Annotated in this window: 52 protein-coding genes and 1 pseudogene (1 of these 53 only partly in view); 29 read left to right on the forward strand and 24 right to left on the reverse strand. The window is 72.6% G+C overall.

Annotated elements, in window-relative coordinates:
• The coding region (locus tag AB0J76_RS41705) for an MFS transporter (protein ID WP_364392961.1) at positions 1-1,806 on the forward strand (1,806 nt) is incomplete at its 5' end.
• Positions 1,803-2,744 (forward strand): pyridoxal-phosphate dependent enzyme, encoded by a 942-nt coding sequence (locus AB0J76_RS41710; RefSeq protein WP_364392964.1) that lies wholly within the window; start codon positions 1,803-1,805, stop codon positions 2,742-2,744. The genes AB0J76_RS41705 and AB0J76_RS41710, both read left to right, overlap by 4 nt.
• Positions 2,745-2,804: 60 nt before the next feature.
• Here the strand turns inward: AB0J76_RS41710 and AB0J76_RS41715 are convergent, their stop codons facing one another.
• Complete coding sequence (locus tag AB0J76_RS41715; RefSeq protein WP_352330703.1) at positions 2,805-3,929, reverse strand: hypothetical protein; 1,125 nt, start codon at positions 3,927-3,929, stop codon at positions 2,805-2,807.
• Positions 3,930-4,048: 119 nt separating this feature from the next.
• Here AB0J76_RS41715 and AB0J76_RS41720 point away from each other — a divergent pair, with 119 nt between their 5' ends.
• The 9 genes from AB0J76_RS41720 to AB0J76_RS41760 all read left to right on the forward strand — a co-directional run bounded on the left by AB0J76_RS41720 (position 4,049) and on the right by AB0J76_RS41760 (position 11,852).
• Entirely contained in the window at positions 4,049-5,038 is a 990-nt protein-coding gene (locus AB0J76_RS41720; RefSeq protein ID WP_352330704.1) for a helix-turn-helix domain-containing protein, read from the forward strand.
• 62 nt (positions 5,039-5,100) lie between these two features.
• Positions 5,101-5,487, forward strand: coding sequence for a GNAT family protein (locus AB0J76_RS41725; RefSeq protein ID WP_352330706.1), 387 nt, complete (start codon positions 5,101-5,103; stop codon positions 5,485-5,487).
• A 110-nt stretch (positions 5,488-5,597) separates the two neighbouring features.
• Positions 5,598-6,428 carry a patatin-like phospholipase family protein gene (locus tag AB0J76_RS41730; RefSeq protein ID WP_364392969.1) on the forward strand — a complete coding sequence of 277 codons (831 nt, stop codon included), beginning with the start codon at positions 5,598-5,600 and terminating at the stop codon, positions 6,426-6,428.
• Positions 6,429-6,481: 53 nt separating this feature from the next.
• Positions 6,482-7,006 (forward strand): sigma-70 family RNA polymerase sigma factor, encoded by a 525-nt coding sequence (locus AB0J76_RS41735; RefSeq protein ID WP_352331395.1) that lies wholly within the window; start codon positions 6,482-6,484, stop codon positions 7,004-7,006.
• Positions 7,003-8,199: a hypothetical protein gene (locus tag AB0J76_RS41740; protein WP_364392972.1), complete on the forward strand. Its 1,197-nt coding sequence runs from the start codon at positions 7,003-7,005 to the stop codon at positions 8,197-8,199. Before AB0J76_RS41735 ends, AB0J76_RS41740 begins: the two co-directional genes overlap by 4 nt.
• Before the next feature lie 94 nt (positions 8,200-8,293).
• Positions 8,294-8,803, forward strand: coding sequence for a SigE family RNA polymerase sigma factor (locus tag AB0J76_RS41745; RefSeq protein ID WP_352330963.1), 510 nt, complete (start codon positions 8,294-8,296; stop codon positions 8,801-8,803).
• On the forward strand, positions 8,800-9,972 hold the full coding sequence (locus tag AB0J76_RS41750; RefSeq protein ID WP_352330965.1) for a hypothetical protein: 1,173 nt from the start codon (positions 8,800-8,802) through the stop codon (positions 9,970-9,972). Before AB0J76_RS41745 ends, AB0J76_RS41750 begins: the two co-directional genes overlap by 4 nt.
• Positions 9,973-10,065: 93 nt before the next feature.
• Positions 10,066-10,701, forward strand: a complete 636-nt coding sequence (locus AB0J76_RS41755) for a TetR family transcriptional regulator (protein WP_364392976.1) — start codon at positions 10,066-10,068, stop codon at positions 10,699-10,701.
• A 320-nt stretch (positions 10,702-11,021) separates the two neighbouring features.
• Complete coding sequence (locus AB0J76_RS41760) at positions 11,022-11,852, forward strand: hypothetical protein (RefSeq protein ID WP_352329822.1); 831 nt, start codon at positions 11,022-11,024, stop codon at positions 11,850-11,852.
• A gap of 60 nt (positions 11,853-11,912) precedes the next feature.
• On the opposite strand, the gene AB0J76_RS41765 is transcribed toward AB0J76_RS41760, so the two are convergent.
• Entirely contained in the window at positions 11,913-12,230 is a 318-nt protein-coding gene (locus AB0J76_RS41765) for a transposase (RefSeq protein WP_352329824.1), read from the reverse strand.
• A gap of 54 nt (positions 12,231-12,284) precedes the next feature.
• A complete protein-coding gene (locus tag AB0J76_RS41770; RefSeq protein WP_352329821.1) occupies positions 12,285-12,533 on the reverse strand; it encodes a heavy metal-associated domain-containing protein in 249 nt (82 codons plus the stop codon).
• 150 nt (positions 12,534-12,683) lie between these two features.
• On the opposite strand from AB0J76_RS41770, the gene AB0J76_RS41775 reads away from it, so the two are divergent.
• The 7 genes from AB0J76_RS41775 (at position 12,684) to AB0J76_RS41805 (ending at position 18,253) form a co-directional block, all read left to right on the forward strand.
• A complete protein-coding gene (locus AB0J76_RS41775) occupies positions 12,684-13,634 on the forward strand; it encodes a LuxR C-terminal-related transcriptional regulator (RefSeq protein ID WP_352329820.1) in 951 nt (316 codons plus the stop codon).
• Between the two features lie 276 nt (positions 13,635-13,910).
• Entirely contained in the window at positions 13,911-15,074 is a 1,164-nt protein-coding gene (locus AB0J76_RS41780; protein WP_352329819.1) for a cytochrome P450, read from the forward strand.
• A 176-nt stretch (positions 15,075-15,250) separates the two neighbouring features.
• Positions 15,251-16,027 carry a methyltransferase domain-containing protein gene (locus tag AB0J76_RS41785; RefSeq protein WP_352329817.1) on the forward strand — a complete coding sequence of 259 codons (777 nt, stop codon included), beginning with the start codon at positions 15,251-15,253 and terminating at the stop codon, positions 16,025-16,027.
• 19 nt (positions 16,028-16,046) lie between these two features.
• Positions 16,047-16,865, forward strand: coding sequence for an alpha/beta hydrolase (locus AB0J76_RS41790; protein ID WP_364392981.1), 819 nt, complete (start codon positions 16,047-16,049; stop codon positions 16,863-16,865).
• Positions 16,829-17,335, forward strand: a complete 507-nt coding sequence (locus tag AB0J76_RS41795) for an HTH domain-containing protein (protein ID WP_352331146.1) — start codon at positions 16,829-16,831, stop codon at positions 17,333-17,335. The genes AB0J76_RS41790 and AB0J76_RS41795 overlap by 37 nt, the downstream gene beginning before the upstream one ends.
• A gap of 153 nt (positions 17,336-17,488) precedes the next feature.
• Positions 17,489-17,689 carry a hypothetical protein gene (locus AB0J76_RS41800; RefSeq protein WP_352331148.1) on the forward strand — a complete coding sequence of 67 codons (201 nt, stop codon included), beginning with the start codon at positions 17,489-17,491 and terminating at the stop codon, positions 17,687-17,689.
• Between the two features lie 39 nt (positions 17,690-17,728).
• The gene (locus AB0J76_RS41805; RefSeq protein WP_352331150.1) at positions 17,729-18,253 is read left to right on the forward strand and encodes an RICIN domain-containing protein; all 525 of its coding nucleotides are present in this window, start codon (positions 17,729-17,731) and stop codon (positions 18,251-18,253) included.
• Positions 18,254-18,480: 227 nt separating this feature from the next.
• Here AB0J76_RS41805 and AB0J76_RS41810 read toward each other — a convergent pair whose 3' ends face one another.
• Together AB0J76_RS41810 and AB0J76_RS41815 are read right to left on the reverse strand one after the other, a co-directional pair.
• On the reverse strand, positions 18,481-19,950 hold the full coding sequence (locus AB0J76_RS41810) for an amidohydrolase family protein (RefSeq protein WP_352329567.1): 1,470 nt from the start codon (positions 19,948-19,950) through the stop codon (positions 18,481-18,483).
• Positions 19,947-21,200, reverse strand: a complete 1,254-nt coding sequence (locus AB0J76_RS41815) for an MFS transporter (protein WP_352329566.1) — start codon at positions 21,198-21,200, stop codon at positions 19,947-19,949. The genes AB0J76_RS41810 and AB0J76_RS41815 overlap by 4 nt, the downstream gene beginning before the upstream one ends.
• A gap of 435 nt (positions 21,201-21,635) precedes the next feature.
• Here AB0J76_RS41815 and AB0J76_RS41820 point away from each other — a divergent pair, with 435 nt between their 5' ends.
• Both AB0J76_RS41820 and AB0J76_RS41825 read left to right on the forward strand, forming a co-directional pair.
• Complete coding sequence (locus AB0J76_RS41820) at positions 21,636-22,835, forward strand: MFS transporter (protein ID WP_352329564.1); 1,200 nt, start codon at positions 21,636-21,638, stop codon at positions 22,833-22,835.
• Between the two features lie 43 nt (positions 22,836-22,878).
• The gene (locus AB0J76_RS41825) at positions 22,879-23,301 is read left to right on the forward strand and encodes a heme-binding protein (RefSeq protein ID WP_352329562.1); all 423 of its coding nucleotides are present in this window, start codon (positions 22,879-22,881) and stop codon (positions 23,299-23,301) included.
• Between the two features lies 1 nt (position 23,302).
• Here the strand turns inward: AB0J76_RS41825 and AB0J76_RS41830 are convergent, their stop codons facing one another.
• On the reverse strand, positions 23,303-24,238 hold the full coding sequence (locus AB0J76_RS41830) for an NAD-dependent epimerase/dehydratase family protein (RefSeq protein ID WP_352329560.1): 936 nt from the start codon (positions 24,236-24,238) through the stop codon (positions 23,303-23,305).
• A gap of 105 nt (positions 24,239-24,343) precedes the next feature.
• Between AB0J76_RS41830 and AB0J76_RS41835 the strand changes: the two genes are divergently transcribed.
• A complete protein-coding gene (locus AB0J76_RS41835; protein WP_364392989.1) occupies positions 24,344-25,324 on the forward strand; it encodes a helix-turn-helix domain-containing protein in 981 nt (326 codons plus the stop codon).
• Between the two features lie 147 nt (positions 25,325-25,471).
• Here AB0J76_RS41835 and AB0J76_RS41840 read toward each other — a convergent pair whose 3' ends face one another.
• Positions 25,472-25,813, reverse strand: coding sequence for a hypothetical protein (locus AB0J76_RS41840; protein WP_364392992.1), 342 nt, complete (start codon positions 25,811-25,813; stop codon positions 25,472-25,474).
• A gap of 302 nt (positions 25,814-26,115) precedes the next feature.
• Here AB0J76_RS41840 and AB0J76_RS41845 point away from each other — a divergent pair, with 302 nt between their 5' ends.
• Positions 26,116-29,328 carry a BTAD domain-containing putative transcriptional regulator gene (locus AB0J76_RS41845; protein WP_352327713.1) on the forward strand — a complete coding sequence of 1,071 codons (3,213 nt, stop codon included), beginning with the start codon at positions 26,116-26,118 and terminating at the stop codon, positions 29,326-29,328.
• A gap of 56 nt (positions 29,329-29,384) precedes the next feature.
• On the opposite strand, the gene AB0J76_RS41850 is transcribed toward AB0J76_RS41845, so the two are convergent.
• The 5 genes from AB0J76_RS41850 to AB0J76_RS41870 all read right to left on the reverse strand — a co-directional run bounded on the left by AB0J76_RS41850 (position 29,385) and on the right by AB0J76_RS41870 (position 34,097).
• On the reverse strand, positions 29,385-30,356 hold the full coding sequence (locus AB0J76_RS41850) for a hypothetical protein (RefSeq protein WP_352327712.1): 972 nt from the start codon (positions 30,354-30,356) through the stop codon (positions 29,385-29,387).
• A complete protein-coding gene (locus AB0J76_RS41855) occupies positions 30,356-31,750 on the reverse strand; it encodes an AMP-binding protein (RefSeq protein ID WP_352327711.1) in 1,395 nt (464 codons plus the stop codon). Before AB0J76_RS41855 ends, AB0J76_RS41850 begins: the two co-directional genes overlap by 1 nt.
• A 241-nt stretch (positions 31,751-31,991) precedes the next feature.
• Positions 31,992-32,318: a hypothetical protein gene (locus tag AB0J76_RS41860; RefSeq protein ID WP_352327710.1), complete on the reverse strand. Its 327-nt coding sequence runs from the start codon at positions 32,316-32,318 to the stop codon at positions 31,992-31,994.
• Positions 32,315-32,806 (reverse strand): hypothetical protein, encoded by a 492-nt coding sequence (locus tag AB0J76_RS41865; protein WP_352327709.1) that lies wholly within the window; start codon positions 32,804-32,806, stop codon positions 32,315-32,317. The genes AB0J76_RS41860 and AB0J76_RS41865 overlap by 4 nt, the downstream gene beginning before the upstream one ends.
• Positions 32,807-32,933: 127 nt before the next feature.
• Entirely contained in the window at positions 32,934-34,097 is a 1,164-nt protein-coding gene (locus AB0J76_RS41870; protein ID WP_352327708.1) for an MFS transporter, read from the reverse strand.
• Between the two features lie 73 nt (positions 34,098-34,170).
• Between AB0J76_RS41870 and AB0J76_RS41875 the strand changes: the two genes are divergently transcribed.
• Complete coding sequence (locus AB0J76_RS41875) at positions 34,171-34,761, forward strand: XRE family transcriptional regulator (protein ID WP_352327707.1); 591 nt, start codon at positions 34,171-34,173, stop codon at positions 34,759-34,761.
• Positions 34,762-35,330: 569 nt separating this feature from the next.
• Here AB0J76_RS41875 and AB0J76_RS41880 read toward each other — a convergent pair.
• Complete coding sequence (locus AB0J76_RS41880) at positions 35,331-35,483, reverse strand: hypothetical protein (protein ID WP_364392999.1); 153 nt, start codon at positions 35,481-35,483, stop codon at positions 35,331-35,333.
• Between AB0J76_RS41880 and AB0J76_RS41885 the strand changes: the two are divergent.
• Positions 35,482-35,604 (forward strand): annotated as a pseudogene (locus AB0J76_RS41885) (hypothetical protein); the annotation flags it as partial. The gene AB0J76_RS41880 and the pseudogene AB0J76_RS41885 overlap by 2 nt on opposite strands.
• 160 nt (positions 35,605-35,764) lie before the next feature.
• Here AB0J76_RS41885 and speB read toward each other — a convergent pair.
• The 4 genes from speB to AB0J76_RS41905 form a co-directional block, all read right to left on the reverse strand.
• Positions 35,765-36,844 carry an agmatinase gene (gene speB, locus AB0J76_RS41890; RefSeq protein ID WP_364393001.1) on the reverse strand — a complete coding sequence of 360 codons (1,080 nt, stop codon included), beginning with the start codon at positions 36,842-36,844 and terminating at the stop codon, positions 35,765-35,767.
• Positions 36,828-37,721: a LysR family transcriptional regulator gene (locus AB0J76_RS41895; RefSeq protein WP_352326466.1), complete on the reverse strand. Its 894-nt coding sequence runs from the start codon at positions 37,719-37,721 to the stop codon at positions 36,828-36,830. The genes speB and AB0J76_RS41895 overlap by 17 nt, the downstream gene beginning before the upstream one ends.
• Positions 37,722-37,886: 165 nt before the next feature.
• Positions 37,887-39,167, reverse strand: a complete 1,281-nt coding sequence (locus AB0J76_RS41900; RefSeq protein ID WP_352326468.1) for a M14 family zinc carboxypeptidase — start codon at positions 39,165-39,167, stop codon at positions 37,887-37,889.
• 2 nt (positions 39,168-39,169) lie between these two features.
• The gene (locus AB0J76_RS41905; RefSeq protein ID WP_352326469.1) at positions 39,170-40,825 is read right to left on the reverse strand and encodes an ABC transporter substrate-binding protein; all 1,656 of its coding nucleotides are present in this window, start codon (positions 40,823-40,825) and stop codon (positions 39,170-39,172) included.
• A gap of 95 nt (positions 40,826-40,920) precedes the next feature.
• On the opposite strand from AB0J76_RS41905, the gene AB0J76_RS41910 reads away from it, so the two are divergent.
• From AB0J76_RS41910 to AB0J76_RS41930, 5 genes are all read left to right on the forward strand, one after another.
• Positions 40,921-41,553: a TetR family transcriptional regulator gene (locus AB0J76_RS41910; RefSeq protein WP_352326470.1), complete on the forward strand. Its 633-nt coding sequence runs from the start codon at positions 40,921-40,923 to the stop codon at positions 41,551-41,553.
• A complete protein-coding gene (locus AB0J76_RS41915; protein ID WP_352326471.1) occupies positions 41,550-42,497 on the forward strand; it encodes an ABC transporter permease in 948 nt (315 codons plus the stop codon). Before AB0J76_RS41910 ends, AB0J76_RS41915 begins: the two co-directional genes overlap by 4 nt.
• Entirely contained in the window at positions 42,494-43,369 is an 876-nt protein-coding gene (locus AB0J76_RS41920) for an ABC transporter permease (RefSeq protein WP_352326472.1), read from the forward strand. The genes AB0J76_RS41915 and AB0J76_RS41920 overlap by 4 nt, the downstream gene beginning before the upstream one ends.
• Positions 43,366-45,174, forward strand: a complete 1,809-nt coding sequence (locus AB0J76_RS41925) for an ABC transporter ATP-binding protein (RefSeq protein WP_352326474.1) — start codon at positions 43,366-43,368, stop codon at positions 45,172-45,174. Before AB0J76_RS41920 ends, AB0J76_RS41925 begins: the two co-directional genes overlap by 4 nt.
• A gap of 179 nt (positions 45,175-45,353) precedes the next feature.
• Positions 45,354-46,499 (forward strand): serine hydrolase domain-containing protein, encoded by a 1,146-nt coding sequence (locus AB0J76_RS41930; RefSeq protein WP_352326475.1) that lies wholly within the window; start codon positions 45,354-45,356, stop codon positions 46,497-46,499.
• A 107-nt stretch (positions 46,500-46,606) separates the two neighbouring features.
• Here the strand turns inward: AB0J76_RS41930 and AB0J76_RS41935 are convergent, their stop codons facing one another.
• From AB0J76_RS41935 to AB0J76_RS41965, 7 genes are all read right to left on the reverse strand, one after another.
• Complete coding sequence (locus AB0J76_RS41935; protein WP_352326477.1) at positions 46,607-47,701, reverse strand: right-handed parallel beta-helix repeat-containing protein; 1,095 nt, start codon at positions 47,699-47,701, stop codon at positions 46,607-46,609.
• Positions 47,698-49,581, reverse strand: coding sequence for a DUF2264 domain-containing protein (locus tag AB0J76_RS41940; RefSeq protein WP_352326478.1), 1,884 nt, complete (start codon positions 49,579-49,581; stop codon positions 47,698-47,700). Before AB0J76_RS41940 ends, AB0J76_RS41935 begins: the two co-directional genes overlap by 4 nt.
• A 3-nt stretch (positions 49,582-49,584) precedes the next feature.
• Positions 49,585-51,942 (reverse strand): polysaccharide lyase 8 family protein, encoded by a 2,358-nt coding sequence (locus AB0J76_RS41945; protein ID WP_352326480.1) that lies wholly within the window; start codon positions 51,940-51,942, stop codon positions 49,585-49,587.
• The gene (locus AB0J76_RS41950) at positions 51,939-53,294 is read right to left on the reverse strand and encodes a M60 family metallopeptidase (protein WP_364393009.1); all 1,356 of its coding nucleotides are present in this window, start codon (positions 53,292-53,294) and stop codon (positions 51,939-51,941) included. The genes AB0J76_RS41945 and AB0J76_RS41950 overlap by 4 nt, the downstream gene beginning before the upstream one ends.
• Before the next feature lie 240 nt (positions 53,295-53,534).
• On the reverse strand, positions 53,535-54,854 hold the full coding sequence (locus AB0J76_RS41955) for a M60 family metallopeptidase (RefSeq protein WP_364393012.1): 1,320 nt from the start codon (positions 54,852-54,854) through the stop codon (positions 53,535-53,537).
• Between the two features lie 112 nt (positions 54,855-54,966).
• On the reverse strand, positions 54,967-56,046 hold the full coding sequence (locus AB0J76_RS41960; RefSeq protein WP_352323976.1) for a LacI family DNA-binding transcriptional regulator: 1,080 nt from the start codon (positions 56,044-56,046) through the stop codon (positions 54,967-54,969).
• Positions 56,043-56,445, reverse strand: partial view of a hydroxyacid dehydrogenase gene (locus AB0J76_RS41965; RefSeq protein WP_352323977.1) — the 3' end only. 617 nt of this gene lie beyond the right edge of the window; 403 of the gene's 1,020 nt are visible here — the last part of the coding sequence; its start codon lies off the right edge, out of view; its stop codon occupies positions 56,043-56,045. The genes AB0J76_RS41960 and AB0J76_RS41965 overlap by 4 nt, the downstream gene beginning before the upstream one ends.

A 56,445-nucleotide genomic window follows, 5' to 3' on the forward strand; every position in this document is an offset into this window, starting at 1 on the left:
CCCGCCGTCGCGCTCGCGCGGAAGCTGGAGTCCGACGGCGTGCCCGTGCTGGGCGTGATCGCCGCCGCCAGCTTCCCGGCCGCACGGCTGCCCGGCCTGGCCAGGAAGCTGTTCCGCGGCGACCGTCTGGTCTCCGACCGGCTGTTCCGCGACGCGCTGCGCGCCTCGGGCGGCCTGCTCGACGACATGGACGAGGCCGCCAAGGCGACCGCGGTGCGCGCCATGCGCCACGACTCCACGCAGGCGCAGGAGTGGTTCACCCGGGAGCTGGCCGCCGACGGCCCGCGACTGGCCGCGCCGATCCTGTGCCTGGTGGGCGAGCGGGACCGGGCCACCCAGCTGCACGAGGAGCGCTACGCCGAATGGGGGGCCTTCGCGTCGAGAGTGGCGCACGTCGTGCTGCCCAGGGCCGGTCACTACTTCCTGCGTCATCAGGCCGAGCCGCTGGCCGCCCTGCTGTTCGACCAGCTACGGCGCTGGTCGGGCGGTGAGCTCCCGGATCCGGTGCGCGCGCCGGACCGGACCGGCCTGCGCTCCTTCTACACCGTCGCCGGCGGGCAGTTCGCGTCGGCGGTGGGCAACGCGCTCAGCGCCTTCGCGCTGGGCATCTGGGCCTACCAGCGCAGCGGCGAGATCCTGGACCTCGCGCTGGTCACGATGCTGGCGCAGATCCCGGCCGTGCTGCTCACCCCGCTGGGCGGCGCGCTGGCCGACCGGGTGGACCGGCGGCGGATCATGCTCGCCTGCGACGCCCTGTCCGGACTGGCGATGGGGGCGCTGGTGCTGCTGATGGCGACCGGCCGGCTGGAGTTGTGGAACGTCTGTCTCGTCGTCGCCGTCACCTCGATGGTGACGGCGTTCCACCAGCCCGCCTACCTGGCCGCGATCGCGCAGCTGGTGCCCAAGCCGTACCTGCCGCAGGCCAACGCCATGGCCAACCTGGGGTTCGGCGCGGGCAACGTGGTCGCGCCGCTCGCGGGCGGCGCGCTGATCGGCCTGTTCGGGTTGTCGGCCGTGATCTCCATCGACGTGGCCACCTTCGCGATCGGCGTGGGCACGCTGCTCGCCGTCAGGTTCCCCGACCGGCTGTTCCACCGGCGTGAGGAGAGCTTCCGGGCCGCGCTGAGCGGCGGATGGCGCTTCATCCGCCGGCGGCGGCCGCTGCTGGTGATGGCGGTCTTCTTCGCGGTGGTCAACTTCTGCACCGCGCTGATGTGGGTGCTCATCACCCCGATCGTGTTGTCCATCGGCAGTTCGGCCGACCTGGGCGTGGTGACGGCCGCCGGAGGTCTCGGCGTGGCGGTGGGCACGGGCGTGATCCTGGTGTGGGGCGGCAGCCGCCGCCGGGCGACCGGCATGATCGCCTTCGTGATCGGCTCCGGGGTCGGTGTCGTCCTGATGGGCGCGTGGCCGGTCGTGGGGCTGGTCGCGGTCGGCCTGTTCGTCCGGCTGGCCTGCATGAGCATCGGCAACGCGCACTGGCTGTCGGTCATCCAGACCAAGGTGGGCCCGGATCTGCAGGGCCGGGTGCTGGCGGTGAACGTCATGCTGGCCACGGCCATGCAGCCGCTGGGCTTCCTGTCGGCCGGGCCGCTGGCCGAATGGGCCGAGCCGCTGACATCACGGCCCGGCGGCGGCGGCGCGGCGGTGCTGCTGGCCAGCGGCGTCCTGCTGGTGATCTGGGGCCTGCTCGGGCTGCGTCACCGGCAGCTGCACCACATCGAGGACCTCATCCCCGACGCGGCGCCGCCCTCGGAGGCCGCCGCCGACCTGAACGCGATCCAGGAGAAGGTGCTGAACGGATGACCTTGGTATCCGCGTCCGACGTGCGGGCCGCCGCGGCCCGCATCGCCCCGTTCGTCCGGCGCACGCCGCTGCTGCGGCTGCCCGGCGAACGCCTGTGGCTCAAGCCCGAGAACCGGCAGCCCACCGCCTCGTTCAAGGTGCGCGGGGCCGCGAACGCGGTGGCCCGGCTGGCCGGGCGGGGCATCACGCACGTCGTGGCCCAGTCCTCGGGCAACCACGCCCAGGCCATCGCCTACGCCGCCGCCCGGCACGGCCTGCGGGCCACCGTCGTCCTGCCCGACACCGCGCCGGAGCTCAAGGTGGAGGCCGCCCGCGGGCTCGGCGCCGAGGTGGTCATCGTGCCGCCGGCGCTGCGCGAGATCACCTGCCTGGCGCTGGCCGACCATCTCGGTGCGACCGTCGTGCGTTCCGACGACTTCGACGTGATCGCCGGGCACGGCAGCGCCGGGGCGGAGATCGCGCTCGACCTGCCGGAGGCGGGCACGATCCTGGTGCCCGTCTGCAACGGCGGCCTGCTGGCCGGCGTCGCGGTGGCGGCCAAGGCCGCCGACCCCGCGATCACCGTGATCGGCGTCGAGCCCGAGCTCGCCGCCGACGGCGCGGCCAGCTTCCGCAGCGGCAGCCGGACGGCCTGGCCGGTGGAGCTGACCTACCGCACCCGGGCCGACGGGTTGCGCGGCCCCGTCCTCGGCGAACTGGCCTGGGAGCACATCCGGCGGCACGTCGACGACATGCTGACCGTTCGCGAGGACGACATCGACACCGCCGCCGACCTGCTGTGGCACCGGCTGGGCGAGCGGGCCGAGCCCAGCGGGGCCGTGACCACCGCCGCCTACCTGGCCCATCAGGCGCTTCTGCCCGAGGGGCCGGTCGTGGCGATCATCTCCGGCGGCAACGTGGCGCCCGCCCTCCAGCCGGCGGCCCGGCAGGCGGAGTGACGCCCGCCCTCGCGTCCCATGACGGCTGCGGTCCCATGGGACGCGAGGGCGGGACGGCCGCTACGCCTCTTCGGAGACCCCCAGGTACATCACGCTCGGGTGCGCGGGGTTGAAGGCGATCGAGGTGACCCGGTCGTAGGCGTTGTGGTTGACGGTGACGCGGTCCTTGCGGGACTCGTACTTGTAGATGTCCGTGCCGATCGCCGACCATCCGGTCCCGAAGTCGAAGTAGAGGACGTCCGCGTCCTTCGGGTGCGGGGCGAGCAGCGGCCCGTTGGGGATCGTCACCACCGCGTCCTGGTCCACGGCGGGGGTGAAGTTCCGGCCGCCGTCGTCCGAGCGGTAGATGTGCCGGCCGCCGGACGGCACGCCGGCGTCCAGCTCCGCCAGGTTGAGCCCCATCGCCCACACGACGTTCCCGGCGGCCGGGGAGATCGCGGCGCTGAACACGTTGACCCGCTCGCCGCTCCCGGCCAGCCCCGCGGCCGAGGTCCAGGTGCGGCCGCCGTCGAAGGTGACGCGGGCGCCGGTGTCGGAGGCGCCGAGCACCACGTGGTCCAGGTCCTGGGGGTCGAACACCGCCGTGTAGGACATGCGGGTGTCGCTGGGTGACCAGGCCGGCACCCCGACGGGCTGCCAGGTGCGCCCGCCGTCCCGCGACTCGTGCAGCTGGCCCTGCAGGTCGGACGCCCGCAGGCGGTCGCCGTCGCCCCGGTCCACGCCGATTCCGATCAGGTCGCCGCCCGGCCCGCTGAGCGGCGTGACGCCCTCGGGCGTGGCGAGCGCCAGGTTGCCGTCGCGGTCCCAGGCGTAGGCCCGGCCGCCCCGGGCGGCGACCAGCTCGATGTAGGAGCCCTTGACCTCGCCGGCCACGTTCCAGGTGCAACCCGCGTCCTTGGAGGCCAGCAACTGCCTGTTGGACATGGCCAGCAACTGGTTCGGCCGGTCGAGCGCGACCAGCCCGGTGGTGTAGACGACCGGGCCGAGCACCTTGCTGGTGGACGCGATCTTCTTGCCGTCGTTCCACGCGTACGTCACGGAGCCGTCACCGGCGACCGTCTGGCAGACCGGCCGGCTCCAGCCCGAGCCGTCGAAACCCTCACTGGAGGTCCTCGCCATGGCGGGCGTGGCGGCGGACAAGACCGTCAGCGCGGTCGCGAGCCCGATGGTGAACGCCTTCTTCAACACTGCCTCCCCGACAGGAATCTGGTACGCGTTCGTTCCTATCGGTGAATTCGATGCTCAGGCTAGGTCTGCCCGCGGCTGGTTCACGCCATGGCAGGTATCTGACACACTGTTCGATCATGAACGCGGATGACAACGCCCTCGCCGCCGTCGGCGTGGACGCCGAGGACGAGCAGATCTACCGCACCCTGCTGCGCCGGCCGCGCACCACGCTGCCCGAGCTGGCCACGCACACCGGCCGCAGCACCGTGGCCCTGCGCCGGGCGTGCTCCCGGCTGGAGGCGCTCGGCCTGGTCAGCCGCATGGCCGGCCGCCCCGTCCGGTACGTGCCGACCAGGCCCGACGTGGCGGTGGCCGCCCTCATCTCCCGCCGCGAGGAGGGGCTGGCCCAGGCCAGGCTGGCCGCGCTCGCGCTGCTGGCCGAGACGCCGCGGACGGAGAACCTGGCCCCCGAGGAGCTGGTCGAGGTCGTCCAGGGGCAGGCGGCCGTGGTGCAGCGGTTCACCCAGTTGCAGCAGACCGCGACCGAGGAGCTCCTGGTGCTCGACCGGCCCCCGTACGCCCAGGACCCCTCCCAGCAGAACGCCCCCGAGATGGAACGCCTCGCGCACGGCCTCGTGGTGCGCGGCATCTACGACGCCTCGGCCCTGGAGATCCCCGGCAAGCTCCGTCTCGCCCAGGAGTCGGCGGCGGCCGGGGAGCAGGCCAGGGTGAGCCCCGAGGTGCCCATGAAGCTGGCCATCGCCGACCGCAGGACCGCCATCCTGCCGCTGAACGCCGACGCCTCGGCCCACTCCGGCAGCGCGGTCATCGTGCACTCCTCGTCGCTGCTCGACGCGCTGGTCACCCTGTTCGAGGTCCTGTGGCGGACGGCGCTGCCGCTCCCGCTCTACGACGCGCGCTCCCGCCCGGCGGACCTGCCGGACCCCGAGCTGTTCACGCTGCTCGCGGCCGGGCTCAAGGACGAGGCGGTCGCCCGCCAGCTCGGGGTGAGCCTGCGCACGGTGCACCGCCGGGTCAGCGAGCTGATGGACCGGCTCGGCGCCCGTACCCGCTTCCAGGCCGGCCTGCTCGCGGCGCGCCGCGGCTGGTGCGACGTGGACGCCTGACCGCCGTCCCGCCGACGCGAAATCGTTTGCGCCGACGCGGTCCGGACGGATAGGAAGCTCGGGTGCTGAAGGGGAGCAAGGTCGGGCTCCGGGCCCGCCACGAGGACGACATCCCGATCCTGCGGGCCGAGCTCTACGACGACCCGGTCTACTCCTCGCGGGCCGGGAACCGTCCGTGGCGGCCGGTCGCGCCCGGCACGAAGGACCCGCGGCTCGTGGTGGACGACACCGACGTGGTCGCGGTGCTGTGCCACTACGGCTTCGTCCTGCGCGGCCTGCATCGGCTGCAGATCGAGACGCTGGCGGACAACGTCGCGATGTTGCGCGCGGCCGGGCGCAACGGGTTCGTCCGCGAGGGCGTGCTGCGCTCCTCCGCCTGGGTGATGGGCGAGTTCCTGGACCAGGTGCTGCTCGGGCTCCTGGCCGAGGAGTGGAAGCCGGCCTCGTGAAGCCAGGCGGGGTCCCGGTCTCGGTGACCGGCCGATTGTCCGGCAGCCCCCGCGCCGGTCCGGACGAATCGGCACGACCCGGGCCGCACGCGGCCTTGTAGCATCGGGGCATGATCTTCACAGCGAGCGCCGCCGACGTCGCCGTCGTCCTGGGGCCGGGCGGTCCGGTGGGCACGGCCTGGCTGCTCGGTCTGGCGGCGGGCCTGCGCGCGGCGGGCGTGGAGCTCGCGGACGCCGACCTGCTCGTCGGCACCTCGGCGGGCGCGATCACCGCCGCCGCCCTGGCCACCGGACGAGACCTGGACGAGCTCGCCGACCTGCCGCCCGCGCCTCCGGGCCGGCGGGCCGGGGACCCGACCGTGATGCCCCGCGTCCTGCAGATCCTCAACGCGCCCGGCGCCGACCCGCGGGAGGCGCTGCGCCAGGCCGGCGCGCTCGCCCTGGAGGCCGACGCGCTGCCGGAGGAAGACCACCTGACCGCCATGCGACGGCTCGTCGGCACCGGCCCCTGGCCCGCCCGCCCGCTGCTGATCACCGCCGTGGACGCCGTCAGCGGCGAGCCGGTGGTCTGGGGCGGTGACAGCGGCGTCCCGCTGCACGCCGCCGTCGCCGCCAGCAGCGCCGCGCCCGGCCACGCCGTCCCGATCACCGTCGGCGCCCGCCGGTACATGGACGGTGCGCTCGGCGGCGGGTCCAACGCGCACTTCGCCGCGGGCGCGGGCGCGATCGTCCTGGTCGAGCCGCTCGGGCACCTGTTCCCGGGCCCGGAGGTCGAGCGGGGCGTGCGGATCGTGCCCGACCGGGCGGCGCTGGAGGCGTTCGGCCCGGACCTCGGCGACCGGAGCCGGTGGGGGCGGGTCTACCTGGAGGGACGCCGCCAGTCCGCCGGGGTCGCCGACCTGGTCGGGCCGTACCTGCCGGGCCGCTCCGCCCCGGCCTGAACCGGGGCGTGCCCGGCGCGCAGCGGATCGGGGCGGGCGCGCGTTCCCTATGCATGAATGTTGAGATCGTCGCCCGCGCGTCCCCGCCGCCGGCCGGCGCCGCCGACGCGGTGGTGGCCGGTTTGTACCGGGAGCACCGGCTCGCCCTCGTCCGCCTGGCCCTGCTGCTCGTGGGCGATCGGGAGAGCGCGGAGGACGTCGTCCAGGACGTCTTCTCCAGGTTGCACGGCAAGAGCCCGGCAACCCTCACCCTGCCGTACGTGCGGGTCTGCGTGCTGAACGCCGCACGCTCGCTGCTGCGCAGGCGGAGTGTCGCCGCCCGGGCGTTCCTGCGGCGGCGGGAGGACCCGGTGGACTCGGCCGAGACGACCGCGCTCCTGGGCGAGGCGCGGCAGGAGATGCTGGCGGCGCTCAGCCGCCTGCCCGCACGGCAGCGCGAGGTTCTCGTCCTGCGTTACTACCTCGACCTGTCCGACGCCGACATCGCCGAGGCGACGCGCCTGCGGCAGAGCACGGTACGGTCCACCGCCTCCAGAGCCCTGGAGCGGCTTGAGCGCGAGCTGGGAGGCCGAGCATGACCACGATCGAGGACCGGCTCAGGGACGCGATGGCGGCCAGGGCCGAGACCGTGCAGGACGACGGGCTGCCGAGGGCCGCGCCGTCGCCGTGCCGAGGGCGGGTGGCGGCCCGCTGGTGGTGGGCGCCGGTGGCGGTGGCGACCGCGACCGCCGCCGTGGTGAGCGTCACCGTCCTGGGGACCCGGACGATCGGCTCCGCGCCGCCGTCCGCCGCGGCCCCGCCGGCGGCGGCCGCCGGCCGCCTGTCGCCGCCGGTCCGGCAGGTGTGGCCGGGCGCGGTGCACGAGATCCCGGTGACGGGCCCCGGCGGCCGGGTCTTCTTGCCGGACGTGTTCGTCGCCGACCGGGTGGTGGCCGGCCGGGGGCTCACCGGCAACCGGCTCGACGGCATCTGGTCGTACGACCTCGACAAGCGCGCGTTCACCCAGGTCGCGCAGTTGCAGGACGTCAAGGTCGCGAACGAGCCGCTGGTCTTCGGCGACGGCTACCTGGTGTGGTCGGCCGTCCGGGACGACCGGTCGGAGATCTGGGCGGTGCCCGTCGCCGGGGGCGTGCCGCAGCGGATCGCGGCACTGAGGGCCGTGCTGTCCAGCGACAACTCCTACAGCGGGATCAGGAAGCTGGCCGTCGCGGGCGGCATGGCCGTGTGGTCGCCCCCCGACGGCGGCGTCTACCGGGCCCCGCTCAAGGGCGGGAACGTGTCCCTGATCACTGGGACGAAGGGCTACTACCTGGTCGAGTGGCCGTGGGCCGGATGGCCGGTGCGCGACCCGGGGGTCGACCATCCCGTCGCCCGGCCGCTGGAGCACCTGAAGAACGTGCTCACCGGCCGGTCCAGGAACGCGGTCGCGGCCAGGAAGCGCTCGTCGTGGACCGACTGCGGCCCGGTGTGGTGCATCAATGTGACGACGGCCTGGCGGCGCGACGGGACGGACCGCCGCGACCTGCCGGGGAACGCCTCGACAACGCTCATCTCCGGCCGCTTCGTCCTGCTCCACCAGGGGGGCGCGGGCGGCGGCCGCTCCCTGGCCCTGCACGACGTCGCCGCCGGGCGCACCGGCCTGCTCTTCCCCGTGCCGACGCGCCGGGGCGAGAAGGCCCCGCCCACGCTGCACACCCAGGAGGACGTGGTCTGGTTCCGGACGGCGCAGGACACCCAGGTGGTGATCGACCTGAAGGCGGCCGGCCGCTGAACGTGGGCGGCCCGGGAATCGTCCGGCCGGACAGGCATAGCGGGAGTGCCCCGCGCGCGTCTCAGGGGTGTCATTCACACGTTTGGAGGTGGTCGTGGACCCTGCGGACGAGCAAGGCTTCCGCGAGTTCGTCTCTGCGCGCTCGCCTGCCCTGATGCGGCTCGGCTTCATGCTCAGCGGCGGCGACCAGCACGCGGCGGAGGATCTCGTGCAGGCGGCGCTGGCCAAGCTGGCGGCCAGGTGGCGGCAGGTGGACGCCCCCGAGGCGTACGTCCGGCAGATCATGTACCGGCAGCAGGTGAACTGGTGGCGCGCGATCGGGCGGCGCGGCGAGGTGGTCCAGGCGGAGCTGCCCGACCGGCCGGGGGCCGACGGCACGCACCAGAGCGACCTGCGCATGGTGCTGCGCGCCGCCCTGGCCCGGCTCACCCCGAGGCAGCGCGCCGTGCTGGTGCTGCGCTACTTCGAGGACCTGCCGGAGGACCGGATCGCCGCCCTGTTGTCCTGCTCGGTCGGCACGGTGCGGAGCACCACGTTCCGGTCGCTCGCCCGGCTGCGGCAGATCGCCCCGGAACTGGCTGCGGAACTGGAGGTCACCATATGAACCGGCTGCTTCGCGACACCATGGAGGAGTGGGCCGACGAGGTGCGGCTGCCGCACGACCTGGCCGACCGGGCGCTACGGCGGCATGCCCGGCCGCCGGTCATGGCGGTGGCGCTGGCCGCCGGGCTGGCCGTCGTCGTGGCGGTGCTGGCCGTCGGGCTGCACGGCCGAAGCACGACCGTACGCCCGGCGAACGGGGTCACCGTGCCCGTCCGCCCCTCGGTGACGTCCACGGACGTGCGTGCCGACGTCGAGAACGCGCCGCCGAAGAAGTTCGTGGCGGCGGGGGACGTGGCCGTCTCCGCCTACTTCACCACCTGGCTGGAGAAGACGCCCGGCGGCGGCGAGCGCGTGCGGCGCACCTGGCACCTGTACGACCCCCGCTCCGACGGCTACGAGAAGACGCCGTGGGCCTGGCTGGACGTGGCGCCGGGGCTCCAGCTCGCCGCGGTGCTCCAGGGGGAGCGGATCGGCAGGCGGGTGGGGATCGTCGACATGAACACCCGGCAGGCCCTGGCCTGGATCGACCTGGAGCACGACGTCGGCTCGCTGGTCTGGTCGCCGGACGGCACCAGGGTGCTGGCCACGGCGTACTCGCAGTACCCGGAGCGGAGCCGCAAGCAGATGGACAAGAACTCCTACACCGTCGAGGAGTTCGTCCAGCCCCGGATCGGCTACTACGTCATCGACGTGGCCACCGGCCAGGCCGCCTACCACCCGCTGCCGTCGCTGGACCGCGACGGCAACCCCGGGAACATGAACGCGCGCCAGGACCTCGGCTGGAGCCTGGACGGGTCCATGCTCTGGGAGCCCACCGACACCATGCCCGACAGGTTGTGGCTCGGCCTCGACGGCGCCCGCCGCGACGGCCCGGCCGGCGACCGGTACATCGACTACTCGGGCTGGTCGAAGGTCTCGCCCGACGGCAGGCTGGTGCTGGACCGCGACCTGCCGCCGTCGGTGCCGGGCCGGCAGCTGGTGCTGCAGCACCTGGCCTGGGCCGACAACGAGAACGTGGTGGTGCTGGGCTGCGCGGGCGCGTGCAAGAACGAGTTCGACAACGGCCTGGCGCTGGCGAGCGCCGACGGTGAGCGGATGATCCAGCTCACCGGCAGCCGCGACCGCGGCGGCGACGAGACCTGGCAGTGGGTGCTCACCCGCCGGAACTAGCTCCGTCGTCGGCCCCGAGCCCCGTGCCCACTCGGGCACGGGGCTTTCCCGTGCCGCTTGCCAGCCACTGAACATGTGTTTAGTCTACTGAACATGTGTTCAGACCTGACCGCTCAGGCCAAGATCCGCAACGCGGCCATCGCGCACTTCGCCCGTGACGGCTTCGCCAGGACCAACCTGCGCGCCGTGGCCGCGACCGCCGGGGTGAGCCCCGCCCTGGTCATCCACCACTTCGGCAGCAAGGAGAAGCTCCGGAGCGCCTGCGACGACCACGTGCTCGGCATCCTGGTCCGGCGCGCCGGCCGCGCCCGCCCGAGCGGCATGCAGGACCTCTTCCGCGAGTACCTGTCCAACCCGGAGGAGTACCGCCTCCAGGTGCGGTACATGCTGCGCGCGATCGAGGAGGACACACCCGCCGCGGCCACGTTCGTCGAGACGCTGGTGGAGGAGTCGGAGCAGGTCCTGCGGGCCGGGATCGCCGACGGCTCGATGCGGCCGTCCTCCGACGTGCGGGCGCTGGCGGTGCTGACCGTGCTCAACAGCGTGGCCACGCTGACCATGCCGCCGTCCCTGGCGCGCGCGCTGGGCCACGAGCAGTTCGGGCCCGACGTGCTGCGCCGCCTCGCGCTGCCCACGCTGGAGCTCTACACCCACGGGCTGTTCACCGACGACGCCGCCCTCAAGGCCGCCCGGGCCGCCCTCGACGACTCACCACAGGAAGAGGACTGACACGATGACCATCCCCCTCCCCGGCCTCACGCCGCTGGAGAACACGCTCTGGCTCACCCTGGCCGGCAAGGCGCTCGACTACCGGGCCGAGCACCCGATCCTGCGCGACCGGACGGCCTACGACCTGGCCGCGAGACTCGACCTGGACGCCGCCCGGTTCCAGCTCTCGGCCAGCCCCGTCGTGGGCATCGCCCACCGCTCCCTGGTCATGGACGACACCGTGCGGCGGTTCGTCGCCCGCCGTCCCGACGCGGTCGGGCTCGACCTCGGCGCCGGGCAGCGCGCACTCGAGCGCGTGCTCGCGAGGCCGCGACGGCCGTGTGGCGCGCCTGACCGCGCCCGCCGGGGTCACAGTCCCGACGGCCGCCATCGGCCGGCTCACCGCTCTGGAGGAACTCGACATCTCCTATCTGTCCGTCTCCGTAGAGTCGGAGTCGGGGTCGGAGTGGAACCTGCCGGAGGTGACGCGGTTCGTCCTGCCGGACGCCTTCGGCGACCTGGTCGCGCTGCGCAAGCTGGTCGCCGACGGGACCGACGTCGTGTTCCCCGACTCCGCGCACGGGCTGGCCGCCGTCGAGGAGGTGTCCATGACCGGCGGGAGTCATTACTTCCTGCGGACCTTCCCCGAGGCCGTCACCACCTTCCCGAACCTGCGCCGGCTCGACCTGAGCGGCAACTACTTCGACACCGTCCCCGACAGCCTGCTGCGGTTGACCCGCCTCGAAGAGCTCGACCTCGGCGACAGCCTCGGTCTGCTGCGCGACCCGCTGCCCGACCTCGGCCGCCTGCCCGCGCTGCGGGTCCTCGGCTTCGGCGGAGAAAGCCGCCGCACTGGCACGCCCCTGCCGTCGCATGATTTCCTGCGGGAGCTGTTCGCCATGGAGCTGCCCGGACTGGAGGAGCTCCGGATCAGCCGGTGGCAGCGGAACACCAAGCGCCTGAAGCTCAAGCCCGAGCACTTCGCCGGGATCGGGACGTTTCGTCGGCTGCGGATCGTCGACCTGAGGTTCAATCAGCTCAACGACCTGCCGGCGGATTTCGACACGCTCCCCGATCTGGCGGTGGCCAACTTGTACGGCAACCTGTTCCCAGGGGCGGTCCGCGACCGGATCACCGCCGCACACCCGACCGCCCAGATCGACTTCGAGTAGGCGTTCGAGGCCGGCGTGGCCGGCATGACAGCGGAACCGGTCGCCGGGGATCACAGCCACTCACCCGTCGCCGCGATCTGTTCGGTGGCCAAGTAGACGTCTCCGCCCGGCCGTCTGGTCGCGGCCACGGGCACAAGCTGTGGACCGTCGCCGCGCCGCCCGCACGCCCCCACGCTGCCGGCGCCGGAACAGTGAGTACACCGTCTGCCATGGACCGTACTCCTCGGGCAGGTCACGCCAGGGCACACCGGTCCGCACGCGATGCCGGACCCCGTCGATCAGCCTGCGCTGGAACGACGCCGGTCGGCCCGTTGCCGCCACCGGCAACAACGGCTCCAGCACCGCCCACTGCGCATCACTCAAGTCCCCACGCGCCACACCGAGATCATCCCGGTGCAGTGCGATCAACGCGACAGGGTTCTCAAACCCGCCCTAGGAACGCCAGCCGGGCAAGCGGTCGGTCTCGCAGCCGGCGTCCTCGATGGCCGCCACGATGAAGCTCTCCTCGACCGGGCCCTCGGTGAGCACGCTCACCCGGCCGGCCGCCAGGTTCACGTCCACGCCCACCACCCCCGGGATCAGGGCCAGCTCCCGCTTCACCGCCTCCACACAGGTGGCGCAGCTCCCGGTGTTCAGGTCGGGGATGCCGTAGGTGACGAGGCCGTGGACAAGGGTGATCATTTAGTCCTCCGGAAGTGCCGTACAGGGGTTGGGTATGGGGTCCGTTTCACCACGCCGTACCCTTTTCTGAGCTTGCCGCACGGCGAGCGGCGACGACAGCGAAAACGACTTCCCCTTCCCGCCATGGCGGGAAGCGGACAGGAGAGGCACGTGAGCGACGAGGCCACCGCCAGGCGGGTGTACACGCGCATGCGCCGGCACCGGGAGTCGTTCGGCGCGGCCGCCGCCGGCCTCGGGCTGCGCGGCGCCGAGGTCGACCGGGCACGCGACCGGCTGACCCGGCTCGGCCTGCTCAACCCCGGCGCCGAGATCGCCGTCGACGCGATGGCGGCGCTCAGCCGCATGCTGCTCGGCGGCGAGGAGCTGCTCGGGATGCTCGCCGAGCAGCGGGCGGCCTCCAGGGAGCTCACCGAGCACTACCTGCGCCTGGACGGCGACCCCCAGGACGCCCGCGTCGAGTTCTTCCCCCGCTCCAACGTGGAGGCCCTGCGCGTGAAGCTGCGGGCGGCGACGGAACGGGCCCGCGAGGAGATCATGGGCATGCACATGCCGCACGCCTGGGAGCCCGAACGGCTGCGGGACTCCCGCGCCGAGGACGTCGGCGCCGTGGCCCGCGGCGTGCGGGTGCGCATCATGCACGCCCAGAGCCAGCTGGCCCAGCCGGCGGTGCGCGAGCACGTCCAGGGCATGCTGGAGGGCGGGGTCGAGGTGCGCACCATGCCGTTCGTCCCGGTACGGCTGATCATGCTGGACCGCGAGCTGGCCGTGGTCGAGGTGATGCCCGGCGACCTCATGGCGGGCGCGATGCTCATCGAGGGCCGCGGGCTGGTCGCCTCCTACGCCGCCCTGTTCGACTACTGCTGGATGACCGCCTCGGAACCGGGCGACGTCCCCAGGGCGGCCGACGGCGAAGAGCTCAACGAGCAGCAGCGCGCGGTGCTGCGCCTGCTGGCCACCGGCGCCAAGGACGACGCCATCGCCCGCGCCCTGGGCGTCTCGAACCGCACGGTGACCAGGGTCGTGGCCGAGCTGACCGCCCAGCTCGGCGCCGACAGCCGCTTCCAGGCAGGCGTCCGCGCCGCCAAGCTCGGCTGGATCTGAGCCGGGGAGACACCCGCCCGACCCGGAGGTGACGGGCTCGGCACGCCGGTGACATTGGTCAATGTGATCACGCTGATCCCATTGATCACTTGGCCACCGGCGTGCCGGGACCCGGCCTGTACACTGCCGCTGTTCCTGGTTTTCGTGGCGTCCGGCCGGGGCGGCCGTGCGGCACCGTTCTCCTGGGGGGCGCGCCTGCGCCGCCTGCGTGTACACCCGATTCACGGATGGCATGGGGCAGGTGGGATGACGACGGTCGGAGAACCGGATCGGATCGTGCCCGAACAGGAGCGCCCGTGGCCGCGCGGCGCGGCGCGGCACTACCGTCGCGACCCGCTGGGGTTCGTGGAGCGGGCGGCGGACGCGCGCGGGCCGGTGTTCCGCCTGCCCGACGACGGGTCGCTGTGCGTGGCCGACCCCGCGCAGGCCCTGCGGATCCTGCACGACGAGGCGGGCGACTACGACGAGGTGTCCGGGTTCTTCCACGTCGGCGGCGGGCTGCTCGGGCCGCGGGCGACGCAGGTGGCGATCGGCCGGGCGGCCCGCACGACGTTGCGCGCCCACGTGGCCGCCCGTCGCGAACGGCTGCCCGCGGTCGTGGCGGAGCTCGGCGAGGTCAGCGAGTGGCCGTCGGCCGGGCGGGCCGCCGTGCACCGGTTCCTGGCCGACGCCCTGCTGCGGCCGGACAGCCCGCCCGCTCTGCGGGAGCTGATGGCGCACGTCGTGCGGCGCGAGGTGCTGATCCGTCCCGCCGGCCGGCTCGCGCGGTTGTCGCGGCGCGCCCTGTGGGCCCGCGTCGTGCGGACGGTCGCCGCCGAGGCGCGCGCCCGGCGGAGCGAGCAGGCGGGCGCGGCGCGGCCCGGCGACCTGCTGGACGCCGTCCTGGGCGCCACCCCGCCCGAGACGCCCGCCGAGCACGTGGCGCAGGTGTACCTGCTGCTCTTCCGCACCTCGATCGCGCCGGTGGGCCACGCGGTGGCCTGGGCGCTGCTGTCGGCGGCGGCCCACGGCGTCGACCTGGCCGCCGTGCCGCCCGAGTCGGCCGTACGCGAGTCGCTGCGGCTGTGGCCGGTGGCCTGGCTGCTCGGCCGCCCGGTGCGCAGGGCCCACCAGGTCGGCGGCGTGCCGCTGGAGCCGGGCGACAGCGTGTCCGTCTGCCCCTACCTGCTCCACCGCGACGAGCGGCACTGGCCGCGGGCCTCCACGTTCCGGCCCGGCCGCTGGGACGGCCCCGAGCCCCGCGGCCCCTACCTGCCCTTCGGCGGCGGCCCGTTCACCTGCGCGGGAGCGGGCGTCGCCCAGGCGCTGGCCACCGACCTGCTGGCCGCCCTGACCGACCACGCCCGCCTGGAGGTGCGCGGCGGCACCGGGCGGCCGCACGTCGAGGGCATCATCACGCCCCCGCCCTTCCGGTTGCGCCGCACGGCACGCCAGACCTGACCACCAGCGGTTCGTCGAGGAAGGAGGTGATCCCCCATGAGGAAGCTGCTGCGCCGCGTCACCGGCCGCCGGGTCAACCGGCAGGCCTGGTACATCTGGTAACCGAGTCCGAGCGGCCGCGCCGGGCCGAGGGCCCGGCGCGGTCACCCGGCCCGCCGGCCGTTCAGGAGGCACGCATGTCGCATGTCGAGGAGACCCTGGCGGCCTACGAAGGCGTCGCCGCCCGCTACGACGAGCTGAACGCGCAGATGGACACCGAGGCGCTGGTGGACCGCTTCACCGAGGCGGTGGAGCGGCACGGCGGCGGGGGGCGGCGGCTGCTGGACGCCGGTTGCGGCACCGGCCGCAGCAGCACGGCGTTCAAGAAGCGGGGGTTCGAGGTGACCGGCTACGACCTGTCCCCGGCGATGGCGGCGACCGCGCGGCGGCGACCGGGCGCCGACGGCATCCCGTTCCTGGTCGGATCACTCCTGAGCCCTCCGCCCGAACTGTCCAGCTTCGACGTGGTCGCCTGCGTGGACGTGCCCCTGACGTACCTGACGAGCGCCGGCCAGTTGCGACAGGCGCTGGCCGCGGCGCGTGACCGGCTCACCCCGGGCGGGCTGGTGGTCTTCGACCTCAACACCATCGGCTACTACCGGCGCACGTTCGGCGTCCCGGTGGTCGCCGACCGCGGTGACCGGTACGTGGCCTGGTTCGCGCACTCGCCGCGGATCGAGGCCGACGAGATGGTGATCACCCAGTTCGACCTGTTCGAACGGGCCGGCGCGGGCTGGGAGCGGCTGTCGATGCGGCACGTGCAGCGCCACCACTCCGACCGTACGGTGCGCCGGGCCGCCGAGCTGGCCGGGCTGCGCGTGGTGGCCGCCCACGGGCTGGTGGGCACCACGGTGCGCGACCCGGCCGACGAGGAGGCCCACGACCGGATCCTGTACGTCGCCCGTCCCGCCTGAGGTTCGCTATATTCAGAATATGGTGAATCTGCCGTCCGTCCTCTCCCTGCGGGGTTGCGACCTGCGTTACGCCGACAGCGGGGGCGGCGGCGTGCCGGTGGTGTTCTCGCACGGCGCCGGGGCCGACCACGTGATGTTCGACGCCCAGGCCCGCCACCTGCGGGCCCGGGGGTACCGCGTCGTCACCTGGGACCTGCGCGGCCACGGTCGCTCACGCCCGGCCGGCGTGCGCTTCACCGCCGAGCAGGCGATCGCCGACCTGCGCGCGCTGGTCGAGCACCTGGCGCTGGACCGGCCGGTGCTCGTGGGGCAGTCCCTCGGCGGCAACCTCAGCCAGGCCGTCGTGCGGCGGCACCCCGGCCTCGCCCGCGCGCTGGTCGTCATCGGCGCCACGCCGAACACGGCGCCGTTGTCCCGGCGGGACCGCCTGCTGCTCAGGGCGGCCGCGCCGATGCTGACGATGATCCCCGCCGGCAGGCTGCCGCGGCTGATGGCCGACGCCTCCGCGACCACCCGGGCCGCCCGGGACGACGCCCGGCGGGCCTTCGGCCAGGTGCCGAAGAAGGAGTTCGTGCAGGTGTGGCGGGCCACCGTCGACTTCCTCTCCCCCGACCCCGGCTACCGCACGCCGGTGCCGCTGTGCCTGATCCGCGGCGAGCGGGACACCACCGGCAACATCGCCTCGGCCATGCCCGCCTGGGCCCGCGCCGAAGGCGTCGAGGAGATCGTCGTCCCCGGGGCCGGCCACATCGCCAACCAGGACGACCCGCGGGCGGTCAACGAGGCGATCGAGGCGTTCCTGTGCACGCTCCCGGCGCCGGGGCGGGCGCGGCGATGAGCGCGCGGCACACGTTCGTCACCTCGGTGGGCGACCTGCTGGCCTCGTGGAACCTGCCGCACGCGACCGGGCGCGTCTACGGGCTGCTGCTCCTCACCGAGCAGCCGATCTCGCTCGACACCATCGCCGCCGAGCTGGAGCTGAGCAAGGGGGCGGTGAGCACCGCCGTACGGCAGCTCGACTCCTGGGGGCTGGCCAAGGTGATCCCGCAGCCCGGCAGCCGGCGGCTCCTGGTGGAGGCCACCGGGGGGATCGAGTCGCTGCTGGAGGCGAGCCAGGCGCGGGCCAGGACCCTGATCGCCGCGCTGCGCGAGGGCGAGGCGCTGGTGCACCCCGGACCCGCGCAGGAGCGGCTGCGGGACGTGATCGGGTTGTTCGTCGGTTATGTCGACGTCGGCGGCCAGATGCTGGCCAGGCACCGGGAGCGACGCCCCGGATCCGACACCGCGCGGCCCTCCTCCGCCGGGTAGGGTCCGCCCCACGACGTCGATCAAGGAGGCTCGGCAGCAGGACGACGCCCTGTCCGAGCGAGAAGATCGAACGTGCCCTGAGCGCGATGCGCTGACGGGCCGGGGCCGAGGTCGCTGGTGACGACCCGGCCGCCGGTGTCATACCGTCACATCATGGACGAGCACCGCCAGAGCATCCCCGACGTTCTCCGCCCCGTACGGGACGCCGCCGCGGCCCTGGACGATGACCTCACCGACCTGGGCGACGCGCTGCGGGCGTTGCGGCGGGTCGAGGTGGAGGTGGAACTGGCGACCGATCTGCTGATGCGGCAGTCCAACGCGAAGGCGAACCAGGCCCGGCAAGAAACCCCCTGAGCGCGCCCGGCAGCGGCCACTAAACTGTCCCCTTCATTCTTGATCAAGAAGATGGAGGATGACATGTCTCGTCTTCGCGCGTTAGCGCTGACCGTGGTCGCGGGAGCCGTTCTGCTTCCCTCTCCCGCTCAGGCCGCGTCGGTGAAGGGGGTGAAGCTCGTCAACGGCGCGTCCGGCCAGTGTCTCACCGTGGCCGCGACCGAAGTGAAGAAGAACGGCGCCCCGGTCATCCAGTGGCCCTGCGACGGTTCCAGGCGCCAGCGCTGGTACGTCGTCAAGGACTCCGAGGGCGGCGTGAATTTCCGGAACGCGGTATCCGGACAGTGCTTGGCCATCGCCCACGGGACCAGCAGGGAGGGCAAGCGGGCCATTCAGTGGCCGTGTTACCGGGGCAAGGCGCCGGAGCAGGTCTGGCGAACGAAGGCGGCGCGGATCAAGAATCTGGCCTCCGGCCGATGCCTGGCGATCGGAGAGGGCAGCAAGGTCAAGGGGACCATCGCCATCCAGTGGCGCTGCTACGGGGGCAACGCCCCTGAGCAGGTCTGGCACGTCCGCAAGCACTGACCCGGCCGCGAGAACGGGGGCCGCGGCGACGCCCGCGCCGACCGGCACGACGTGAGCTCCCGAGGTCGCGGACTCCGAGACCAGGCTCGCGCTCCCCGTCGAGGGAGGCGAGCCTGGCACACGCAGAAATGAGACGGGCCCCTGCCGTCCTCGCGCAGGTCGCCCGCACCCGGCTGGGCCTGCTCGACCCCGAGGCCAAGGCTCCGGTGGACGCCCCGGACCGGGCGTCAGGCTCTGACAGCGCGCCCGGGCAGGGCGGTCGGCACCAGATGCTCGTCACGGACGACGAACTGACCGCCGACAAGAACGTGGACGAACCCGGATGAATGCCTGACCGTCTCGGTGTAGGTGGCACGGTCGCTGACGGTCTCGGGGGCGAAAACGGTCAGGTCGGCGTCGCAGCCCGCCTGAACACGACCCTTGCGCCGCATCGCCGGAACACCTGAGCCCACCACGTCGGCGGGGACGAGCGTGCACCGGCGCACGGCCTCGGGCAGTGACAGGACCCCGTTCTCCCGGACGAGCCTGCGCAGCGTCCGGCCGTAGGTGCCGGCCGTACGAGGGTGGGTGACGGCGTCCGGCCCAAGCGGCCAGGACAGCGGGTCGGGCGTCCCCGAGCGCCACAGGAGGGGGACGGCATCGGTGGCGACAGCGGCGTCGGTGAAGGTGAGGGCCCGCTGGATGTAGTCGAACTGAGCGGGGTCATCCTCGTCGAGCAGGTGGACGAAGGCCGCCGAGCCGGGTTCGCTCTCGCGGATTCGACGCAGGGTGTCGGCGTCGGGGACACGGCCCTCGGCACCGAGCAGGCCGATGGAGTGCGGGGTCAGCCCGCGCCGGTGAAGGAGCTCCGGGGCGAGGAAGGCCGCGCCGACGCCGGTCATGCCCGCGCCGTAGGGGTAGGCCTCGGTGGTGACGCGCGAGCCTTCGGCGCGGACCTTCTCCACCAGGCCGAGCACGCGGTCGACATGGCGGATGGAGGTGCTGTTGACGTGGCAGTAGTGCATGTGCGCGCCGGTCTCGGCGGCGGCGCGGACGACCTCCTCGGCGCCGTCGACGGGAGTGGTGGGATCCATCTCGACGAGTTCGCGGGCGTGGGTGTAGGTGGGCAGCCCGACGCGGGCGGCCAGGGCGGCCACGGCGAGGTACTCGGAGGGATCGACGCGGGGCGCGTAGCCGATGAGGATGCCGATGCCGAGCGCGCCATCGCCGAGGTCGCGCTCCAGCATGCCGACGATGCGGTCGATGACATTCCGCGGAGCGGCGCGCTGCCATTCCTCGCGGCCGATGTTGGCGAGGAAGTCGTCCAGGTCGCCGCTGGTGTCGAGGCCGAGGAGGACGGACATCCGGGCCACGGCCCAGGAGGTGGCGAAGCCGTAGTTGAGGGGCCTGCCCTCGATCTCGGCCCTGCGGTAGGCCGCGGCGACCGGGTAGGCGCCGGCCTCGAGTTCCAGGACGGTGGTGACGCCGTCGAGCGCCTGCAGGCGGTGGCCGGCGACGTCCATGCTGTGGCTGTGCAGGTCGATGAAGCCCGGACTGACGACCAGGCCGGTCGCGTCGACGGTGGTGACGCCGTCGAGCGGCTGGTCGGAGACGGCCTGGATGACCCCGCCGCTGACGCCGACGTCGCGTACGGCGTCCAGGCCGGTCTCGGGGTCGATGACCCGGCCGCGGGTGAGGACCAGATCGTACGTCGTCACGCGAGCTCCTTCGTTCCGAGGCTGAACTGCTCAGGGCGCTGGGGCACGATCAACGCGATCAGCGCGCCGAGGACGGTGGTGGCGATGAGCAGGCCGAAAGCAGCGGTGTAGGAGAACCGGTCGACCAGGAAGCCCATGAGGACGGGGGCGAGCACGCCGGCGATCTGGCCGCCGACGTTGACGACGCCCATGCCGGATCCGATGAAGGCGGGCGGCAGGGCGCGCACGGGCATGCCGAGGATGCCCATGGTGGAAAGGCCCGCCACGCCCATGGCGAGCGTCTGGTAGACGGTGAACCCGACAGCGGAGTCAGCCATCAGCATGAGCACCAGGAGCACGGCGGTGACCAGGAGCAGGGGAATGACGTAGAGCCGGGCCCTGTCGTGGAAGAAGCGGTCGAACAGCCAGCCGCCGAGGAAGGCGGTCGCGCACGCGACCAGGCCGGGGATGGCGGACATGACACCGGTGTTGATGAGGGAGATGCCGCGCTCCTCCAGCAGGTAGCTGGGCACCCAAGTGATCAGGCCGTAGCCGAGCATGTTGGTGGTGCAGAAGAGGGCGGCGAACTTCCAGACCGACGGCGAGCGCATGACGGTGCCGAGGCTGGTCCCCTCGTCCTGAACGACGTCGGAGCCGTTGAGGTGAGCGGGCAGCGCCTTGGGCAGCAGCTTCCACAGCAGAACGCCGATGGCGACGCCGGCGGCGGCGGTGACCCAGAAGGTGTGGCGCCAGCCGAGGGCGAGGATGAGCGGCGCGACGAGGAGCGGGGCGACTCCGGCGCCGAGCTGGTTGGAGGCGAGCATGGCGCCGGCGGCGGTGGCGCGGATGGCGGGGGTGGTGCGTTCCGCGATGGCCTTGAAGGACGCGCCGGGAAAGAGCCCCTGGCCGACGCCGAAGAGAGCACGGATGACGAGGAGGGAGGCCAGGCCCCAGGCGATCCCGGTGAGCGCGGTGAAGACCGACCAGAGCAGCATGGAGACCATGAGCTGGCGGCGGGCGCCGAACTTGTCGGCGAGGATGCCACCCGGCACCTGGCACAGCAGATAGACCAGGGAGAAGGCGGTGATCAGCCAGCCTTGCTCGGTCTTGGTGAGGGCGAACTCCTCGCCGATGAACGGCAACGCGACGGCCATCATCACCCGATCGACATAGTCGATCACCCAGACGCCCATGAGCAGGCCGACAGTGACGGTAGCCGTTTTACGTACGTGCGCGGGCGCCAAGGTGTGGGTGCCTTCGGCGAGTCCCATTCACAGGCCTCCAGGAGCTAGATCAATGTTCCAGCAACCCTCCACCACCTCACCCGGGAGTGCTTCGTGCAGAATCATGAAGTCGGAGCGGTCGGCGGTGCAATTGCACCAAGATCTGTCCGCCGGTGGTGAACGCCTCGGCGGGGCTCCATCCGGGTCCAGGCGATGAGCCCCCGGAACGTCCCAGGAGCTCAGTGCCGGCTCCCGCGCCAGCCTGCCCCTCATGGTCCGCCTGCCGCGCTGCGGCACCCGTCCCTTGTAGCGCCCAGCTCCAGTCCGGACGCCCGGCCGGCGGCCCCTCGCCCCTCCCCCAGGCGCCGGGACCCCGCGAGATCGACGCGCCCAAGCCGAATGCCAGCGTTTGCCTTTATAGCGCGTGTGCAACTATTGTCGAAGCCTGCAAGAAGCAGTGGCAATAGTAAGAAGGGTCGCGCGATGCCTCTCGCACTCCTCGCCCTGGCCATCGGGGCCTTCGGGATCGGCACCACCGAGTTCGTGATCATGGGCCTGCTGCCCGAGATCGCCGGCGACTACGGTGTCTCCATCCCCACCGCCGGCCTGCTGGTCACCGGCTACGCGATCGGCGTGGTCATCGGCGCGCCGCTGATGACGGTGCTCGGCACCAGGATCAGCCGCAAGACGATGCTGCTCGTGCTGATGGGCCTGTTCGTGATCGGGAACCTGGTGTCCGCGCTGGCCCCCGGGTTCGGCGTCATGCTCGGCGGCCGGATCGTGGCCTCGATGGCCCACGGCGCGTTCTTCGGCATCGGCTCGGTGGCCGCCGCCGACCTGGTCGCCCCGCACAAGAAGGCCGGCGCCATCGCCACCATGTTCACCGGCCTGACCGTCGCGAACATCGTCGGCGTGCCGCTGGGCACCTTCATCGGGCAGGCGGTGGGCTGGCGCACCACCTTCGCGCTCGTCGCCGTGCTGGGCCTGGTCGGCCTGCTCGGCATCGCCGTGCTCGTGCCCGCCGTCCCCCGGCCCGAAGGCACCCGCCTGCGCCCGGAGCTGACGGCGTTCCGCAACCCGCAGGTGCTGCTCGCGATGGCGATGACCGTGCTCGGCTTCGGCGGCGTCTTCGCCGCGATCACCTACGTCGCGCCGATGATGACGCAGGTCGCCGGCTACTCCGCCGACGCGGTCACCTGGCTGCTCGTGCTGTTCGGCGTCGGCATGTTCCTCGGCAACCTGCTCGGCGGCCGGTTCGCCGACCGGGCCCTGATGCCCCTGCTCTACACGACCCTCGGCGGCCTCGCGGTCGTGCTGGCGCTGTTCACCCTGACCGCGCACGACAAGGTCGCCGCCGCCGTGAGCATCTTCCTGGTGGGGGCGCTGGGCTTCGCCACCGTGCCGCCGCTGCAGAAGCGCGTCCTCGACCAGGCGCACGGCGCGCCGACGCTGGCCTCCGCGGTCAACATCGGCGCGTTCAACCTCGGCAACGCGCTCGCGGCCTGGCTGGGCGGCCTCGTCATCGCCGCGGGCCTGGGCTACACCGCTCCGAACTGGGTCGGCGCCCTGCTCGCCGCCGCGGCCCTCGCCCTGGCGTTCTGGTCCGCCGTCCTGGAGCGCCGGGGGCCCGCGCGGGAACCGGCCAGCGCCGCCGTCCCGGTTTCCGCTCTCGTCCACGACTGACGTCCTGGCCGCACGTCCGTCGCCTCACCGTAGGAGAATCATCATGAACGCCACCACCGTCACCCCGCTGACCACCGCCGACGCCGAGGCACTGATCTCGGCCGCCCGCGCCGCCGCCGAGACGGCCGGGGTCGCGGTCAGCGTCAGCGTCCTCGACGCGGGCGGTCATCTGCTGGCCTTCCGCCGCGACGACCGCGCCGTGCTGATCTCCGGCGAGACCAGCACCCGCAAGGCCTACACCGCCCTCCAGCTGAACGCCCCGACCGCCGACCTGGTCGACCTCGTCAAGCCCGACGGGCCGTTCCACTCCCTGCCGACCGCGCTCGACCGGCCGCTGCTGTTCATCGGCGGCGGCCTGCCGATCCACCGCGACGGCCGCCTGATCGGCGCGATCGGCCTCGGCGGCGGCGCCCCCGAGCAGGACCACGGCTTCGCCACCACCGCATTGGAAGAACTCGCGGGTTAGGTCATCGCGCGGTCGGCACGTTCCTCGCCGCGGCGGCCATCTCCATCAGGACGTCGTCCACCGGTGTCGCCGCGACGCCGAGCATCTCGACCGTCGAGGACGCGTCGAGCAGGTGGGGCCGGTCGTACAGGTACAACATCTCGGGCAACTCGGCCATGATCGAGTCGGTGCGCCCGATCTCCTCCAGCTCGCGCCGGGACATGCGCCCCAGCCGCGGCTCGGGCGCCCGGGCTGCTTCGGCCAGCCGCCGGGCGAGCGCGCGCACCGGAAGCTCGCTGGTGGAGGGCACGTGCCAGGCCCGTCCCCAGGACGCCTCGTTCCCCGCGGCGGCGATGAGCGTGCGGGCCGTGTCGCCGGTGTAGGACCAGCTGTGCGGCGCGTCCAGATCACCGGGATAGGAGACGGGCGCGCCGGCCAGCACCTGCGCCCCGACCATGAGCGTGAACGGCGAGTACGCGCCCGCGCCGAGGAAGTCGGCGGCCCTGACCTCGGTCACCCGCACCCGGCCCGCCTCGTGGGCGGCGCGGGCGTCCTGCCACATCCGCGCCCGGACCTGGCCCTTACGGCTGGTCGGCGCCATCGGCGCCCCGTCGGCGACGGGCCCCTCGACCGGCCCGTACCCGTAGGTGTTGCCCAGCATGACGTAATCGGCCCCGCTGCGCCCGGCGGCGTCCAGCAACGCGGCGACCAGCGGCGGCCACTCGGCCGGCCAGCGGTCGTAGGGCGGCATCGCGCAGTTGAACAGGACGGCGGCCCCCTCGGCCAGCTCCCCCAGCCGGGCGGCGTCGCCGGCGTCGGCGGGCACACGCTCGATCCGGGGATGGAGCGGGCCACTGCCGCTCCGGGTGACCAGGCGGACCTGCTGCCCGTCTTCGGCCAGCAGCCGGGCGGTGGCCGATCCGGTGGCTCCGGCGCCGACGACGACATGAAAGGACACGATCTTCTCCAAACACAGGGGGACAGTGACACCGGTTGCCCACCCTGTACCGCCGGCGATCGCTACGATAGTGGCCCGAATGCCAAGTATCTGGAGGTTCGGGCCATGCATCGGGTGGCCGTCATCGCCGTCCCGCCGGCCACGACGTTCGACCTGTCCATTCCGGAGCTGGTGCTCGGCGAGATGACCGTGGACGGCCGGCCCGGCTACGACGTCCGGATCTGCACCGCCGAACCAGGTCCCGTCGTCACCGGCGGCAGCCTCCACGTCACCGTCCCGCACGGGCTGGAGATCGTCGAGGACGCCGACACCGTCATCGTCACCGGAACGGGCGCCCGCGACGACGTCGACCCCCGGGTCCTGCGGGCGCTGCGCCGGGCGGCGGAGGCCGGCAGGCGCGTCGCCTCGATCTGCACCGGGGCCTTCGTCCTGGCGCGGGCTGGGTTGCTGGAGGGCCGCAGCGCCACCACGTACTGGGCCAGGTCGGAGGAGTTCCGCCGCCGCTTCCCGTCCGTCGACCTGCGTCCTGACGTGCTCTACGTCGAGGACGGCAACATCTGGACCTCCGCCGGCCTGTCCGCCGGCATCGACCTGTGCCTGCACATGGTGCGCGGCGACTACGGCGCCGCCGCGGCCAACGCCGTGGCCCGGCTGGTCGTGGCCGCGCCGGTGCGTCCCGGCGGGCAGGCCCAGTTCATCGCCTCCCCGCTGCCGCCCGAGACCGGGCTCTCGCTCGCCGCCACCCGGGCATGGGCGCTGGAACGGCTGCACGAACCCCTCACCCGCGCCGACCTCGCCGCCCACGCCCGCACCAGCGTGCGCACGCTGACCCGCCGCTTCCACGCAGAGACCGGCCACAGCCCGCTGCAATGGCTCCTCCACCAGCGGGTGGAGCAGGCCAGGGAACTGCTGGAGAGCACGGACCTGCCCATGGGCCAGGTGGCCCAGCTCAGCGGCCTGGTCACCACGGACTCGCTGCGCCAGCACATCTCCCACCGCACCGGCCTGTCGCCCACCGCCTACCGCGCGGCCTTCACCCGCGGAACGGCGTCCGGCGTGTCGCACCAAGCGCCGCAAAACCGGTAGTCCACCTTCACCAGAGACCTGTGGGCGGCGCTCGGCCTCGACCGCAGCAGCGTGTCCAACGCCTTCACCGACAAGCGCGAGCTTCTTCGAGCGCCCCCTGACCCGCTACGAGGCCGAGAACCGGCACGACGGCCATCAGCGGCCACCTCAGCCGTAGGACTGCGCCCAGTACTCGACGGTCTGCCGACCCGAGACAGTGAAGGTCGCGCCGTACTTCTTGTGCCCGGCGTTGCTGACGCGCAGGTAGCGGGGAGTGCCGTCGCAGGGCCACTTGGCGCTCTTCATGATCCTCCAGGCCCCCCAGCGGTTCCGGTACTCGAACCCGGTGTTCATGGTCTGGCCCTTGCCCCAGCAGCGCGCCTTGACCTGCATCACCCGGTGTCCGTACTTGCGGTCCCAGGTCACGCTCCAGTTACTGACCCGCTTCGACTGGTGCTTGAGGGTGACCCACTTGGCGGTCGCCTGGTTGAAGACCCCCTCGGCCACCATGGCCCTCTGGACCGTGCCCGGCGCGGCGGCGGCTGGAGCCTGCTGCGTGACGGAGGCCTGGGCGGGGGCCGAGGCCAAGGACAGCGCAGTCGCGCGGGTTGAGCAGGCTCGACTCGCCGGCGCGGCGCGCCGCCCGGGGCGTGCTCGACGTTTCGCCTCTGACTCTCGCGTGATGTTGCGGCTGACGTCTGCGGCATGCGCTCACGGTCGCGTCTGGTTTGCCGCGTTTGTCAAATGGGCGTCAGCAGAGGTGTACTGCCATCCGGAAAGCTGATCATCCGATCACGCACGAGGGAGGACCGGTGGACTTCGCGATCTTGGGCACCATTCGCCTCAATGGTCCCGGCGGCCGGATCCGTCTCAGCCGCAAGCAGCGGGCCGTGATCGGGGTCCTGCTGCTCCACCCGAACGCGACCGTGTCCACCGAACGCCTGATCGGCGCCCTCTGGGACGACCCGCCCCGCTCGGCACTGTCCAACGTCCAGACCTACGTCCATCAGCTCCGCCGCTCCCTGGAGGGCAGCGGCCTGTGGCTGGGGACCGAGGGGTCAGGGTACGCCTGCGAGGTCCCGCCGGAGCGTCTGGACCTGCTGGTGTTCGAGGAGGGCGTACGCCGGGCGCGCAGGGAACGGGCGAACGGCGACCTGGTGGCGGCCGAGCGGGAGTACGCGGCCGCGGTCGCGTTGTGGCGCGGAACCCCGGCCGAGGACGTACCGCTCAGCGGGGCCGTGGCGCCGCGGATCACCGAGCTGGAGGAGCAGCTCGCGGTGGCCAGATCGGAGTGGATCGACGTACGGCTCGCGCTCGGCCACGACGGCCTCGCCGCCGAACTGCGTACCCTCGTCGCCGCCCACCCGCTGCGTGAGCGGTTACGAGAGCAGCTCGTGGTCGCCCTGCACCGCAGCGGTCGGCGGGACGAGGCGCTCGACGCCTTCCGCGAGGCGCGTGAGCTGCTGGTGGCCGAGCTGGGCATCGAGCCGGGCCCGGAACTGCGCCGCCTGCACGCCGCGCTGCTGTCCGGCGACGCCGATCGCCGTTCGCCGCTGCTCCCCGGCGAGACGGATCATCACTCGCCGCCGGCCGCGGAGGCCGGGCGCCACTCGCCGCCACCGACGGGACAGGGCGGCCGTCCTTCGCCACCGCCGGCCGCAGCCGCCGACCGGCACGGCATGCCGCCTTCCCCGGACGTCGCAACGGGCGTCGCAACGGGGGTCGAAGCGGGCGTCGAAGCGGGCGTGCGGCCGATGGCGTTCCGGGGGCTGTGCCAGTTACCCGGCGACACCGCGGACTTCGTCGGGCGGGAGGGAGAGATCGCCGAGCTGCTGGAGCTGCTGCGGGCGGGCGTGGATCGGCTCGGTCCGCCCATCGTGGTCGTGTCCGGTCTGCCCGGCGTGGGCAAGACCACGCTCGCCGTACGACTGGCGCACCTGTTGCGGGCCGACTATCCCGATGGGCAGCTCTTCGTCCGGCTCGGACGGGACGCGCGCGGCCCCCGGGAGCCCGGCGAGCTGCTGGACGTGCTGCTGCGCTCGCTCGGCCTCGACGGCGCGCTCATCCCCGTCCCGGTCGAGGAACGTGCGGGACTGCTGCGTCAGCGGCTGGCCGACCGGGCGGTGCTCCTCGTGCTGGACGACGCCGTCGAGGAGGATCAGCTCCGCCACCTGCTGCCGGGCACCGCACGCGGCGCCGTCCTGGTGACCTCCCGCTCTCCGCTGCCCGCCCTGGAAGGCGCCGTACGGCTCACGCTCGACCTCCCCGACGAGAAGGACGCCCGGCTGCTGCTGGAACGCGTGGCGGGCCCGGACCGCATCGGTTCGGCGCCCGGCGCGGCCGAGCAGATCCTGCGTTCCTGCGGCCGGTTGCCGCTGGCCATCCGGGTCGCGGGAGCCCGCCTGGCCACCCGGCCGGTCTGGCCGGTCAGCGAATTCGCCACCCGGCTGGCCGGACGGGGCCTGGACGAGCTGGTCGTCGGCGGGCTGGACGTGCGCGCGACGTTCGAGCCGAGCTACGCGGCGCTGCCGGAGCCGGCCAGGCGCGCGTTCCGGCTGCTGGGCCTGGCCGGGCTGGACAGCGTGGCGGAGTGGTCGGTCGCGGCCCTCCTCAAAGGACCCGCCACGGAAACGGACGCGGCACCCGCCCGACCGCCCGGCTCGGACGGGGATCCGGACCAGCTCGCGCTGGAGGCGGATGCGGCGCTGGAGACGCTGGTCGCGCGTGGCATGCTCACCTCGACCGAGGTGGACGGGGCCGGACAGCCCCGCTACCGGCTGCACGACCTGCTGCGGGTGTACGCGCGGGAACGGGCACAGGCGGAGGAGACCCCCGAGGGGCGGCGTGCGGCGCTCACCTGGCACGTGCTGGAATGCCTGCGGCGTACCCGGGCCGCCACGCGCCGCCTGCCGATCCTGCTGGCCCCGCCGTACGAGCGCGAGCCGGAGGAGGGACCGGCGCCCGACGTGCGGGCGAGCGAGATGTGGCTGGCGGCCGAGCGGCGCACGCTGATGCTGGCCCTCAGCACCGCCGCCGAGCTGGGCCTGAACGACGTGGCGGCCGAGCTGGGGCACCACCTCACCAGCTATTTGATCATGGATCGGTTCCTGGCCGACGCCGAGCGGGTCCAGCGGATCGTGATCGGGCTGGGCGATGGGCGTGCCGCGCTGCGGGCCCGGCTGCTGCTGGCCACGGTGGAGATCGAATGGGGTCGGTTCCCGTCGGCCGAGAGCATGTGCGGCGTGCTGCTGGCGGAGTTCGGCCGCGTGGGTGACAGGCATGGAGCGGCGTACGCGCTGATCGTCAGGGCCGCCGCGCGGCACGGCATGGGCCGTTTGGACGAGGCGCTGGCCGACGCGTACGCCTGCCTCGACCTGATGGCGGCGCACGGCGACGCCGCCGGGCTGGCGTACGCGTGGACCTGGCCTGTCTGGATCCACGTCGAGCGCGGTGAGAACGGGCGGGCCGTGGAGATCGCCAGAGCGCGGCTGGAGGTGACCGACAAGGACGACTACGCCATCCGCGGCAACCTGCTGCGCGGCCTCGGCACCGCCCTCTACCAGCGGGGCGAGACGGCGGAAGCCGTCGTCCGCTACCGGGAGGGCCTGCTGACGGCGCAGGCGCTCGGCGATCGCGCCGAGACGAGCAAGGCGCTGCGCAGGCTGGGGGAGGCACTGGGTGCGCTGGGCCGCTTCGAGGAGGCGGCCCAGACACTGGCGGCGAGCCTGCGGCTGTTCGTGGAGAGCGGCGACACCCTGGGCGAGGCGCTGGCCGGGCACACGCTCGGCGTCGTGCACCTGCGCCAGGGCGAGCCCCGCCGGGCGGTGGCGGACCTGCGGGCCGCGCTGGAACGGCTCGGCGGCGACGGGCCTCCGGTGTGGCGAGCCCGCGTTCTCAGGGAGCTGGGCCGGGCCTACGAGCTGCTGGGGCGGCACGAGGAGGCGGCGGCGGCGTGGCGCGGCTCCCTCGTCCTGTTCGGCGACGCGGCCGAGGGACAGGAGGTGGCCGCGCTCCTGACGCCCTGACCACCGCCATTCGCCGGAGACGGGAGGTGGCCGCGTTCCCGACGCCCTGACCGAGGCTATTCGCCCAGCCGCCACACGACCGGCACGCCCTGCGTTCCCGCCAGCCTGGCCTCCTTGCGCGCCAGCCCCGGTGTGGCGCCCTCGGCGACCAGCACGCCCTCGGGCGACAGGGCGGCCCACATCCCGGCGGGCGCGTCGGCCACCTCCAGCGCCCGGTTCACCTCCGGCCGGGCTGGGACGGGCGTCCGGCGCGCGTGCCACCGCCGCCAGTACAGCCACTGCACGACGATCAGCGGCCCGAGCACGGTCAGCAGCGGCAGCAGCCGGCCGTGGGACAGGACGAAGGCGATGGACAGCGCCAGCAGGACGGCCTCCAGGCCGGCGGCACACCACGCGGCCGCCTTCCCGTACGCCCGCAGCGCCACCACCGGCCAGATCGACAACATCAGGCAGTCGCCGAGCCCGATGAGGGCGGGATCGTCGCCATAGGAGGAGGCCAGCACGGGCGCGAACGGCAGCCCCTGCATCCGCTGGACGAAGTCGGCGGTGAGCGACGTCAGCCCGGTGGCCAGCGTGTCGTACAGGGTGAGGGCGGCGGCCAGGGCGGCCACCTGCGCGGGCGTGATCGCCGCCTGCACCCACATGTTCACGACGCCGACGACGAGCAGGATCAGCAGCGCGTCGTTGATCACAAGGAGTGCGGCCGGCCATGCCAGCGCGAAGGCGGTGACGTCGGCGGCGCACAGGAGCAGGGCGGCGATCATGCCCCACCGGCCGCCCAGCACGGGGGCGAGGGTGAGCTGGGTCAACGTCAGGACCACGAGCCCGAAGATCGACACGACGACGCCCGTGGGCAGGTGCAGGTACGCGAACGGCATCACGACCAGCGTCACCACCATGACCGCGATGTCCGCGCCCACCATCCGGCCGACCGGCGGTCTGGGCATGACGTATCGGCGCAGGTACGCGGCGGTGAGCGCGACGGCCAGAGCGACGAGGGCGTACAGGGCGAGCACGTACGGGGTCATCACAGTCCTCGCTCGAAGCTGATCTCCAGCAGGTCCGTGCGCAGCCGGCAGGGCGTGGGCAGGTCCTCGGCGCTCTCGACCAGGACGATGCCGGTCAGGGGCAGCCCGTGGGCGCGCTCCTCCAGCCGGCCGAGCAGGCCCTGCTCGGCCTTGCCCGCGACGACGTACAGGAGGGTGCCCTCCAGGGCGTACCGGGTGGGCAGCGGCAGCGCGTGCTCGGCCTGCAGCAGGTCCAGCACGTCACGCGTGGTCAGCCCGCCGGGCGACCTGCGGCCGAGCACCCGCGAGGTGGCGGGCAGGGCGGCGAGGGCGCACGTCGGGGGCTCGGCCAGAACCTGGACGAGGTCGCCGGTGACGTACCTGAGCAGGAGCGTGGTGTCGCGGAACGCGGAGTAGGGCGTCACGACGATCGTGCCGACCTCGCCGGGAGCGGCGGGGGCCAGGGTCTCGGGGTCGAGTATCTCGACCAGGCCCTGGTCGGCGGACAGGTGCAGATGACCGTCGGAGCACACGCGGCCGGACACCGGGGCGATCTCGGTCATGCCGTACCCGTCGCGGACCTCGGCCCCGAACGCGTGCTCCGCCCGCTCGCGCAGCGCGTCGGTGAGGACCTCGCCGCCGGACCAGATGGTCGTCAGCGCGAAGTCGGCGGCCCGCCAGCCGCCCCGCTCGGCCTCCTGCACGAGCGCCGCGAGGTGGGAGGCCGGCACGTTGAGGTGAGACATCTGCGCGCGCTTGCCCGGGACGTGCAGCGGAGTGGCCAGCCGGTCGAGCGTGGCGGCCGGGTCGATGGTGCCCAGGTGGGCGAACACGGCCCCGGTACGGGTGACGGCCCGTTCGGTGAGGATCTGCGCGACGGACCGCGAGCTGCTCGCGTTGGCCCACACGTCGTCCGTGCGCACGTTCCCGGACATCATGAGCGAGAGCGCCGACAGGCACGACAGCAGCTCGATCTCGTAGGCGGAGAACCACACGAGCGTGGGCGTGCCCGTCGTGCCCGTCGTGTGCGCGAGCACGGATGGCCTGGCCCGGTCGGAGACGAACGCCGCCGGCCTGCCGCGCAGGTCGGCCTTGGAGGTGGGGGCGATCGAGGACAGGGTCTGCGGGGTGATCGAGGCCGGGTCCACGCCGTGCTCCGCGAACCACCGCCGGTAGTAAGGGCTCTCGGCCGCCGCGTGGGCCACCGTGCGCCGCAGCCGCCGTCGGGCGAGGTCCTCCTGGAGCTCGGGGTCGTTGCCCGCGATCAGGTCGTCGGCGCCCTCGCCGGGCGAGCCGAACGTCTCCAGCGTCTCGCGCATGTCGTCGACCAGCGTGTGGACGTCCCGCAGCCGGAACCTGCGCCCCGACATCATCGACCAGGCGTAGCCGAGCTGGCGTACCGCGGTGCCGAACACGCCGCTCTCCTCCCGTCGTGGTGTCCCCCGGGAGCGGGCTCCCGGGGGATCACTCGCTGTTCGTCAGACCTGCAGCCCGAAGATGGCGCTGGACAGGGTGCTGACGGCGTACTTCGCGTAACGACGGGCGGTCTTGACCATGACGAACTCCCAGTTCTTCAGGGGGCGCACCGATCGCGCCCTCTGAGATCAAGAGTGGGAGCCGCTGCCAGAGAGCCCCTACACAGTCACTACAAGGTCATTACAAACCGCTGGTGGCGGGCCCCGTCCGCACTACAACGCCCGCGGCCCACAACCTGTCGGCCGGCAGCAGCGCCGGACGGTTGGCCGGCGCCACCCCCAGCCCCCGCCCGAGCCGGCTCGCCCCCGGACGGCTCACTCGGCCACGCCCGCCCAGGCAGGCCGGCAGCGTGGACCTGCCCGACCCCGACGGGCCGCTGACCAGTACGACCGCTTCGGCCAGGTCCTCGTACGAGACGCAAGCCTGGCTTCGCTGGTCGGCCGGGCTCGGGGCGGAACCGGTCACGACGGCTGAGGTGACGAGGTTGAGCGCGGCGGACTCCGTCACGCCAGCGCGGCGAGGACGGAGGCGGCGGCGACCGCTGCCGGATCGTCGCCGCCGAGCAGCCGTCCGAGGGCCGCAACCGCCTGGTCTCGGCCGACGTCACCGGCGAGCAGCCCGACCGCGATCCGGTACCGCACCCCCCGGTCGCCCTCAACGGCGAGCCGCGCCAGCAGCGCCCCGGCCGAAGCGCCCAGCGCGGCCCGCACCCGGACCCGGAGATCGCCGTCCTGTAGCGCGTCGTCGAACACCCCGGTGAACATCTCCGGCGCCCCCAGCCGGGCGAGCGCTTCGAGCGCGACCATCCGGACGGGCGTTCGAGCCGACTCGGGCGGATCGTCATGATCCCGATCATCGAATTCGCCCGGATCCCGCACGAGAGATGCCACGGCCGCCGCGTCGCCGGAGTCCCCGTGCGCCGCGAACCACCGCAGCGCCTCGGCCCGCATACCGGGATCGGCCGCCGACAGACGCGCAAGCATCTCCGCCCTCACGCGTCCATGATCCCTCCAATGACGGGAACAATAAGTCCGACGAGGAACGCACAGCGCCCGAAACCGGACGCCGACGACGAGCACAAGGACGGGCAGGGGTGGAGCGTCAGGTGGGGGCAGATGTCGGTCAGCTTGCGGCCGACCGCGTTGCGTCTGCGTTCCTGACGATCAGGGGGGCGATGACGCCTGCGGCGACGAAGAGCAGCGCCAGGACGCCCCAGGTCCAACCGCCCGCCAGTTCGAGCATGCCGGTGATCAGGATGGGGCCGAGAACGTAGCGGCTGACCGAGCGACCCATGCCGAACGCCGCCAGGTACTCGCCCTTCTGGTCGTCCGGAGAGAAGGCGTACGACAACGTCCATGCCGCGGGGACAGCGATCAGTTCCGCCGCGGTGAGCAGCACCAGCGCGGCACAGAAGAGCGCAAGAGGCATCGACTGGGCCGCGTACCAGAACAACAGACAGGCGGCAGCAGCGATTGCCGCAGCGGCGGGCTGAGATCGCCGGGCAGCTCTGAGGCTTGTGATGTGGCGTGCCACGAGAGCTTGGAAGACGAGCGCGAGGACTGTGTTGATGGCGTACAGCGCCCCGAGTAAGCCGTCCGGCAATGTGGTCGCTCGGGCGAGCCACAGCGGAAAGGCGAGGTTGAGGATCGGTTGCCAGAGCTGCAGCACGCCGTCCACACCAGCCAGCGAGAGCAGTCGCAGGTCACGTAGCACGCCCCAGCCTCGCCGGACCGGGGCGGGCGCTTCGGCCCGAACCGGTTGGGGCAGGGTGGCGAAGGCCGCAGTGACCAGAAGATAGGCCGCCGCGTTGGCCAGGATGATGGTCCGGAAGAGACCGGTGCCGGCCAGCAGCCCTCCGAGTGGGCCGCCGATGCTGATCGCCAGATTGATCACCGTCCGGTACGAGGCCAGCACCCTCACCCGGCTGTCCCCTTCGACGATCTCTGCCACGTACGCCTGGGTCAGTGCAGTCGCGATCTGGTCGGCGACCGTGATGACCGTCACGACCACGAGGTACCCCCACCAGTCTCCGACGAAGGCGTAGGCGGCGGTTCCGGCAGCGCGTAGGGCGTGCACCAGCACCAGGGCCCGCCGGACGCCGTAGCGGTCGGCCGCCCGCCCCAGCGGTACCGCGGCGGCGATGGCCGCGGCGCCCGCGATGCTCATGCCCAGCCCGACCTGACCTGCGGCGAGCCCGACCACGCCGGTGAAGTAGACGGCCGAGAAGGCCAGGAAGAGCCCCGAGCCGAGGAAGTCGACGAAGCTGGCGCCGAGCAGCCGCCGCACCGCTCGACGCTCGGCGTGAACAATATGTTGTGTCATAGTCGCACTATCTTGCACCCTAGGGCAGCATTGCGCCATGAACGATCCCGCCGAGGCCGTGGGCCACACCCTCGCCGCGAACCTGCGCGCCGCACGTCAAGACCGAGGCTGGCGGCTGGAAGAGCTGGCCACCCGGTCCGGTGTCAGCCGCGGCATGCTCCAGCAGATCGAGACCATGCGCACCAACCCCAGCATCGCGACGCTCGCCCGGATCAGCGCCACGCTCGGCGTTTCGATCGGCGAGTTGGTGGAGCCTCCGGAGGAGCTCGGCCGCGTCTCCCGTGCCGCCGACGCCGTGATTCGCTCCGAAGGCCGCGCCAGGCTCTTGATCAACGACAGCCAGCCGCCTTTCACCGAGCTGTGGGAGTTCCGGCTGCCTGCCGGCGACAAGATCTCCACGCCCGCGCATCCGCCCGGCACCCGGGAACTGTTGCAGCTCCACTCGGGCAGCATCGCGGTCACTGTCGGCGGGGCGCTCTTTCAGCTCGCTGCGGGAGACGCGCTCCGTATGCGAGGCGACCGCCCGCACGCCTACAGCAGCCAGGGCCCGGAGCCGGCCCACTTCACGATGGTCGTGGTCTATGCCGGCGCCCGAGACCCTCGCTACGCGGGCCTTGTACCGGGCTGATTCGACCGGTCTGGTGTGAAAGTCCACCCTATGGCGCTCATGTCGCGATGGCTGGAAAGGTGTCCGGCCAGGCGCGGCACCCGCGGGCCTCGGTACGGCTGCGGGCCCGGGCGGACCCCGGCGGCGTCGCCCTCACCGTGACCGACGACGGACCGGCATCGCCGCCGGCCTGCTGCCCTACGTCTTCGACCGGTTCACCAAGGGCGACGCGGCTCGTACCCGCAGCGAGGGCAGCGGTCTCGGCCTGGCCGTCGCCTACGAGAACGCCCGCCGGGCCCGCGGCCACCGCGCTGGAGGGCCCGACCAGCCGGTCTGCCGCCGTCCACGTGCACTTCTCCTTCGCACTCCGGCTCGAACGGGTGTCGCGCCTCCACCGGGGCATCGACGCGTTGCACGCCGCGCTCGAAGCGCCGGTGCAGGGCCCGGCCTGGCCGCGGGGCGGAGCTGGCCATACGCACCGTTTTCGGGGCGATTCGGTCGCCGCCGGTTGCGTCCTGAGGGGGTGCACGAGTGCGATCGAAGAAGAACACGTGACGGCCGCGGACAACAGCGGGACGCCCGGGCCGAGGTCAGACACGTTCGGCGGTTCGGGATAATGCCTGGGTGATTCGCGGACGAATAGCCGTTCTGTCCCTCTTGTTGCTGTTGGCGTCCACTGCGGGCTGTGGAGTGGCCGACTCGGTTTTCGGCACGTTCAGGATCAGCGTGTCGAGCAAGTCCATGGAACCGACGATCACGCAGGGCGCGCGCCTGCCGGTGCGCCGGACCGATGGAGACTACTCCCCCCGCCTGGGTGACGTCGTCGTCTATCGAACCCCTCAAGGCTGGACCGGGATCACCCCGGACGTCCTGCTCGTTTCGCGGGTCATCGGCGTACCGGGAAGCGCGGTGAAGTGCTGCGATCCCGCCGGGCGAGACCCTGACACGGCCGCCCGCAGGGCCCGCGGCCGATCGAAGGCGACCTTCAGTTGCGCGTTCTCGGCCTGTCGGGCGCGTTCGTGCGTCAGTACCTGTCGAGCAACGGCCGGCTGCGATCCCATGGCTCGAGCCCGCCGTTCTTCTCCGCCTGCCGGCGGGCGAGACCGGACAGCGCTTCCAGCACGATCCGGCTGCCGAGCATGGCGGTGATGTCGGATTGATCGTGGCCAGGAGCGACCTCGACCACCTCGACGCCGACGATGGGCAACTCGTAGGCAAGCCGTCGGACGGCGTCCAGCAGCTCGCGTGAGGTCAGTCCGCCGGGCTCGGGGGTGCCGGTGCCCGGGGCCATTCCGGGATCGACCACGTCGACGTCGATCGACAGATACACGCCGTCACAATCGTCGACGGCGATCTGCGCGGCCTCGTCGAGACAGGTGTTCAGGCCGCGCTCGACGACCTCGGTCATCTCGTAGGAGCGCATCCGCTGTTCGGCCATCCAGGTGAGCGTCTCGGGCCCGGGCCAGTAGCCGCGCAGCCCGATCTGCAGAAATCTGTCACCCCTGGCGGCGCCGGACTCGATGAGGCGGCGCATCGGCTGCCCGTGGCCGATGAGCGAGCCGAAGGAGCTGTCTCCGGTGTCGGCATGGGCGTCGAAATGCATGATCGAGACCCGGCCCCAGCCGACTGCGCGGGCGACGCCCGTGACGTTCGGCAGGGCGATGGAGTGATCACCGCCCAGGACGAGCGGAATCTTCCCGGCCGCCGAGACGATGTTCACGGCCCGCTCCAGGGCCGCGTGGGCACCGTGCGCGTCGCCGCTGAACATCTCCACATCTCCGGCGTCCTTGACCTTGAGGTCGAGCAGGCCGTCCACGCCCAGGGCCAGAGAGGGCCGGGTGCCGTCGTGCCCGAGGTAGCAGGCCTGGCGGATGGCGCCGGGACCGAATCGGGCGCCCGCCCGGTAGGAGGTGCCGCCGTCGTATGGAGCACCCAGGATGACGACCTGGGCCTCGCTCCAGGTTTCGGGCTGGTCGAGATCACAGGCGGGCACGCCGAGGAACGTGAGGTCAGGGCCGTACATGGCGCCGTAACGGGTCATGTCGACCATCGTGTCAGCCAGGCGACATGGCCGGAATGCCATGGTTTTAGGCAGCGCCTCCATAGTGGCTATGGAGCTGCGCGCGAAGCCGTTCGACGAGGGGCGGCTGCGGGCCGGCAGGGGTGACGAACAGGACGCTGCGCGCGCCGATGTCCTGCGCCGTCTCCCGGGCGACGACGTCGTGCCCCTGCTCCAGCGCGAGCTCGGGCACCAACGCGACCGCGCCGCCGGCGGCCACGAAGCCGTGGATCACGCTGTAGTTGTCCGTACGAAGCACGATGCGGGGGCGGAAGCCGAGCGATTGGCAGGTGGCGAAGAGCGTCTGGTCGCTGGGGTCGTAGCCGCCGGCGGAGATGATCCAGCCCTCCTCGGCGAACCGCCCGAGGTCGACAGGCCCGGCGGGGGCGTGCTCCACGGGCAGCAGCAGGCGGAAGGGATCGTCGAACAGTCTCTCCACGTGCAGATCCGATCCGTAACGCGGGGTGACACCCGCGACGTCGTAGATCAGCGCACAGTGCAGCGACCTGGACCTGACCCGCGTCAGCAGCTCAAGGGGCTCGGCCTCGGTCAGTTCGACCCGGACCCCGCTGCCCTCGGTCGCTCGCCGCAGCGGGCGTGGGAGCAGTTTCGTGGCGGCCGTGGTGAAGGCGCCGACACGCAGAGTGGCCAGGCCGTGGGCCAGACGGGCCTGCACGTCCGACTCCACCACGGCGATCCGGTCGAGCACACCGGCCGCGTGCTCCAGCACCATCGCGCCGATGTCGGTCAGGGCGGCACCGGCAGGGCTGCGTTCGACCAGCCGGGCGCCGAGGTGGGATTCCAGGGCCTCCAGGTGGTAGCTGATCGTGGGCTGGCCGAACCGGAGCTGCCGTGCCGCCCCCGCCAGGGAGCCGTTCACCGCGACGGCGCGCAGCACCTGGAGTTGACGCAGGTCAATCATGCAGTCGGGGCACCGCCTCAAGCAGGGTGCGCCTTGAGCGATGACGAGGCGCACGGACCAGTTCCGCAGTCGCTCCAGTCTCCACGATCGGACGTGGTGCATCACGACGGTGGTGAGATCCACGGGGAGGCCGTGCGACGAAGCCCCCTGCCCGCAGGCGGTCGCTCACAACAGGCTCGCAGTGGTCAGCGCGATGCCGACGTGCGCCCGGACGGCGGGCCCGAGTCCGACGAAGGTGAGTTCGCTCTCCTGCTCAGCCGATGCGACCAGGGTGCTCGACACCTCGGCCAGGACGCCGGCGACCTGCGGAGTCAACGGCGACCTCTTCGACTCCTCCCGGAGAAACGCCGTCAGATGTCCCGTGCAGCGCAGGGTGTCGAGCAGCACGTCCTCGGCCACTGATCGGGCGTAGGCCAGGGTGCACGGCTGGTCGGCCGGCTCCGGGCCGGGCTCGGGACCGGCGTCCAGGGATCGCAGTTGTTCCAGCAGCCCCCGGCCGCGCGGGGTGTCGAGGTCGTGGTGGGCCCGGACGGCGGCGACCCAGCCGGCCATGCGAACGGCCAGGTCGGCTCTGGCTGCCTGGGCGGCGTCGTGGACCTGCCGGAGGGTCCGATCGCTGGGAGCGTCGTCGGCCATGGCGGCATGGACCCACATCGGTGGCTCCTGGACGACGCCCACGGTGCCGTAGGCCAGGGCGTATTCGGTGCTCGACAGCATGCCGCCCGCTGGATCCGACATCTGGAAGAGCCCTGGGCCGAGGACGTGCACGTCGAGTTCGGGACGGCCACCGTGAATGGGCAACCCTGTCGCCTGACCGGTCGCCCCGAGCCCTTCGACCAGGCCGGGCAGATCCCGGGTGACATACGCGAAGAGACCGCCGGCCTCGCCGTTGTGCATGGTGATCAGCAACGCCGGCCGCAAGCTGTCGATGACGGCGGCGACCGCCGCCGACTCGGGGATCGGGTCGAGGCCGGGCGGATCGAGGTCGGGCCGGGAGAACGTCCACTCGTACTGCTCGGGGAACGGGGGGCGGTAGATGTGCTCGGCGTAGTGGCGGCGGGTGTAGGGGCCGGCGTACCAGCCGTAGTTGAGAGCGGCGCCGTCGGGGTCCACACACGGCACGAGATGCCAGACCAGGCCCAGTTCCCTCACCAGCGCCGGATCCTCGGCAAGGAGCTGGCCGAGGGCCAGGGCTCCCAGCGTGCCGGTGGGCTCGTTGGGGTGGGGCATGCCGGTGACCACGGCGTGCCGGTCACCGCGTGCGGCCCCTGCGCCCACGGAGAGCATGGTGAGCGGCAGCCCGGCACGAGAGGCGCCGATGACCTCGAGCGCCGTCGTCTCCGGGTGTCGCGCGTGGATCCGCCGCAGCCGATCTTCGATCTCGGGCAGGGTCGGGAAGTGGGAGGCGTCCGGAACCCGTCCGAGGTATCGCTTGAGTGGTTCCATGCTCAGCGTCCTCCGAGCGTCGTGAGCCAGGGCGAGTAGAGGCTATAAGGGCTGGCGGAAGTCACGCCGCCGAGGCGGTTGTTGAGGAACATGGCGCCGAGGCTGTAGGCGACGGGAATCCACACCTTGTCGCGCGTGATGGCCTGCTGGGCCTGGACGACGAGCTGAGCGCGCCGCTCGGCGTCAGGGGTCGACCTGGCTTGATCGAGAAGCGCGGCGACCTTCGGGTTGTCGTACCCGCCGAAGTCGGCGGCCGATCCCGGCGTTCCGATCTGCTGGTAGAGCTCAAGGGGATCCGGGATGTCGGCGAACCAGTCGGTGACGAACGCGTCGACCTTGGCGCGGGCGTCGGCGCTGGAGAACAGCGGGTAGAAGTCCGCGTCGGGCATCGACTTGATCGTGACGTCGAAGCCCGCCTGCTTGGCGTTGCTCTGGATGGCTTCACCGACGCGCACGAGGTCGGCCGATCCGGACGGGACGGCGAGCGTGACGGCCGGGTGGGGGGTGCCCGCCTGGGCGAGGAGCCGTCGGGCGGCGGCGAGGTCCCGCCGGGGTTCGGGCAGCGCGTCGTAGGCCTGCTGGAAGGTGGCGGTGGCGTAGCTGAACGCGCCGGGCGGCACGATGGCGCGCAGGGGTTTCGCGGTGGGGCCGAAGATCGTGGAGATGATGCCGGGGTAGTCGACGGAGTACGACAACGCCTCGCGCACCAGGGGGTTCGCCAGCGGGCCCGTGCCGGTGAGCCGGGTGGGCACCACAGCGGTCTGCGCGGTCGAAGGCCCGAGGTACAGCTTCCCGCGGGCCGTGTTCGTCAGCTTGGACAGGGCGGCGCCGCCCGGGACGGAGAACGTCCCGTCCACGTCGCCGTTGGCGAGAGCGGAGGCGACGGTGCTGTCGTCGGCGATGAAGGTGAACGTCACCCGCCGGGCCAGGAGCGGTCGCCGGCCCGCGCCCCACCAGCGGTCGTTGGCGGCCAGCGTGAGGCTGTCGCCCTTCTTCCATGACTCCACCGTGTACGGACCGGTGCACACGATGCCGCCCCGGGCGCTGCCGAACGCTGTGCCGGCCTTCTCGGCGGCCGCCTTCCTGACGATCTGCGCCATCGGGGTGGCGAGCATCCCGGTGAAGACGGTGTCCGGCTGCTTCAGGGTGATCGTCACCGTGCGGGCGTCGGTGACGGTGACCTTCTCCAGGCGGACGGCGAACTGGCTCCAGTAGGACCCAGAGGCGGGGTCGGTCACGCGCTTGAGGCTGAAGGCGACGTCCTCGGCGGTCAGGGGGTGTCCATCGCTGAAGGAGACCCCCGGCCGCAGGTGAACGACGTAGGTGGTGGGGTCCGGTGTGCTGATCGACGTCGCCAGTCCCGGCTCCACGGAGCCGCCGGGGGTGAAGGTCAGCAGCGATTCGCACACGTTGGAGCTCACCCACAGGTCGGCTCCGTTGAATGCCTTCGTGGGGTCGAGGCTGGCGGGCTCGCCGGGGAGGTTCCACGTGACCGACTCGACCCGTCCGGTGGCCGCGGGTGCGGCGACCGGATGGCCTTCCGGCGCGGTTGCCGGCCGGTCGTCGTGTGCGCGCCCGCAACCGGTGAGGACCAGGACGGCGCCGACGACGGCTGCGACCGGTCCGGCCGGCCGGCGTCGACGAAGCGGATGGGACATCGTGTGCCTCCTGAGGACGAAGCAGGGGAAGGACCGACGAAGGTGTTGAACATTTGCACAAGAAAGTCTTGAACACAAGTACAACTTTGGGTTGAATGTCCGCCATGCCGACCCACTCGCACCCCAAGGGGGAGCAGACCCGTCGCCGCATCCTCGACGCGACTTTGCAGGTGATCGCGGACGCGGGAGTCCGTGCCGTCACCCATCGCAGCGTGGCCAGGCAGGCAGCAGCGGCACCCGGGCTGATCACCTACTACTTCTCCAGCACCGACGCGCTGATCGCGGGCGCCTTGGCCGATGTCGCCACCCAGGAGGCCGCGGCGTTCGCACGGCTGCGCGCCCAGGTGGAGGAGACCGGCGACGACCCGGCCGCACTGGTGGAACTGTTCGTCGCCGAGGTCATGAGCCGTGCGGGCGAACGGAAGGTGGCCACGACCGCCACCCTCGCGCTGACCCTCGAACTGGCAGGACAACACTTCGACCGAAGCGCCTTCGAAGCATGGGAGGCGAGCGGGTTCGCGCTGTGCGACGCCACGGTCCGGGCGCTGGGCGGCGAGCCGGATCCCGACCTGACCCAGTTCCTGTCGTCCACCCTCGACGGCCTGTTCCTGTCCGCCGTCATATCGCCGAACGCTCACTACCTGGAGAGCGCGACGCGGGCGGGCCTGACCCACCTGTTCGACGGACTCAGGATGCGTGAATCCGATCGGCGACCGGCCGGCTCATGACCAGATTCGTCCTGTCGCGCATCGGCATCTTCGTGGCCACCCTCTTCGCGGCGAGCATGGCCGTGTTCGCCAGCATCCTGCTGGCGCCCGGCGACCCCATCGACTTCCTCCTGGGCAACCGGCCGTCCACACCGGCGCAGCGCGCCGCCCTGGCCGAGCAATACCACCTCGACCAGCCCTTCGCCGAGCGCTACGTCTCCTGGCTTCGCGGACTGCTCAGCGGCGACCTCGGCGAGTCCGTTCAGCAGCACGCGCCGGTCTCGGAACTGCTGCGCACCGCCGCTCCGACGACGGCGCTGCTGGTGCTGATGACCTTCCTCATCGTGGTGGCGGCGGGGTTGCTGCTCGGCGGACTGGCCAAACGCCGGTCCCGGCTGGTCGACGACGGCGTCTCGGCCCTGATGAGCGTCAGCATCGCCACCCCGGCGTTCGTCGCCGCGACCGTCCTGATCTCGGTGTTCGCCGTGGGGTTCGGCTGGTTCCCCGTCTTCGGCCAGGGCACGGGATGGGGTGATCGCCTCCATCATCTCGCGCTGCCCGCCGTCGCGCTGTCGGTCGGCTGGTGGCCCGTGGTCGGCTCGGTCGTCCAGACGTCCATCCGCGAGGAGATGGGACGGGAGCACGTCGAGACGGCGTTCGGCCGCGGCCTGCCACGCCGGCACGTGTTCCGCAGGCACGTCCTTCGCAACTCCCTGGTTCCGATCGTGACCGCGGCCGGGCTGTCCCTGGCCGGCATGGTCGTCGGCTCCGCCATCGTCGAGACGGCCTTCCAGCTCAACGGCCTCGGCGGGCTGCTGATCAGCTCGGTGACGCAGAAGGACTTCCCCGTCGCGCAGGCCATCGCGATGGTCCTGCTGGTGATGTTCGCGCTCACCAACCTGCTCGTCGACCTGCTCGCGGCGTTCCTCGACCCACGCGTCCGCTCCCAGTGGAGTCCGTCATGACCTTGCTCGATCAGCTCACCCACCCGGACAGGTCGGGCATGCGGCGGCGTCTTCCGCGCATCGCCGGGCTGGACCTGCCCGGCCACCTCGCCCTCGCGGGCGTCGTCCTGTTCGCCGTCCTGGCGCTCTTCGGGCCGCTGCTCGCCCCGCACGACCCCGACGCGGTCGAACTGTCGCAGGCGTACTGGGGGCCGGACGCAGGTCACTGGCTCGGGTACGACGGACAGGGCCGCGACATCGTCTCCCGGCTCCTCGTCGGCGCCCGATCCAGCTTCCTCGGCCCGCTGTCCATCGTCGTCCTCGCCACCACGCTGGGAATGGCCGTGGCGGTGGTCGCGGCCTGGCGGGGCGGGTGGGTGGACACTGTGCTGGCCGGCGTCCTGGACGCCGCCATGTCCTTCCCCGGGCTGCTGCTCGCCGTCCTCGCCGCCGCCGTGCTCGGAACCGGCCCGCTCGCCCTGGTGATCGCCCTGGCGCTGGCCTACGTGCCCTACGTCGCCCGCGTCGTGCGATCAGCCGCACTGGCCGAGATCGGCAAGGACTACGTCGACGCGCTCACCGCGCAGGGATTCTCCGGGATGGCGATCTGCTCGCGGCATGTCGTCCCCAACGTCCTGCCGATGGTCATGGGCCAGGCCGCGCTCACCCTGGCCTGGGCGACGGTCGACCTGGCCGGGCTGTCCTACCTCGGGCTCGGCGTGCAGCCGCCCTCGGCCGACTGGGGGGTCATGGTGTCGACGGGACAGGCCGGCGTCCTGGCCGGATATCCCGCCGAGTCGATCGCGTCCGGGGTCTGCCTGATCGCCGCGATCTGTTCCTTCTCCCTGGTGGGAAATCGTCTGCTGCGCCGAGCCGAGGAGTTGGCCGCATGACTCTGTTGACGATCCGCGACCTGAACGTCAGTCTCACCGTCGGTGGACGGCGGCGCCTCGTCCTGCGCGACCTCGGCATCGAGGTGGCCGCGGGCGAGACGGTGGCCCTCGTCGGCGAGTCCGGCTCCGGCAAGTCGATGACCGCCCGGTCGATCGCCCGGCTGCTCCCGCGCCGGGCGACGGTGTCGGGCACCATCACGGTCGACGGCCAGGACGTGCTCCGCCTGGACGAGGCGGCCCTGCGCCGCTACCGCGCCACGAAGATCGCGATGATCCACCAGGATCCGCGCGTCCACATGAACCCCGTGCGGACCGTCGGGGACTTCCTGGTGGAGGGCCTGACCACCACCGGCGGGTTCCGCCGTGCCGCCGCCGAGTCCAAGATGGTCAAGCTCCTCGACGAGGTCGGCATCTCCGACGGCCGAAGACGACTGCGCCAGTATCCGCACGAGCTCTCGGGCGGGATGCTGCAACGCATCATGATCGCCGTGGCGCTCGCCGGGGATCCCCAGCTCGTGCTCGCCGACGAGCCGACCACGGCGCTGGACGTGTCGACCCAGTCCGAGGTGACGGCGCTCCTGGACGACCTGCGCCGGGATCGCGGCATGGCGATGTTGTTCATCACCCACGACCTCGAACTCGCAGCCGCCATCAGCGATCGCGTCGCGGTGATGTACGCCGGCGAGATCGTCGAGGTCGGCGCCAGCGATCGGCTGCTGACCGCGCCGCAGCACCCCTACTCCGCCGGTCTGCTGGGCGCTCGCCCCGACCTCGGGCGCGCGCTACCCCGCTTGCGGACCGTACCGGGACGACCGCTGGCGGCTTTCGAGGCTCCGCCAGGTTGTGCCTTCTCCGACCGGTGTGACTTCGCGATCGACCGGTGCACCCAGGAGCATCCGGCGCTTGACATGACTTCCGCGACACCCGCGCGATGCCTGAGACGCGCCGAGATCACGCTCACGACCGTACCGAGCGTCGGCGCCCGGGAACGACCGGCCGCCTCCGGCGAAACCGTGCTCCGGGTCACCGGACTGTCGAAGGACTTCCCCGGCCACCGAGCCGTCGACGACGTCTCCTTCTCACTCGCCTCCGGCGGTTCGCTCGGGATCGTCGGCGAGTCCGGATCAGGGAAGACGACGGTGGCCCGGATGCTGGTCGGGCTGACCACGCCCACCGCCGGGACGATCACGGTCTGCGGCCGCGACCGCTCCTCACCCGCTGCGCGGCTCCGCGAACGCCGGGATCGCGCTCGGGAACTGCAGATCGTGTTCCAGGACCCCTACTCCACGCTCGACCCGCGCCGATCCGCGCAGGCGTGCCTCGACGAGGTGCTGCGCCTCCACCGGCCCGAACTGGATCGGCGCGCACGCGCGGCCAGGATCCGCGAACTCGCCGACATGGTGGGGATCGACGAGCGGCAACAGCAGGCGTTCCCCCGCCGGCTGTCCGGGGGACAGCGACAGCGGATCTCCATCGCCCGAGCGCTGGCGGTGGAGCCCAAGGTGCTGATCCTCGACGAGTCCGTCTCGGCGCTGGACGTGTCGATTCAGGCGCAGATCCTCAACCTGCTCGACGACATCCGGCAGGCCACCGGGGTCAGCTACCTCCTCATCAGCCATGACCTGGCCGTCGTCCGGCAGCTCACCGAGACCTGCGTCGTCATGCGGCAGGGCCGCATCGTCGAGAGCGGGCTCACAGGTGACGTGCTGGACAGCCCCCGACATCCGTACACCCGAGCCCTGCGCGGCAGCGTCCCCACGCCCGGTTGGAAGCCGACGCGCCGTCCTACGAACGCGAGCGCCTGAGCAGCGGTCTCCACGTCACGCCTCGGTGCGCCCGTCGGCACGGTGGCGCGTGGACCACGCCTCGCCTCCGCTCCTTGTCTCTCACGTCATCCGCCTGGCAGAAACCTTGGCGCTCCGGCCAACAGCAGCCGGGAAACCCGCCTCCACAATGACGCGTATCCCCCAGAGAAGGGCGTGCAATGATACGAGCACTCGTCCTGGCCCTCAGCCTCCTGGTGGCCTCCGCCCCGGCCGCCGGGGCGAAGCCCAAGATCGCCGACCCGGTTTCGGCCGCACTGGACACCGCGTTCGCCAGAGCCTCCTCGAAGGTCGGCAACCCCGGCGTCCAGGCAGTCCTGCTGCGCAACGGCGCCCCTGTCTGGTCGGCCGTCTCCGGCAAGGCGATCAACAGCCCGACAACGCCCGTCACCAGCTCGACGATGTTCGCCTACGCCAGCTTCAGCAAGCTGGTGCTGGCCACCTACGCTCTGCACCTGGTCGAAACCGGCACGCTGTCCCTGGACAGCCCGATCTCGACGTACCTCGGCAACGACGTCCCCGGCTCCACCACGGTCACCCTGCGCATGCTGCTCCAGCACACGGCGGGCTACCCGGACATCTACGGCGCCCCCGAGACCGTCGGCCTGTTCCCGCCCGGCGACCGCTACGACCCGAACCGGCCCTACACCTGGTCCATGCTGGCACCGGGGATCCACGCGCCAGTGGCGCCGGGCACGAAGTGGGAGTACTCCAACACCGGATTCGTCATCATCGCCCACCTGCTCAGCAGGGTGTCCGGCGGCGACGCCGCACTGGCGAGCGGCATCCGCGCGTTCGTCCAGCGGACGGGGGCGACCAGCACCGAGTTGACCGCTGAGCGATCCGACAGCGCGTTCCTGCGTTTCGCCCACGGGTACACGGTCGGCAACGGCAAGACCATCGACTACTTCACCCGCTACGGGGCCACCGGCATCCCCACCGACGTGTACGGCATGCCGTTCGGCGACGGGATGTTCGCCGGGACCGCGCTCGGCGCCGCCAAGCTGCTCGACGCGCTGTATGCCAGGAAACGGCTCCTGCTGCCTGCCACAGTCACGCAGATGATCAAGGTGACGCCCCAGTCGGTCCAGGCCGGCGAGCCCTACGGGATGGGCACCCTGGCGACCAGCGTCTCCGGACGTAGCTGGCAGGGGCACTCGGGGCTGTACGGCGGTTTCACCTCCCTGGGCGGCACCGACCTGGCGAGAGGGGTCACCCTCATGGTCGTGACCAACCAGGAAGGCAGGGGAGCCGCCAGGACGATCTGGACGGACCTGGCGAAGGCCTACGCGTCCGCAACCTCCTGACGCACGAAGAGGGCACGGCTCGCGCTGGGTTTGCGATCGTGGTGGCCACATCGCCCACGCGGACGCGGGCGGCCCGCGTCCCGTGGGTCGCCCGTGCTGTCGGCCGGTCAGGAGGTGGGGGCGCAGTCGAGCGTGGTGCCCGGTCTCGGGGTGACGGCGCCGTAGTAGTGGACCTTCTCGCAGGGCGCGGTGTTGCCGGTGACCAGGACGTCGGTGACGGGCGCCGCGTCGGCGCGGATGCCGACGGCGTCGCGGGCGCCGGTGCCGGTCACCTGGTTGCCGGTGATCTCGACCGTGCGCAGCGGCGCGCCCGCGACCGACTTCACGTAGATCCCGCCCTCGCAGTTCTCCACCTGGTTGTCGGTGATGCGGACGTTCTGGGCGTTGACGGTGGCGATGCCGTCGTAGCGGGTGTTGCGTACGAGGTTGTTCTGGATGCGGATGTTCGTGTGCGGGTGGGCGGGGTCGGAGGTGTGGGAGCCGGTGAACTGCCCCCAGCCCGCCTGCGAGCCCGAGATGTCGCAGGTGTTGCCGGTGAGCAGGATGTCGGTGCACGGCGTCAGGTCGCTCGCGCCGCCCCACGTGTTGTCCCCGGCGGGCAGGTCGAGCTGCACCGCCTCGCCGTGCCACAACCCCTGGCCGGGGTCGCGGATCCAGCCCTTGAGCGCGCAGCCGCTGACCGTGCCGCGCCGTACGGCGTTGAGCTCGATGCCGTGCCACCACTTGACGTTCCACATGGTGACGTTCTGGATGAGGACGTCGGAGGCGTGCACGGCGGTGATGCCGTTCATCGCCGGGGCCTCGTCGAGCGCGCCGCGCTGGACGAAGTCCCAGACCGGGTCCCAGCTCCCGCCGGTGATCGCGATGTTCCTCGCTCCGGCGTAGCCTCCGGTGGCCGCGCCGACCGCGTTCAGGACCATCGTGTGCTTCACGCCTTCGGCGGGGAAGCGGGACACGATCCGCGCGGCCGTGGCGTCCAGGTGGGTGTTGCGGTACACGACGAGGGGCTCGGTCAGCAGGTACGTGGCCTTGGGGACCTCGGCGACGTACCGGCCGGCGGCGTCCTTGGCGCCCTTGCCGTCGCGGGCGGCGTCGAGGAGCTTCTGGATCTCCGAGCCGCTGACGTAGCTGGGTAACGAGGTGAACGCCTTGCCGGCGACCAGGGCCGCCGCGCCGCTGAGAAAGGTCCGTCTTCCGATCATGAAGCACTGTGGTCCGGGCCGGGAGACCGTGTCAAGGTCGTGGACGTGCCGTCGGGGAAGCCGATGACGACCTCGCGGGCGGAGACGTCCACGGTGATCGCGTCGCGGAGGGCGGCCGGGTGCACGGCGTCGCCGGAGAGCACGACCAGCGAGACGTGCAGGCCGGGCTTGTCGGCGTGCAGGCACGGGACAGCCGAGTGTGGGCCGAACGCGTTGGACTCCACCTCGCGCGCGACGCTCGCCCGCCGCCAGCCGTGCAGGGCGACGATCGCGGAGGTGAGGCCGTCCGCGCGGCGCGCCATCGCCCATCCGCGCCCGGTCGCCACGGTCGGCGGCACGTCCCCGGCCACGGCGAACCCGCCTTCACGCACACCGCCCTCGCCGCCGCCCTCGCCGCCGCCCTCGCTGCCGGCGATCTCGTGGACGCGGAGCTCCCAGGGGCCGCGGACGACCGAGGTGCTGGTGACGAGTGCGCCGCCTGCGGTCCGATGGGAGGAGGAGGCAGTGGCGTCCGCGCACGTCAGCGGAGTGATCGCGGTACGGCGCGAGGGGGTGCCGTCGGGCGCGACCAGCGCGAGGTGGTTGTCGAGGTCGCGGGCCCAGGCGTGCTCGGCCGCCTCGGGGGCGGTGCGGGTGGAGTAGGCGAGCTTGGCGTAGTGCGGGTCGTCGGGCGGCGCGCCGTGGTCGCTGCCGTGGTTGACCAGGCGGACGATCCCGTCGTGCCGGGTGCCGTGCAGGAGCAGCCCGGCGGCGGGGACGGCCGCGACGACGTCGTGCTCGTCGATGGGCAGCGGCTGCTCGCGCTCGGTCCACACCGGGTGGTCCGGCGGCAGCAGCAGCCCGAGGAACCCCTTCGACGCCCAGTACGGCGACGCGGGCCCCGAGTACGCCTGCGTCACCGGCAGGAACGGCTCGTACCAGCCGAGGGAGAGCAGCCCGTCGGGGCCCGGCACGCCGCGCTCGGCGAAGTGGCGCACCACGGAGGAGGCGAGCTTCCTGGTCTGGCCCGGCGCGAGCGGGGTGGCGCCGGTGAGCGCGCCCAGCCAGACGGGTGCGAGGGCGGCGAAGCGGTAGGCGAGCGAGCGGCCGTGATGGACGGGCGCGCCGTCCGCACCGAAGAAATGCTGATATGTCGTGAGGAATTCGTGCAGGCGGCTCGTGTAGACGCCGGCCCGCTCCGCGTCGCCCGACATGCGCGTCCACAGCAGCGGGTACAGGTGCAGCGCCCAGCCGCAGTAGTAGTCGAAGTTGCGCGAGCCGCCGTCGGTGTACCAGCCGTCGCCGGCGTACCAGTCCTCGATGCGTTCCAGGCCGCGGTCGATCTCCCGCTGCTCGTACGGCCCGCCCACCGACTTCAGGAACTCCTCCGTCACCGTCTGGAACAACATCCAGTTGTTGTCCCAGGTGCGCTTGCCGACGAAGCCGCCGAGCCAGTGGGCGACCCGGTCCCGTACGCCGTCGTCGAGCCGGTCCCACAACCACGGCCGGGTCTCGTGCAGCGCGACCGCGATCGAGGCGGCCTCCACCATCTGCTGCGAGCAGTCGGTCAGCTCGGGCCACGCCTCGCCGCTGCCGGGGTCGGTGCCCGCCGCCAGGCCCCTGGCGTACCGTTCGGCGAGGCCGGGGACGTCGCCCGCCGCGCCCGCCAGGCGGAACGCGGCGAGCAGGAACGTGCGCGCGAACCCCTCCAGCCCGTCGAGCGCCACGCCCGACCAGCTCGCCCGGCCCGGGAGCCGGAGCTGCGCGAAACCGGGCGAGGCGTACGGCGTCACCGCCCCGAGCAGCCGGTCGGCCAGGGCCTCCCAGTGCGCGCGGGTCCAGCCGGTGCGCGAGGAGAGCACGCGGTCGGTCGGCGGCAGCGACAGGTACGGAGGGATCAACGTTCAGCCTTTCCTGCCGACGGCGAGCACGGCGGTGTGGGACCGGCCGCGGGAGCCGGCCAGATCGACGGTGACGGAGGGCCGCTCGCCCGTCGTGACCGAGACGGTGCCGTCGGCCCTGACCAGGGCGTGCGCGGGATGGGAAAGCACGAGCGTCACGGCCGCCACGGTACGCCCGGGGTCGGACACGGCCACGGTCAGCCGTCCCGCCGCCCGCCGGACCAGGACCGCGCAGGGAGCCGAGGCCGACACCCCGCCCGCCTCCCCCGCCGCCCAGAACGTGGCCGCGAACAGCTCGCCGCCGCCCGCCGAGCGTCCGTGCGCGCGCACCGCCTGGACGGTCGCGGTGTTGGCCAGGATCTCGGCGCGGTCGAAGTCGCGCGTCCGGTCGGGCGTGGCGCCCGGGAGCATGATCCAGGCGTAGTCCGCGCCGGACGGGCTGATCCCGTGGTCGAGCCACAGGGTGGTGTAGTCGCAGGTCACGGTGGCGTCCGTGCCCTGCGTGCTCGCGCCGTCGTTGATCGACCGCCAGGTGTCGGCACGGCGCTCGGTGAGCGAGCGCGGCCGGTGGCCGGCCGGGAAGACGTACCCGGCGACGCCTTCGAGGTGCGCCCAGCCGTCGCCGGTGGTGAGCGGGGCGGAGGTGCGCCGGTTCTCCACGACCGTCTCGATCACGCGGCCGTCGGCGCTGGTGATCCCGGCGCCGAGGCAGACGACGGCGTCGTCGAGGCACACCCAGGTCTTGCGGGCGGTGAGCGTGGTCCCCGCGGCGGTCAGGTCGAGCGCGGCGACGCCGAACCCGTCCGCGGTGGCGCCGCCCGCCCAGGCGTTCTTCGGGCGGAACGTGCCGGTGCCGCCGGAGGAGACGGCCGGGTCGCGCGGGCGGGTGTCGACGGTGGTCCCGGCGAGCCGGTGGGAGTCGACCGTGGGCCAGTAGCCGTCGCTGTAGTGGCCGGCGTCGAGGTAGAGGTACGTCGCGCCGTCGCCCTGGTACCAGGCCCGGTAGTTCTCGCCGTTGCCGCACTCGTACATGGCGATCCGCCTGGACGACAGGCTGATCGCGTACGACCAGCCGGGGCGGCGGTGCACGACGCGGTCCATGTCGGCGAACACGTGGTGGCCGCTCGGCCGGGGCGCGGGGGCGACCGCGTCGTCGGCGAGCACGGCGACGGCCCGCGCGGTGGCCGCGACGTCCGCGCCCGCCAGGAACCGGCCGCGCGCGATCCACCCCTTGGCCAGCTCGCGGAACCGCGCCGCGTACGGCTCCCCCGCGCCGGCCGCCAGGCGCAGGATTGCGTCCACGGTGTCGCGGCCCGCGTCGTGGTCCTGGTTGAACTGCCGCGACACCGCCCGGCCGCGCACGCTGTCCATCATCAGCCCGTCGTGGATCCACGGCGCGTACGTGCGCTCCACGGCGTCCAGCACGACCCGTACCGCCGGGTCGTCCACCTGCCAGGCGCTCCCGCCGAGCAGGCCGAGGATCGCGCTCACCGACTGGAGCAGGACGACGCCGTACGAGCCGGTGTAGGCCACGACGTCGTGCTGGACGAACGAGCCGTCGGCGTAGTAGCCGTCGCCGGAGGTGACGTAGCCGAACAGGGTGTGCTTGCCGGCGTCCCGCCGGTCGGACAGGCCGTCGCGGGCGAGCGCGATCTTGTCCGCGCTCTCGCCGACGATGCCGCGCAGGGCGACGATGAGCGCCTTGTCGGCGCGGTTCGCGCCGGTCTCGGCGAAGTTCGTGAGGTTCGTCCGGCGGTCGGGGTTCGGGCAGAAGCGGTCCACGGCGCGGATCCAGGCGGCCCGCCGTCCCGCGTCGACGGCGTCGTGCATGAGCACGCAGGTGTCCATCAGCGCGCGCGGGGCGCCGATCTCCCAGTGCCACCAGTTGCCGGTCTCGCGCTTGCCCTCGTTGTAGGCGCGCTCGTAGAGGAGGTCGAGGCCGCCGATGATCTGCGCGGCCAGGGTCTCGTCGGCGTACAGGGCCGAGCCGCGGCTCGCCCAGGCGGTGGCGAGCGCGCGCAGGCGCTGGTGGCTGGTCGCGATGTCGCCCGACACGCCGGTCAGCGGCAGGTCCGGCCACAGGTGTGTACGTCCGGGAGCCAGGTTCATCGACGCCCGGTACGCCGCGGCGGTCGCGTCCAGGCGGGCCAGCGGCGCGGCGAAGGCCGGGTCGCGGGGGTCGAGGTCGCCGCCCGTGATCAGCTCGGCCGCCCTGGCCCGGAGCCCGGCGAAGTCGGCGGGGCCCGCCGGTGCGTCCGCCCCCGGGGCCGCTGTGCGGCGGATGGTTCCGGCCCGGGCCGGGGTCGCGGCGAGCAGGGGCGCGGCGGCGACGGCGCCGAGGAAGGCGCGGCGGCTGGTCATCGCTCGCTCAGCCGGGTCAGGTCGGCGTCCGGCGCGGGCAGGCCGAGCGCGGCCAGTTCGGCGTACCCGCTGTCCGGGATCGGGAACGCCCACGCGCGCAGGAACCCGGTGAGGTCGCGTCCGGCGGCGCGGCTGAAGTACAGCGCCATCAGCGTGAAGCGCCGCGCCGAGTCCCCCGAGGACGACGGCGGCGCCTCCTCCCTGACCAGCCGGTGCACCCGGGGGTGGAAGTCGTCGCCGAACCCGAGTTCGAGCTGCCGGAACGGCACCAGCTTCTCGAACGCCCCCAGCCCGGCGTAGTCGGCGACCGGCAGCTTGGCCAGCGCCGTCTCGTAGGCGTTGCTGGTCACCAGGTTGGACGGCATGCCGAAGTGCCGCTGCACGGCCAGGCTGTAGATGTTGACCGTGACCTCGGTCAGCTCGCTCGGCCGCCAGGCCATCTGCTGGTGCTGGTGCCCGAGCTCGTGGTAGACGCCCCAGCCGGTGGTCCGCACCTTGTCGGGCAGGAGCAGGCGGGTCGTGGCGTACGCGTCGTAGTAGGCGGTGTAGGCGTGGGTGGCGTACGCGGTGGACTTGGGGCCGTACTCGGGGCGGACGTTGACCAGGTGCCGGCCGAGCGGGGTCGGGGCGTGCGGCGGGGCGGAGCCGTCCAGGCCGGAGATCGCCGCCTCGACGTCCTCGACCTGCTCCAGCAGCGTCATGAGCTGGGCGTGGTCCTGGTCGCGCACCTGGAGGAAGGTCTCGCGCCGGACGGTCACGATCATCTGCGGCGAGACCAGCTCGACGAAGGGCGCCTGGGTGAACGCGTCCACCTGCGCCTGGAAGTCGGCCTCCGTGGTGCCCTCGGGCGCGAACACGGGCGCGGCGAAGGCCGGGCGGCCCTTCCACGTTTCCCGCGTCGCCAGCGCGGGATCGCCGCAGCCGCTGCTCGGAGCCAGCACGTACGTCGGCGCCGGGACGCCCTCCGGCCCGAACCGCACGACCGCGTTGGCCCTGCGGTCACCGGTGAACGACAGGTACACCATGCCGCCGCCCGCGTCGGTGACCGTGTTGACGCCCTCGGTGAGCGGGTGGGCGCGCGGATACCGGTAGGCGGTGTCGGGGTTGGTGTCGGGGGCGCCGACGTGCAGGGTGGGCAGGGGGCCGTCGGGGGCGCGCACCTCCAGGGTGAGGGGGCGTCCGGGCGGCAGGTACAGGCCGGTCGGCACGAACTCGGTCGTCCGGTAGACGGTCTGCATGCGCAGCCGCTCCGCCTCCGCCGCCGGCCGCCCCCGCAGCACCACGGCCCTGCGCGCCCCGGGCACCGCGCCCCGCCGCGCCTCGGCGGCCGCGCCCCGGGGGGCGCCCAACAACGCCGCACCCCCCGCTGCGGCCAGCCCCACGACCACCCCCCTGCGAGAAAGCCCTTCATCGGGGGCCGCCGGGGCGAGGCGGGCGGGCATCCCGTCGAGGGACGCGGGGACGGGACCGGCGCAGGCCCGGTCAAGCGGCGCCGGAGCAGGACGGGCGGAGGTCCCGTCGAGCGAGGCAGGACGGGCAGAGGTCCCGTCAGGGGGTGTGGGGGTGGGGCGGGCAGGGGGCATGGGGGGCTCCTAGTCGGTGAGCGTCGAGGGGTCGGCGGCGGGGGCCGGGAGGCCGAGGGCGGCGACCCGGGCCAGGTACTCGGCGGTCAGCGGCGCGCCCCAGCGGGTCCAGAAGCCCGACAGGTCGGCCCCCGCGATCCGCGAGGTGTAGATCGCGAGGTAGCCCCACCGCTTGGCGGACTCGGTGTAGTCCGAGGCCGGACGTTCCGCGCGGACCAGCCGGTGCAGGCGCGGGTGGAAGTCCTCGCCGAAGGCCAGTTCGAGCTGCCGGAACGGCACGAGCTTCTCGTAGGCCCCCAGCTTCCTGAAGTCGGCCGCGGGCAGCTTGGCCAGCGCGCTCTGGTACGGCGTGAGCCCCGTCCTGGCGTCCGGCTTGGTGAGGTTGGACGGCTGCGCCAGCGTGCGCTGCGCGGCCAGCGCGTAGACGTTGACCGTCACCTCGGTCAGGTCCTCCGGCTTGTAGGCCATCTGCTGGTGCTGGTGCCCGAGCTCGTGGTAGACGCCCCAGCCCCGGGTGCGCAGCCCGTCCACGGCGATGAGCCGGTCGAGGTAGGTGCGGGGGTAGGCGGTCCAGCCGTGGGTGGCGTACGCGCCCGCGCCCGTGGGCATGCGCGGGGCCTCGACGAGGTGGAAGGGCAGCGGGGAACGTTCGGCGGCGGACAGGCCGGAGATCGCGGCGTGCGAGGCGATGATCGTCTCCAGGAGCCGGAGCAGTTCCCCGTGGTCCTGGTCGCGCCAGGCGAGCAGGCCGTCGCGGCTGATCGTGACGATGGCGTGCGGGGAGACCAGCTCGGCCTGCGGGGCGGCGGTCAGCGTGTCGAGCTGGGCCTGGAACCCGGCCTCGGTGCTCTCCCCCAGCGTGAACGTCGGCACGCGCACCCCGCCCGACAGGAACTTGACCCTGGCGCGCTGCCCGTCGCCGGTCAGCGCCAGGTAGACGAGCCCGCCGCCGGGGTCGGTCACGGTGGTGACGCCCTCGGTGAGCGGGTAGGCGCGCGGGTTCTTGTACGCGACGTCGGCGTGGGTGTCGGGCGCGCCGACGTACAGGGTGGGCAGCACCCCGTCGGGGGCGGTCACCTCGACGGCCATCGGGGTGCCGGCGGGCAGGTGGACGCGGGTGGGGTGGAACTCGGTGGTCCTGAGCGCCTGCTGGAGCCGGAGGCGTTCGCCCTCGGCCGCGGGCCTGGCCCTGAGCGTCACGGTGTGCCGCGCCTCCTGGCCGGCCGTGCGGGCCAGGGCCGGGCGGGAGCCGAGCAGGGCCGCGCCCGTCACCGCGCCGGCCGCGCCGAGGGAGGCGCCGAGGAAGGTTCTGCGTGTGAGGGGGGTCATGGCAGGGATTGTGTAAGCGCTTACTATACTGGTCAAGGGCTTACTAGATCTTTCTACGGCTTTCTATCCCTGCTCCACGCGGCAATCCGGAGCCATGATCAGTAAGCGCTTCCTACGACAGTGGCGCGACCGAGGCCCTGACCACGATGCTCGTGCCGACCTTGGCCATCGTCTGCACGGGCGAGAGGTAGTCGTCGTCGTCCCCGACGTCGAGGCCGAGGCGGACGGCCTGGCGGCCCAGCTCCTCCAGCGGGATGCGCACGGTCGTCAGCTGCGGCCGCAGCTCCTGCGCGATCGGCACGTCGTCGTAGCCCACCACCGAGACCGCCTCCGGCACCGGCACGCCCGCAAGCTCCAGCCCCTGCATCGCGCCCGCCGCGACCGTGTCGTTGGCGCAGAACAGCGCCGTGAAGTCGAGCTTGTCGGCCAGCAGCGCGCGGATCCGGTCATAGCCGAACCTGCGGTTGAGCTGCCCGAGGTGGATCAGGCCCTTGTCGTAGGGCAGGCCGCGGAAGGCGAGCGCGCGGCGGTGCCCGGCGAGCCGCGCGACGGTCGTGGACAGGCTCGGCGGCCCGCCCAGGAAGACGATCTTCCGGTGCCCCTGCGTGATGAGGTGGTCGGTGATCGCGAAGGCGCCGCCCTCGTTGTCGTACTCGACGACCCGGGTCGGCACGTCGTCGCCGAGCGACGGCCGGCCGCACAGCACCAGCGTGGAGCCGCTGGCGTGCAGCGCGCGGGCCCGGCGGGCGACCTGGGCGGCGTAGGCGCGGTCCTCGTAGGCGCCGCCGACCAGGATGACGGCGTCGGCCCGCTGCTCGTGCAGCAGGTCGATGAGCGCGAGCTCCTTCTCGTGGCTGCCGTGGGTGCAGCAGACCATGCACAGGCGGCCGTGCCTGGTGGCCTCGCGCTCGACGCCCCGGGCGATGTAGGCGTAGAAGGGGTCGATCACGTCGTTGATGATGATCCCGACGGTCCTGTTGGTGGCTCCGGCCAGGGCACGGGCGTGGGCGTTGGCGACGTAGCCCAGCTCGGCGATGGCCCGCTCGACCCGCTGGCGCGTGACGGCCGAGACCGGGTAGTTGCCGTTGATCACCCGGGACACGGTCGCGCTGGAGACGCCCGCGTGCTTCGCCACGTCGGCCATCGTCGCCAGGCTCGGCTCGGTCACCGGCACCTCCTCGCTGTCGATCATGCCATTCGGTCGAGCTCGCCGCGATCGATCTCGTGCAGCAGCGGCAGCCCGGCGGCGTAACGGGCGATCTCCCCGAGCGTCGACTCGGCCAGCCTGCCGAGCTCGTTGCCCTGCGCGCCCGCCAGATGGGGGGTCACGAACGCGTTGGGCAGGTCGAACAGCGGATGGCCGGGCGGGAGCGGCTCGGGGTCGCTGACGTCAAGTATCGCGTCGAGCCGGCCGCTGCGTACCTCCTTGACCAGCGCGTCCGTGTCGACCAGGCCGCCGCGGGCGGTGTTGACGACGACGGCGCCGTCGCGGAGCATCGACAGCCGCCTGGCGTCGAGCATGCGGCGGGTCTCGCGGGTCTCGGGGGCGTGCAGGCTGACCACGTGCGACCGCCTGACCAGGGTGTCGAGG

The sequence above is a fragment of the Nonomuraea sp. NPDC049624 genome, assembly GCF_040675255.1.
Classification (GTDB): Bacteria; Actinomycetota; Actinomycetes; order Streptosporangiales; family Streptosporangiaceae; genus Nonomuraea.

What these genes read in the sequence shown, in the direction of transcription:
- AB0J76_RS41755 (WP_364392976.1), top strand. Translation starts at nt 10,066, where the DNA reads ATGTGTTCAGACCTGACCGCTCAGGCCAAGATCCGCAACGCGGCCATC.
- AB0J76_RS41900 (WP_352326468.1), bottom strand. Translation starts at nt 39,167, where the DNA reads ATGGAACCACTCAAGCGATACCTCGGACGGGTTCCGGACGCCTCCCAC.
- AB0J76_RS41850 (WP_352327712.1), bottom strand. Translation starts at nt 30,356, where the DNA reads ATGACCCCGTACGTGCTCGCCCTGTACGCCCTCGTCGCTCTGGCCGTC.
- AB0J76_RS41770 (WP_352329821.1), bottom strand. Translation starts at nt 12,533, where the DNA reads ATGATCACCCTTGTCCACGGCCTCGTCACCTACGGCATCCCCGACCTG.
- AB0J76_RS41825 (WP_352329562.1), top strand. Translation starts at nt 22,879, where the DNA reads ATGAACGCCACCACCGTCACCCCGCTGACCACCGCCGACGCCGAGGCA.
- AB0J76_RS41875 (WP_352327707.1), top strand. Translation starts at nt 34,171, where the DNA reads ATGAACGATCCCGCCGAGGCCGTGGGCCACACCCTCGCCGCGAACCTG.
- AB0J76_RS41835 (WP_364392989.1), top strand. Translation starts at nt 24,344, where the DNA reads ATGCATCGGGTGGCCGTCATCGCCGTCCCGCCGGCCACGACGTTCGAC.
- AB0J76_RS41935 (WP_352326477.1), bottom strand. Translation starts at nt 47,701, where the DNA reads ATGATCGGAAGACGGACCTTTCTCAGCGGCGCGGCGGCCCTGGTCGCC.
- AB0J76_RS41740 (WP_364392972.1), top strand. Translation starts at nt 7,003, where the DNA reads ATGACCACGATCGAGGACCGGCTCAGGGACGCGATGGCGGCCAGGGCC.
- AB0J76_RS41750 (WP_352330965.1), top strand. Translation starts at nt 8,800, where the DNA reads ATGAACCGGCTGCTTCGCGACACCATGGAGGAGTGGGCCGACGAGGTG.
- AB0J76_RS41930 (WP_352326475.1), top strand. Translation starts at nt 45,354, where the DNA reads ATGATACGAGCACTCGTCCTGGCCCTCAGCCTCCTGGTGGCCTCCGCC.
- AB0J76_RS41880 (WP_364392999.1), bottom strand. Translation starts at nt 35,483, where the DNA reads ATGGACTTGCTCGACACGCTGATCCTGAACGTGCCGAAAACCGAGTCG.
- AB0J76_RS41720 (WP_352330704.1), top strand. Translation starts at nt 4,049, where the DNA reads ATGAACGCGGATGACAACGCCCTCGCCGCCGTCGGCGTGGACGCCGAG.
- AB0J76_RS41820 (WP_352329564.1), top strand. Translation starts at nt 21,636, where the DNA reads ATGCCTCTCGCACTCCTCGCCCTGGCCATCGGGGCCTTCGGGATCGGC.
- AB0J76_RS41735 (WP_352331395.1), top strand. Translation starts at nt 6,482, where the DNA reads ATGAATGTTGAGATCGTCGCCCGCGCGTCCCCGCCGCCGGCCGGCGCC.
- AB0J76_RS41920 (WP_352326472.1), top strand. Translation starts at nt 42,494, where the DNA reads ATGACCTTGCTCGATCAGCTCACCCACCCGGACAGGTCGGGCATGCGG.
- AB0J76_RS41915 (WP_352326471.1), top strand. Translation starts at nt 41,550, where the DNA reads ATGACCAGATTCGTCCTGTCGCGCATCGGCATCTTCGTGGCCACCCTC.
- AB0J76_RS41840 (WP_364392992.1), bottom strand. Translation starts at nt 25,813, where the DNA reads ATGGTGGCCGAGGGGGTCTTCAACCAGGCGACCGCCAAGTGGGTCACC.
- AB0J76_RS41910 (WP_352326470.1), top strand. Translation starts at nt 40,921, where the DNA reads ATGTCCGCCATGCCGACCCACTCGCACCCCAAGGGGGAGCAGACCCGT.
- AB0J76_RS41905 (WP_352326469.1), bottom strand. Translation starts at nt 40,825, where the DNA reads ATGTCCCATCCGCTTCGTCGACGCCGGCCGGCCGGACCGGTCGCAGCC.
- AB0J76_RS41945 (WP_352326480.1), bottom strand. Translation starts at nt 51,942, where the DNA reads ATGACCAGCCGCCGCGCCTTCCTCGGCGCCGTCGCCGCCGCGCCCCTG.
- AB0J76_RS41730 (WP_364392969.1), top strand. Translation starts at nt 5,598, where the DNA reads ATGATCTTCACAGCGAGCGCCGCCGACGTCGCCGTCGTCCTGGGGCCG.
- AB0J76_RS41815 (WP_352329566.1), bottom strand. Translation starts at nt 21,200, where the DNA reads ATGGGACTCGCCGAAGGCACCCACACCTTGGCGCCCGCGCACGTACGT.
- AB0J76_RS41800 (WP_352331148.1), top strand. Translation starts at nt 17,489, where the DNA reads ATGGACGAGCACCGCCAGAGCATCCCCGACGTTCTCCGCCCCGTACGG.
- AB0J76_RS41955 (WP_364393012.1), bottom strand. Translation starts at nt 54,854, where the DNA reads ATGACCCCCCTCACACGCAGAACCTTCCTCGGCGCCTCCCTCGGCGCG.
- AB0J76_RS41960 (WP_352323976.1), bottom strand. Translation starts at nt 56,046, where the DNA reads ATGATCGACAGCGAGGAGGTGCCGGTGACCGAGCCGAGCCTGGCGACG.
- AB0J76_RS41790 (WP_364392981.1), top strand. Translation starts at nt 16,047, where the DNA reads ATGGTGAATCTGCCGTCCGTCCTCTCCCTGCGGGGTTGCGACCTGCGT.
- AB0J76_RS41925 (WP_352326474.1), top strand. Translation starts at nt 43,366, where the DNA reads ATGACTCTGTTGACGATCCGCGACCTGAACGTCAGTCTCACCGTCGGT.
- AB0J76_RS41785 (WP_352329817.1), top strand. Translation starts at nt 15,251, where the DNA reads ATGTCGCATGTCGAGGAGACCCTGGCGGCCTACGAAGGCGTCGCCGCC.
- speB (WP_364393001.1), bottom strand. Translation starts at nt 36,844, where the DNA reads ATGGAGGCGCTGCCTAAAACCATGGCATTCCGGCCATGTCGCCTGGCT.
- AB0J76_RS41710 (WP_364392964.1), top strand. Translation starts at nt 1,803, where the DNA reads ATGACCTTGGTATCCGCGTCCGACGTGCGGGCCGCCGCGGCCCGCATC.
- AB0J76_RS41895 (WP_352326466.1), bottom strand. Translation starts at nt 37,721, where the DNA reads ATGATTGACCTGCGTCAACTCCAGGTGCTGCGCGCCGTCGCGGTGAAC.